The 47,895-nt window shown below is 38.4% G+C and carries 37 protein-coding genes and 1 pseudogene; 15 read left to right on the top strand and 23 right to left on the bottom strand.

Features of this window, described 5'->3' with window-relative positions; translation table 11 throughout:
* Nucleotides 1-88: 88 nt before the first annotated feature.
* Both H4J63_RS09160 and msrA read right to left on the bottom strand, forming a co-directional pair.
* Nucleotides 89-595: a hypothetical protein gene (locus H4J63_RS09160; protein WP_259365595.1), complete on the bottom strand. Its 507-nt coding sequence runs from the start codon at nt 593-595 to the stop codon at nt 89-91.
* A 134-nt stretch (nt 596-729) separates the two neighbouring features.
* The gene (gene msrA / locus H4J63_RS09155; protein ID WP_182196123.1) at nt 730-2,019 is read right to left on the bottom strand and encodes a peptide-methionine (S)-S-oxide reductase MsrA; all 1,290 of its coding nucleotides are present in this window, start codon (nt 2,017-2,019) and stop codon (nt 730-732) included.
* 256 nt (nt 2,020-2,275) lie between these two features.
* On the opposite strand from msrA, the gene pxpB reads away from it, so the two are divergent.
* The 6 genes and pseudogenes from pxpB (at nt 2,276) to H4J63_RS09125 (ending at nt 7,337) form a co-directional block, all read left to right on the top strand.
* Nucleotides 2,276-2,941, top strand: coding sequence for a 5-oxoprolinase subunit PxpB (gene pxpB / locus H4J63_RS09150; protein ID WP_024604093.1), 666 nt, complete (start codon nt 2,276-2,278; stop codon nt 2,939-2,941).
* Nucleotides 2,934-3,860 carry a biotin-dependent carboxyltransferase family protein gene (locus H4J63_RS09145; RefSeq protein WP_024604094.1) on the top strand — a complete coding sequence of 309 codons (927 nt, stop codon included), beginning with the start codon at nt 2,934-2,936 and terminating at the stop codon, nt 3,858-3,860. The genes pxpB and H4J63_RS09145 overlap by 8 nt, the downstream gene beginning before the upstream one ends.
* Nucleotides 3,861-3,891: 31 nt before the next feature.
* Nucleotides 3,892-3,990 (top strand): annotated as a pseudogene (locus H4J63_RS09140) (5-oxoproline transporter, DUF979 family subunit); the annotation flags it as partial.
* A complete protein-coding gene (pcp, locus tag H4J63_RS09135) occupies nt 3,983-4,651 on the top strand; it encodes a pyroglutamyl-peptidase I (protein ID WP_182196121.1) in 669 nt (222 codons plus the stop codon). The pseudogene H4J63_RS09140 and the gene pcp, both read left to right, overlap by 8 nt.
* Nucleotides 4,652-4,804: 153 nt before the next feature.
* The gene (gene asnB / locus H4J63_RS09130; RefSeq protein ID WP_182196119.1) at nt 4,805-6,478 is read left to right on the top strand and encodes an asparagine synthase B; all 1,674 of its coding nucleotides are present in this window, start codon (nt 4,805-4,807) and stop codon (nt 6,476-6,478) included.
* Entirely contained in the window at nt 6,462-7,337 is an 876-nt protein-coding gene (locus H4J63_RS09125; protein ID WP_182196117.1) for a PhzF family phenazine biosynthesis protein, read from the top strand. The genes asnB and H4J63_RS09125 overlap by 17 nt, the downstream gene beginning before the upstream one ends.
* Before the next feature lie 279 nt (nt 7,338-7,616).
* Here H4J63_RS09125 and egtD read toward each other — a convergent pair whose 3' ends face one another.
* Nucleotides 7,617-8,591, bottom strand: coding sequence for an L-histidine N(alpha)-methyltransferase (gene egtD, locus H4J63_RS09120; protein WP_024604097.1), 975 nt, complete (start codon nt 8,589-8,591; stop codon nt 7,617-7,619).
* Nucleotides 8,588-9,859 carry an ergothioneine biosynthesis protein EgtB gene (gene egtB / locus H4J63_RS09115; protein ID WP_024604098.1) on the bottom strand — a complete coding sequence of 424 codons (1,272 nt, stop codon included), beginning with the start codon at nt 9,857-9,859 and terminating at the stop codon, nt 8,588-8,590. The genes egtD and egtB overlap by 4 nt, the downstream gene beginning before the upstream one ends.
* Nucleotides 9,860-10,752: 893 nt before the next feature.
* Between egtB and H4J63_RS09110 the strand changes: the two genes are divergently transcribed.
* Nucleotides 10,753-12,333, top strand: a complete 1,581-nt coding sequence (locus H4J63_RS09110; RefSeq protein WP_007583074.1) for a BCCT family transporter — start codon at nt 10,753-10,755, stop codon at nt 12,331-12,333.
* 248 nt (nt 12,334-12,581) lie between these two features.
* Here the strand turns inward: H4J63_RS09110 and H4J63_RS09105 are convergent, their stop codons facing one another.
* The 3 genes from H4J63_RS09105 to H4J63_RS09095 all read right to left on the bottom strand — a co-directional run bounded on the left by H4J63_RS09105 (nt 12,582) and on the right by H4J63_RS09095 (nt 16,347).
* Nucleotides 12,582-13,292, bottom strand: a complete 711-nt coding sequence (locus tag H4J63_RS09105) for a 3'-5' exonuclease (RefSeq protein WP_024604100.1) — start codon at nt 13,290-13,292, stop codon at nt 12,582-12,584.
* Between the two features lie 3 nt (nt 13,293-13,295).
* Nucleotides 13,296-15,191: a DUF294 nucleotidyltransferase-like domain-containing protein gene (locus H4J63_RS09100; RefSeq protein WP_024604101.1), complete on the bottom strand. Its 1,896-nt coding sequence runs from the start codon at nt 15,189-15,191 to the stop codon at nt 13,296-13,298.
* Between the two features lie 148 nt (nt 15,192-15,339).
* Nucleotides 15,340-16,347, bottom strand: a complete 1,008-nt coding sequence (locus H4J63_RS09095; protein ID WP_007583069.1) for a rhodanese-related sulfurtransferase — start codon at nt 16,345-16,347, stop codon at nt 15,340-15,342.
* A gap of 208 nt (nt 16,348-16,555) precedes the next feature.
* On the opposite strand from H4J63_RS09095, the gene H4J63_RS09090 reads away from it, so the two are divergent.
* Both H4J63_RS09090 and H4J63_RS09085 read left to right on the top strand, forming a co-directional pair.
* The gene (locus H4J63_RS09090) at nt 16,556-17,884 is read left to right on the top strand and encodes a DEAD/DEAH box helicase (RefSeq protein ID WP_182196115.1); all 1,329 of its coding nucleotides are present in this window, start codon (nt 16,556-16,558) and stop codon (nt 17,882-17,884) included.
* Between the two features lie 2 nt (nt 17,885-17,886).
* The gene (locus tag H4J63_RS09085; RefSeq protein ID WP_024590152.1) at nt 17,887-18,720 is read left to right on the top strand and encodes a S1 RNA-binding domain-containing protein; all 834 of its coding nucleotides are present in this window, start codon (nt 17,887-17,889) and stop codon (nt 18,718-18,720) included.
* A 43-nt stretch (nt 18,721-18,763) separates the two neighbouring features.
* Here the strand turns inward: H4J63_RS09085 and H4J63_RS09080 are convergent, their stop codons facing one another.
* The 10 genes from H4J63_RS09080 to gyrA all read right to left on the bottom strand — a co-directional run bounded on the left by H4J63_RS09080 (nt 18,764) and on the right by gyrA (nt 30,041).
* Nucleotides 18,764-19,135 carry a hypothetical protein gene (locus H4J63_RS09080; RefSeq protein ID WP_182196112.1) on the bottom strand — a complete coding sequence of 124 codons (372 nt, stop codon included), beginning with the start codon at nt 19,133-19,135 and terminating at the stop codon, nt 18,764-18,766.
* Between the two features lie 93 nt (nt 19,136-19,228).
* A complete protein-coding gene (pyrF, locus tag H4J63_RS09075) occupies nt 19,229-19,933 on the bottom strand; it encodes an orotidine-5'-phosphate decarboxylase (RefSeq protein WP_182196110.1) in 705 nt (234 codons plus the stop codon).
* 350 nt (nt 19,934-20,283) lie between these two features.
* Nucleotides 20,284-21,420 (bottom strand): lipopolysaccharide assembly protein LapB, encoded by a 1,137-nt coding sequence (gene lapB, locus H4J63_RS09070; protein ID WP_182196107.1) that lies wholly within the window; start codon nt 21,418-21,420, stop codon nt 20,284-20,286.
* Nucleotides 21,421-21,422: 2 nt separating this feature from the next.
* The gene (locus H4J63_RS09065; RefSeq protein ID WP_007583056.1) at nt 21,423-21,704 is read right to left on the bottom strand and encodes a lipopolysaccharide assembly protein LapA domain-containing protein; all 282 of its coding nucleotides are present in this window, start codon (nt 21,702-21,704) and stop codon (nt 21,423-21,425) included.
* A 21-nt stretch (nt 21,705-21,725) separates the two neighbouring features.
* The gene (ihfB, locus tag H4J63_RS09060; RefSeq protein WP_007583054.1) at nt 21,726-22,013 is read right to left on the bottom strand and encodes an integration host factor subunit beta; all 288 of its coding nucleotides are present in this window, start codon (nt 22,011-22,013) and stop codon (nt 21,726-21,728) included.
* A gap of 67 nt (nt 22,014-22,080) precedes the next feature.
* Nucleotides 22,081-23,748, bottom strand: a complete 1,668-nt coding sequence (rpsA, locus tag H4J63_RS09055) for a 30S ribosomal protein S1 (RefSeq protein WP_002961176.1) — start codon at nt 23,746-23,748, stop codon at nt 22,081-22,083.
* A gap of 95 nt (nt 23,749-23,843) precedes the next feature.
* Entirely contained in the window at nt 23,844-24,554 is a 711-nt protein-coding gene (gene cmk / locus H4J63_RS09050) for a (d)CMP kinase (protein WP_007583052.1), read from the bottom strand.
* Nucleotides 24,555-24,660: 106 nt separating this feature from the next.
* Entirely contained in the window at nt 24,661-25,938 is a 1,278-nt protein-coding gene (gene aroA / locus H4J63_RS09045) for a 3-phosphoshikimate 1-carboxyvinyltransferase (RefSeq protein ID WP_182196104.1), read from the bottom strand.
* Complete coding sequence (gene serC, locus H4J63_RS09040) at nt 25,938-27,020, bottom strand: 3-phosphoserine/phosphohydroxythreonine transaminase (RefSeq protein ID WP_182196102.1); 1,083 nt, start codon at nt 27,018-27,020, stop codon at nt 25,938-25,940. The genes aroA and serC overlap by 1 nt, the downstream gene beginning before the upstream one ends.
* 321 nt (nt 27,021-27,341) lie before the next feature.
* Nucleotides 27,342-30,041: a DNA topoisomerase (ATP-hydrolyzing) subunit A gene (gene gyrA, locus H4J63_RS09035; RefSeq protein WP_007583046.1), complete on the bottom strand. Its 2,700-nt coding sequence runs from the start codon at nt 30,039-30,041 to the stop codon at nt 27,342-27,344.
* A gap of 176 nt (nt 30,042-30,217) precedes the next feature.
* Here gyrA and ubiG point away from each other — a divergent pair, with 176 nt between their 5' ends.
* The 5 genes from ubiG (at nt 30,218) to yfaE (ending at nt 35,767) form a co-directional block, all read left to right on the top strand.
* The gene (gene ubiG, locus H4J63_RS09030) at nt 30,218-30,928 is read left to right on the top strand and encodes a bifunctional 2-polyprenyl-6-hydroxyphenol methylase/3-demethylubiquinol 3-O-methyltransferase UbiG (RefSeq protein ID WP_182196099.1); all 711 of its coding nucleotides are present in this window, start codon (nt 30,218-30,220) and stop codon (nt 30,926-30,928) included.
* Nucleotides 30,928-31,608, top strand: coding sequence for an HAD family hydrolase (locus H4J63_RS09025; protein ID WP_182196096.1), 681 nt, complete (start codon nt 30,928-30,930; stop codon nt 31,606-31,608). The genes ubiG and H4J63_RS09025 overlap by 1 nt, the downstream gene beginning before the upstream one ends.
* A 408-nt stretch (nt 31,609-32,016) precedes the next feature.
* Nucleotides 32,017-34,299 carry a class 1a ribonucleoside-diphosphate reductase subunit alpha gene (nrdA, locus tag H4J63_RS09020; protein ID WP_182196094.1) on the top strand — a complete coding sequence of 761 codons (2,283 nt, stop codon included), beginning with the start codon at nt 32,017-32,019 and terminating at the stop codon, nt 34,297-34,299.
* A 65-nt stretch (nt 34,300-34,364) separates the two neighbouring features.
* Nucleotides 34,365-35,495, top strand: coding sequence for a class Ia ribonucleoside-diphosphate reductase subunit beta (gene nrdB, locus H4J63_RS09015; RefSeq protein ID WP_002961159.1), 1,131 nt, complete (start codon nt 34,365-34,367; stop codon nt 35,493-35,495).
* Nucleotides 35,495-35,767, top strand: a complete 273-nt coding sequence (gene yfaE / locus H4J63_RS09010; RefSeq protein WP_007583035.1) for a class I ribonucleotide reductase maintenance protein YfaE — start codon at nt 35,495-35,497, stop codon at nt 35,765-35,767. The genes nrdB and yfaE overlap by 1 nt, the downstream gene beginning before the upstream one ends.
* 79 nt (nt 35,768-35,846) lie before the next feature.
* On the opposite strand, the gene pbpC is transcribed toward yfaE, so the two are convergent.
* The 4 genes from pbpC to H4J63_RS20280 all read right to left on the bottom strand — a co-directional run bounded on the left by pbpC (nt 35,847) and on the right by H4J63_RS20280 (nt 45,293).
* Entirely contained in the window at nt 35,847-38,228 is a 2,382-nt protein-coding gene (gene pbpC / locus H4J63_RS09005; RefSeq protein ID WP_182196091.1) for a penicillin-binding protein 1C, read from the bottom strand.
* Complete coding sequence (locus tag H4J63_RS09000) at nt 38,209-44,133, bottom strand: alpha-2-macroglobulin (RefSeq protein WP_182196089.1); 5,925 nt, start codon at nt 44,131-44,133, stop codon at nt 38,209-38,211. The genes pbpC and H4J63_RS09000 overlap by 20 nt, the downstream gene beginning before the upstream one ends.
* 65 nt (nt 44,134-44,198) lie before the next feature.
* Nucleotides 44,199-44,792: a DUF1287 domain-containing protein gene (locus H4J63_RS08995; RefSeq protein WP_165743582.1), complete on the bottom strand. Its 594-nt coding sequence runs from the start codon at nt 44,790-44,792 to the stop codon at nt 44,199-44,201.
* A 27-nt stretch (nt 44,793-44,819) separates the two neighbouring features.
* Complete coding sequence (locus H4J63_RS20280) at nt 44,820-45,293, bottom strand: hypothetical protein (RefSeq protein ID WP_182196086.1); 474 nt, start codon at nt 45,291-45,293, stop codon at nt 44,820-44,822.
* 284 nt (nt 45,294-45,577) lie between these two features.
* Between H4J63_RS20280 and H4J63_RS08985 the strand changes: the two genes are divergently transcribed.
* Nucleotides 45,578-46,573, top strand: a complete 996-nt coding sequence (locus H4J63_RS08985; RefSeq protein WP_182196084.1) for an alpha/beta fold hydrolase — start codon at nt 45,578-45,580, stop codon at nt 46,571-46,573.
* 135 nt (nt 46,574-46,708) lie between these two features.
* Here the strand turns inward: H4J63_RS08985 and H4J63_RS08980 are convergent, their stop codons facing one another.
* Together H4J63_RS08980 and H4J63_RS08975 are read right to left on the bottom strand one after the other, a co-directional pair.
* Nucleotides 46,709-47,137 carry a hypothetical protein gene (locus H4J63_RS08980; protein WP_007586178.1) on the bottom strand — a complete coding sequence of 143 codons (429 nt, stop codon included), beginning with the start codon at nt 47,135-47,137 and terminating at the stop codon, nt 46,709-46,711.
* Between the two features lie 199 nt (nt 47,138-47,336).
* Nucleotides 47,337-47,516: a hypothetical protein gene (locus H4J63_RS08975; protein WP_024592379.1), complete on the bottom strand. Its 180-nt coding sequence runs from the start codon at nt 47,514-47,516 to the stop codon at nt 47,337-47,339.
* Nucleotides 47,517-47,895: the final 379 nt, after the last annotated feature.

Raw genomic sequence — 47,895 nt, 5'->3', positions numbered from 1 at the left:
TTGGTCAGGAAAATCTCGAGATTGGACAATGATCAATGAAGTAAATTTAAATCCAGAAAAAAAAGAAGCAATGCGGGCGGCATAAAATTTAACTTGATGCGACAACTAACTTGAAAAACTCCGGTTTAAAGCTTTGAGGCGTAAACCCTCTTACCGTTGCAAAACTAATGCATTCACCAATAGTGATGTTTTTATTTAAACTCGCAATGCCCGTTTTAGTCACAACGGTTGGCTGCGAATAAATAATTTTATTTACATCAATAAATGAAGCTTTGTAGCTTTGTTTCCAGCTAGGGTTATCTGGATACTTAAAGTCGACATGGCGATGTTCCACAAATTCTTTGTAAAGTCGATTAATAGGTAGTGTGTAAAACTCAAACTTAAAGTCATGCTGCTGGGCAAACAAGGTAAGTAACTTTTGACTGAAACCATAATAGTCGCGGTTATCAGCCCCACTACCATCGTAGTATGGAAGGTATTCTATATTCTCTAAGCCTACTACGTAATGAGTCGCTGATTTAGCGTTGTTTATTAAAAGCAGCAAAGCGAATGGCAAATATATTAACTGCGTTGCTATTTTTTTTAATTGATTCATTAATAACCTAAGTAATATTAATGACGATTAGCTGTACGCTTTAATTTTAACAAATTTGCAAAGATTATGATAAGCCTATTTTGTTTTATGCAAAAAAAAGCCTGATTAAAATCAGGCTTTACAAAGTAAAAGGTTTAGCTTTTATCTCTTGGTACAAAATCGAGTACTGTTGCGTTTATACAGTAGCGGTCTGTGCCTCTAGGGCCTTCTCCTGGGAATAAATGACCAAGATGAATACCTGTACTTTTAGAACGTAGCTCAATACGTGTTATTCCCCAGCTGCTATCGTCATGCTGCGTTACACTACTTTTTACTGGGTGCTTAAACGACAACCAACCAGTACCGGAGTTAAACCTATCGCTTGTATCAAATAGTGGCTCGCCACTTAATTTATCAACAAAAGTACCGTCAGGTGTGTTTTTAAACTCTTTGTACTCTTTGCAGTAAGGTCTATCTGTTCGTGCATCAAATGCAACTTTATAAGCATCACTGTTACCTAATTTAAAAGCGCCTAATGCTTTATAAAACTCTTCAGGCGTTGCATAACCTTGACGACCATATACCTCAATACCATTTTCTAAAAACAAAATGGTTGGTGTTGCCCACGTGGCTGACTTAATAGTTAAATCATCAAGTTGGTCAGCATGGCGAAACGACATTGGTATTGTCCCTTTGTAATCATTTGCGACTGCTTTTTTAAATTTTTCACAGTACGGGCAGTAATCACGAGAATCAAGTACCACTATTTGCTTACCTGCGAGCAAAGCACTATTGTCTGCTTTTTCTACGGGTGTTTTATTAAAAACTCCCCCTGTAGAATGATCGGGGCAATAGCCATTAGGGTTCTTTTCTAGATAATTTTGATGATACTCTTCTGCCGATACAAAACCTTGAAGCGGTTTAATAACCGTTTCAATTTTGCCATAGCTCGCATCAGTTAAAAGCTGCTGATATTGCGATTTAACTTGTTCAGCTACTTTAGCTTGCGCATCAGTAGTCGTTAATACAATTGAACGATATTGCGTACCGATGTCGTTACCTTGGCGATTTTTTTGCGTAGGATCGTGACTTTCAAAATAGTTTTTTAAGAGATCTTCTGCTGAAATTATATTGCTGTTATACATAACTTGCACAACTTCAGCATAATTGTTCTCGTCAAAACGACGAGACTGATCGGTGATATTTCTGTACGTTGCTTTAAACCCATGGCCGTCTGCATAACCCGACTCAGCATCAATAACGCCATTAAGCGCTTCGTAGCGTTTTTCTGCTCCCCAAAAACAACCAGACCCCAGTACAATGGTTTCTACATGCATGGTGGCTTCTACATTACTGTGTTCTACCTTTTCCATAGATAAAGCAAAGCTGCCTGCGCTAAATATAATAGCAGCGCCTGATAAATATAATAAATGCTGGTGTTTCATAAAGTACCTCATAAACAAGTGCGTGCTAATTAAGACCTCCTTATCTTAATTTTCATTTCAACCTAATTACTTATTTAGTACGAAATGTATTAAGTTTTAGTCCTCAATAAATTAAATACGATTAATTGAATATAAAAACACTCTTAAAGTAAGCTGGGAAAATAAACACTAAACATAACCACTTAGTCGCAATGGTTTAAATAAATTAATAAAACTGTGTTACGTTTAAATTATGTTGTACAAATAGGTTTATTTAATGAAGCCAGCTCCCCATATTTATGCATTAACAAACAGTAGTTTACTACTTGATGCATCGCATTTAGACGCTACAGATAGACTCTCTATTCAAAAGAAAATTTGGGCTTTAGCTAGCCACTGTAAAAGCACTGATGAATTTACCGATTTGGTGCCAGCCATGAACTCGCTCACTCTCTATTTAAAATCAGATAAACACTTAAATAAGTGGTTACAAGTGCTACCTTCGCTGTGGAATGATATTAAAACGAGTACTTTTAAAGGGCAACATCACTTAATCGAAACCATATACAAGGGTGAGGATATTAATTACGTGGCTCGTTATCATAATTTAAGCGCTGATGAGGTTATTAATATTCATAGTAAAACCAAGTACCACGTTTTATTTTTAGGCTTTCAGCCCGGTTTTGCTTACCTACATGGTTTAGAAGAGCAATTACATACGCCAAGGCGTGATGAGCCACGCATTAAAGTTTCTAAAGGCTCTGTTGCGATAGGTGCTGAACAAACCGGAATTTACCCCGCAGATACCCCTGGTGGTTGGCACATAATAGGTCATACAGATACTGCTTTGTTTGATTCGACCTCGGAGCAACCTTGTTTAATTCAACCAGGCGATACGCTTGAATTTGTTCCGCTAGTTAATAAAGGAGCAACTCATGATTAAAGTACTTAAAAGTGGTGTATTACTTACAATTCAAGATTTTGGCCGTGATGGCTACCGCCATCTAGGTGTAAACAAAGCGGGCAGCTTAGACCCCTTTGTACAAATAATTGCTAATAGATTACTTAACAATAACGACAATGATGCCGTTTTAGAAATAACTGTTGGTCTGTGCGAGCTGGAATTCACCTGCGACACAGTAATTGCGCTTCATGGTGCAGATTTGCAAGCAACCCTTGATGGACAAGCAATTTACCCTGGTTGGACATACACAGTAAAAAATAAACAAGTACTGAGCTTTGCTACTGGTAGAGCGGGCTTAAGAGCTTATTTAGCGGTTAAAGGCGGTATACAAAATACTGAAGTTATGGGCTCTAAATCTACAGATTTGAACGCATGTTTTGGTGGTATTGAAGGTAGAGCTCTCGCCACTGGCGATGAAATACCTATTACTCCTTATTATGGAGAGTTTATAAAAGTAGGCGCAATTGCTCCCGCCCAGCGCAAGCTTATAAGACTGCACCCAAGCCCTCATGCTAATTTGTTAGGCGAGCCTTTACTTAACAACTTTGTATCTACCGCATTTAAAGTTAGTAGTAACAGCAACCGAATGGGCGTAAGGCTTGAGCATAAAAATAATTTGGCACATTCGCACTCTTTGCCATCACTAGGGGTGAGTCCTGGGAGTATTCAACTGCCACCGAATGGTGAGCCTATTGTGCTACTTAACGATGGTCAAACAACCGGGGGCTACCCTCTTTTAGGGACTGTAATTGAAGCCGACTTACATCAATTTGCACAATTTAGACCTTTAGATACTGTTGAATTTAAATATGTAACGTTTGAAGAAGCAGCAAAGGCGAAGCAGAAACTTGACGGGCACCTACATCAATTGAGCCTTGCACTTAAAAATAACCTATAAAATATTCTAGAATCAACACGTCCTAGATTTAAAAAATAGGTACCATGTAATAAAGGTTCAAATTCCGACGGCCGTTTCCTTACTCGCCGTTAATATTATTTTAATGTATAGCTTGGTGTTTAATGACTAAATCAACTTCTACTATGCCGTGTGTATTAATAACTGGCTTTGCTCCTTTTGGTGGCGAAGCTATCAATCCTTCTTGGCAAGCAGAGCAAAAACTTGATGAAACTATCATCATGAAACACAAAATATGTACACTAGAACTTGCCTGTGAATTTAATACGTCTATCAGTCAGCTTATAAACGCCATTGAGTCGCACAATCCGGCGGTTGTTTTATGTATAGGCCAAGCTGGTGGGCGCAGCGAAATATCAATTGAGCGTATTGCAATAAACGTTGACGATGCACGCATTAAAGACAATGCAGGTAAGCAGCCTATCGATACACCAATAGAAAAAAATGGCCCTGATGCCTATTTCACAAACTTACCAATAAAGCGCATGTTACAAGCACTGCACAACAGCAATATACCTGCTGCCATTTCCAATACAGCAGGTACGTATGTGTGTAATCACGTTATGTATGGTCTTATGCATTACATAAATGATCACTGCGCTGTAATGAAAGGTGGCTTTGTGCATATTCCTTATTTACCAAGCCAAGCTGTGCACCACAATGGCGCACCAAGCATGAGCGAAGAAACCGTTATTAATGCCCTGAGAGTTATGATTGCACAAGCTTTGAACAATAATAGCGACGTAAAAATAGCAGCAGGAACTACGCATTAACCACTTTGGTGCAATTACATCTAGCTTGGTGCATAAATTTTTCTTAATTAATTGTAAAAGCTATGTGACTTGAGTAATTTTTTCTGATAAAACAAGGTTTCGCAGCACAGCAAATTGGCTCTGCTGCACACATAATAGGAATGAGGAGTTACTATGTGTTCAATTTTTGGGGTATTAGATATTAAATCTGATCCCACTCAATTGCGTACCCAAGCAATTGAAATGTCAAAGCTGCTTAGACACCGTGGCCCAGATTGGTCTGGTGTATATGCATCTGAAAAAGCTATTTTAGTGCATGAGCGTTTAGCTATTGTTGGTGTATCAAGCGGTGCACAGCCTTTATACAATCCTGAAAAAACAAATATTTTAGCGGTTAACGGTGAGATTTATAATCATAAAGAACTTGCAGCAGAGTTAGACGTTGATTTTACTTTTCAAACTCAATCAGACTGTGAAGTTATTTTAGCGCTGTATAAACAAAAAGGGCCTGACTTTTTAGATGACCTAAATGGCATTTTTGCATTTTGTTTATACGACGAAGAAAATGACGCCTACTTAATTGGCCGTGACCATATTGGTATTATCCCGCTTTACACCGGTCACGACGAGCACGGTAACTTTTACGTTGCTTCTGAGCTAAAAGCACTTTCTCCAATTTGTAAGCATATTGAAGAATTTCCACCAGGGCATTACCTGTACAGCAAAGATGGCAAAATGACGCCTTATTACAAACGTGATTGGGAAACATTTGATGCAGTTAAAGATAACAGCGCAGAAGCGCAAGACGTTAAAGATGCATTAGAAGCGGCCGTTAAACGTCAATTAATGTGTGACGTGCCTTACGGTGTATTACTTTCTGGTGGTTTAGACTCATCGGTTATCTCTGCTATTACCCAGCGCTTTGCTGCAAAACGTATTGAAGATAACGACGAAAGCGATGCATGGTGGCCTAAGCTGCATTCTTTTTCAGTAGGTCTTGATGGCTCACCTGATTTAGCGGCTGCACAAAAAGTAGCTGACATGATTGGTACTATTCATCACCCTATCATTTTTACCATTCAAGAAGGTATTGATGCATTACGTGAAGTGATTTACCACATAGAAACCTACGACGTAACAACAATTCGTGCCTCTACACCTATGTACCTAATGGCTCGCCAAATTAAAGCAATGGGCATTAAAATGGTGTTATCTGGCGAAGGTGCTGATGAGCTATTTGGTGGTTACTTATACTTCCATAAAGCCCCTAACGCACAAGAGTTTCATGAAGAGCTAAACCGTAAAGTATCAAAACTGCATATGTTTGACTGTTTACGTGCTAATAAATCAATGGCGGCATGGGGCGTAGAAGCACGTGTACCGTTTCTTGATAAAGAATTTGTTGATGTTGCTATGCGTATCAACCCTGAAGCTAAAATGTGTAAAGATGGAAAAATTGAAAAACACATTTTACGTGAAGGCTTTGAAGGTTACTTACCTGATGAAGTGCTATGGCGTCAAAAAGAGCAATTTTCAGACGGTGTAGGCTACAGCTGGATTGATACCTTAAAAGAGTTTGTAAATGAGCAAGTGAGCGATCAAGAGCTTGCAAATGCAAAATTTAAATACCCTATTAATACACCAGATTCAAAAGAAGCTTACTACTACCGTACTATTTTTGAATCGCATTTCCCTGGTGATGCATCAGCTAAATGTGTACCGCATGGTAAATCGGTAGCGTGTTCGACTTCTGAAGCACTTGCATGGGACGCATCGTTCCAAAACAATGCTGATCCATCAGGTCGTGCTGCAGGCGTTCATAACGACGCATATGCAAGCAAAGGTTAATACTCTTTGTTTAGCGAAGCGTAAGCCTAAATGGCTTACGCTTCGCTTTATAAAGCTCACTTCCACCGAATCTGTTTTTTATAGCCCTGCACATAACTTAAAAGGCTCAAGTGCTTTAATTGTTATTTATAAAAATGGGTTAACATCAAAAACAATGCAATATATTGCATCACAATCAACTTACCCTGCTACCGTATTTTTAAATCAAAATGAGATAACTAAACGCCATTGTAAAATTCGCTGGTTTAATCAAACGAGTGAAATTAAACGCTGTGGACATGGTACTTTAGCAGCCGCTAATTTTTTAATAGACCATTTGGGTTATTGCCCTGAAGTATTTACTTCAATGAGTAATGAGCGCTTTACTATAAGAGTAAAAAAACAAGGCGCTCAGCTGTTACTAAAAAGCATAGAGCCTAAAAAAAGCGAGTTAGCTGAAGGTGAGTTAAAAAGTGTGTTTTCAGTAGCAATAAAAGCAGCCTACACTACCGCTGATAAAAACGGTTATACGGTTGTATTATTTAATAAAGAATTTAGTAAAGAATTCGATAAATCAGTTAAAAAAGACGATTTAAAAAGCGTACACGTTGATTTTAAAGCTTTGTGTGCACTCCACAAAAATGCAGTAATTACCCTTAGTATAAAAAATAAAGACAAGAAAAATGCCATAGCGCGTTTTAGATATTTTGCCCCCCAGTTTGGCGTAAATGAGGACAGTGCAACGGGCTCTGCGGTATCTGTTATTGCCCCACTTCTATTTAGACTGCATGGTTTAAATAAAGCTAAGCTTATACAGCAATCAAATAATGGCGCATTGCTAAACTATGAGTTTAACAATGCCCAAGTTGTCATTTACTAGGGCGTGTTGATCTTTGCGAATTGAAATTTGTTCAATCTAGGGGCGATTAAATCGCGGCGCGAGGTTTGTAACCTAGTGGGCTAAGTAAAAATCGAGCAACAAAGAGTTTATCGCCCCTAGGCAGAACCCGAAGGGCAGCACATGTTTGGCATTTATGCTGCGTTATTGCCTATTTATGTGGAATAACCACACTTCATAGGCTCTGCCTTGCCTAAAAACCAAACATATTGCTGCAAATTCAACTATCAAAGATCAACACGCCCTAAACTTAAGTAACGTTTAAAGCGGTCTTAATAAACACAGGGCAAAATAGTTACTATCGTCTTGCCATGTTTGCTCTAACTTTAAATTAGCTTGCGCTGCAAGCTGCTTAAACGACTCGAGCGTGTACTTGTGAGAGTTTTCTGTATGGATACTTTCGCCTTCTATAAAGTCTATTTGCTGATCATTTATAATCACGCTTTGAGTACGATTACTTACTAAATGCATTTCGATACGGCTATGTTGCTCGTTAAAGCGTGACTCGTGGCTAAAATTGTCTAAGTTAAATGTGCCATTTAACTCGTTATTAATACGTTGTAGTAAGTTTTTATTAAACGCGGCGGTAACTCCCGCTTTATCGTTATATGCATCAAGTAACACTTGGCGCTCTTTTACTAAATCAACCCCAATTAATACATAACCATTTACACCGCATAAGCGATGGAAATTATTCATAATTTCTATGGCTTTAACTGGGGCAAAATTACCAAGAGTAGAGCCCGGAAAGTACACCAAATTAGTTTGACTGTCTAAAGCGGTGTCTTTGGTTAGCTGTTTGACCATTTGGCTATGTGTAAAGTCTCCTAATAATGGCGAAATTGCCAAATCTGGAAATAACGGTGACAAATGTGCAAGTGAATAACTGAGCATCTCCTCAGATATTTCAAACGGTACAAAGGTTTTAACGTTTGCCATATGCGCTAATAAATAGGCTACCTTTTTACCCGAGCCACAGCCAGGCTCTATAATAGAGAGGTTTTCAGGTAGCATTTGAGCAATCGACTTTGAGTGTTGCTCTAATATAGAAAGCTCAGTACGTGTAACATAATACTCTTGTAAGGTTGTTATTTGCTCAAATAATGCAGCACCTTTATCATCATAAAAATATTTACACGGAAGCGTTTTTTGTTGTTGAGTTAATCCGCTTATCACGTCGTTTAGAAATTCAGTGTCGGTTATGTTGCTTTGCTTAATCGCTGTTACTTGGCTCATACTATATCCTTAGCTAGTCTTATCCCGCTGCACATCCACGCTTGATGCGGGTAATAAAAATTACGGTATGTTTGTCGTAAATGGTTTTGAGGGGTAAACACACACCCACCACGTAACACCATTTGGTTATTCATAAACTTACCATTGTATTCCCCTGCTATTCCTTCAATAGGCTTAAAACCGGGGTATGGTAAATATGCACTGTTCGTCCATTGCCAACACGAATCAGTTAACTGATTTATTTCAGTATCACTATTTGCTTGCTGAGGTGTTAGGTAGTGATTATTAATCTCTGTTGAAGGTGTATTTTTAGCTGCATATTCCCATTCGAACTCTGTAGGCAAGCGAGCCTTTACAAAATTAGCATATGCACTGGCCTCAAAATAACTAACATGACAGATCGGGGCATTTAAATTAAGAGGTTCTAATCCATAGTGTGTAAACTCAAACCACTCGTTATCTATACAATGCCAATACAATGGTTGCGTTAGAGCGTTGTTTTGTATATTTGCCCAACCGTCACTTAACCAATACTGTGGATTGCTGTATCCACCGGCATTTATAAACTCTAAATATTCCCCATTAGTGACCAACTTATTGGCGAAGCTAAATGGATGAATTAATACTTGGTGTTTAGGGCGCTCGTTATCGTATGCAAATTCATCGTCGGCATTTGTGCCTATATTAATAATACCTTGCTCAAAGTTTATAAAATTAAGGGGCTTAATATCAGTTGATTTGTTTTGGCTATTTAAAAACGATATTTTATATTGCGGAAATAATGGATTTACTGAAAAGTTATATTTGATGTCCATCAGCATTAGTTCTTGATGCTGTTGCTCGTGGTGTAACCCAAGTTCAATAATATCTTTAATTTGTGGGCTAACTTCAGTTTTAAGTAATTCAACCACACAGCTATCTACATGCTCTCTATAAGCTAAAACTTCATCTAAACTAGGCCTGGATAAACTACCTCGGTGTGCGCGCTTAAATTGCTCTCCAATACCATTGTAGTAAGAATTGAAAAGCATTCGGTAGTGAGAGTTAAACACAGTGTACTGCTTGCAATAAACACTAAGTAAAAACGTTTCAAAAAACCACGTCGTGTGCGCTAAATGCCATTTACTTGGGCTGGCATCTGCCATAGCTTGTAATTGGCAATCTTCTACAGTGAGTGGTTCAATAATAGCCAGGCTTTCGCCTCTAACGCTGTAAAAGCGTTTAACAAGTTCGTTTTGATTGGTATTGTTTAAAGCGCATTCACGCATAATAGTATTAATCCTTTGCCTATCTATTTATAAAATATAGCTTAGGGCATGCTGAGCTTTTTGGATTGAAATTTGTTCAATCTAGGGGCGATTAAATCGCGGCACGAGGTTTGTAACCTAGTGGGCTAAGTAAAAACCGAGTAACAAAGAGTTAATCGTCCCTAGAAAGAACCCAAAGGGCAGTGTATGTTTGGTATTTATGCTGCGTTATTGCCTATTTATGGGGAATGACCACACTACATAGGCTCTGCCTTGCCTAAAAACCAAACATACTACTGTAAATTCAATCGCCAAAATTCAACATGCCCTAATGTTGTGTTAAATCATATTCATATTACAACTTGATTAAAGATGCTTATCAGCTTATAAATTTATACTAGCCCTGGAGGGAAATTTGCTCTTTGCTGCTCAGTTTTTAATTATTCTCACGTGTATGTAAGCATGTAGAATAACGCAGATTTGAAACAGCACCGTTAGGTTACAAACTTAGGATCGATTAAATCGCTCCTAAATAGAACAAATTTTAATCCTAAAAGGTCAACAAGCCCTAGTATTTAAGCATTAATTAAGTTGCTTAAAAGTGATCTTTTTTTACTTAACCAAGTAAATTAATACTTTTAATAGCAAACTAAATTTTAACGTTCACTGAATTTATAATTTTAGGGCTTTTTAAATAAAAGAATCATGAATTTGGCTATATAAACAGCGTTTTAAATGCAAATTCATTTACATTTAATATTTAACTCATACACTACTAGCTGTATGATCACTCTTCAAATTAGTTAGTCTTCAAATAATTATGGTATTACATTTACTTAATATTTAAAGGCTAATGTAATTCGATATGACGCCGAATTTATTTTGGCTTGTTAGGACAACTAAAGAGGTATTGCATGAAGGAAAATCATGACAAATATAGTATTGACAGTACAGACTACACTGTAGGTCAAGACAACGTACAAAAATGGGGGCTTGATATACATAACTCTGTTTTCGGCATAAGTGCCGGACTGATTGTCATTTTTTTAATCGCCATTCTTGTTACCGATCCACAAACGGCTAAATCTGCTCTTGATGGTATAAAAACAGATATTATCAATAACTTTGACGCCTTATTTATGTGGGCTGCTAATTTTTTCGTTGTTTTTTGTTTAGCGCTTATTGTTTCACCTTACGGTAACATTCGTTTAGGTGGTGATGATGCTAAACCGACTCACTCACGTATCTCATGGTTAGCTATGTTATTTGCTGCGGGAATGGGTATTGGCTTAATGTTTTGGGGCGTTGCTGAACCACTTGCTTATTATACAGGCTGGTTTGAAACACCACTGAATGTAACACCTAATACACCCGAGGCGGCAAAAGTAGCAATGGGTGCGACTATGTTTCACTGGGGTCTTCACCCGTGGGCTATTTATGCCGTTGTAGGGCTTTCGCTTGCATTTTTTACTTATAATAAAGGCTTACCACTGTCTATTCGTTCTATCTTTTATCCTATTTTAGGTGATAGAGCATGGGGCTGGCCAGGTCACCTCATCGATATTTTAGCCGTGCTTGCAACCCTGTTTGGTCTTGCTACTTCTTTAGGACTTGGGGCACAGCAAGCTTCTGCAGGAATAGACCATGTATTTGGTACCTCAGGCGGAGTTGGTTCACAAATTTTAGTCATTATAGGTGTTTCACTTTTAGCTATTGTTTCAGTAATTCGTGGGATTGATGGCGGCGTTAAAGTGCTTAGTAATGCCAATATGCTAATCGCCTTAGTTTTGCTTATCTTTGTTTTTTTAGTAGGCTTTGCTGTTTCTGTAGGTAATATCCCGACTACTGTTATGGGGTATATAGAAAATATCATCCCACTAAGTAATCCTCATGGTCGTGAAGATGAAACTTGGATGCACGGGTGGACTGTATCTTATTGGGCATGGTGGATTTCTTGGTCACCGTTCGTAGGTATGTTTATCGCGCGTGTATCACGTGGTCGTACAATTCGTGAATTCTTAATTGCGGTATTGCTTGTTCCTACTGCTGTTACTATTTTATGGATGTCTATATACGGCGGAATTGCAATTGATCAAGTAATCAACGGTGTAGGTGAACTAGGTGCTAATGGCCTAACTGAAGTACCTTTAGCTATGTTCCAAATGTTTGATGCATTACCTATGGCGAACATTTTATCATTTGTAGCAATTATTTTAGTATTGGTTTTCTTTATTACTTCATCGGACTCTGGTTCTTTGGTAATTGATTCAATCACTGCCGGTGGCAAAATTGATGCTCCAGTACCACAGCGTATTTTTTGGGCTGTGACTCAAGGTGCGGTAGCCGCTGCATTACTTTGGATAGGCGGGACTGAAGCGATTCAAGCACTTCAAGCTGGCTCTGTATCAGCAGGATTACCTTTCACTATTGTATTGTTATTTATGTGTTTAAGCTTAGTTTTAGGTTTACGAACTGAGCCTCGCTCAATTAAATAATACTTTGAGTAAGTAACGTAATACTTTTACTTAGTAACAAAAGCGCCGCAATTTTTGCGGCGTTTTTTTGTTTAACTATTTAAAATCATACCAATTCGCTTAATAAAGTGATCTATTTTGTGGCAGGAAAATCGTATCGATAGTAAGGCAAAAATTTCGTTATTTAGTTATTCTAAATGAGAGATTTTTAACGCAGCTAGCGTCAGGTTTAACCCCCAAAACGATTAAAGTATCATTGCGTATTGGTATTATACCCACAACTCTGAAATTGGAGTATCTACACGGTAATGATGACTCAGTTGCGCTTGTAGAAGCTCGGCTGTAGCAAGCGCATCCGTTAGAGCATTATGGTTATTATATGGAGGTAATGAGTATCGCTTGCGGCAATCTGTTAATCTGAGCGATCCAAGTTTTGTGTTAAACAATCGGCCTAATACTCCCTGCCTTGCTTTTAGTGCTCTTTTTTCTAGCTCCATTGTATCAACAAGTGCAAACTCAATACCTTCTTTAAGCCTCAGTAATAACGCATTATTTAAAAAATGGCGCTCTATTGCAGCGTAATGCACCACGACAACTTTGCCACTTAGCGCTTCAAGTAAAGGTTCAATAATTCGATTAAAGTCAGGTGCGTCATCCACCTCAGAGTGCGTTATTCCATGAATTAAAATAGATTCTTCATGCAGGTTACGTCTTGGTTGAACAACCCAATGCCGACTGTGTTTGCAATAAATACGCTTTAAATTAAATGGCACTAAGCCAACACTCACAATATCGTCGTTTTGGCTATTTAAACCTGTTGTTTCAAAGTCCATTGCTACAAAAGGCACATCTTCTACTGCGGCTTTATCTTGGTTATAAGCACCTGCATAAAAGTGTTTTAGAAGTTTATTTTCGGTGTTGTTGGCAAGCTCGTTGTATCTAGCTTGCCAATCAACTGCTTTGTAATTACGCTGATTCATAGGCTACTTTACACCAGAGTTTGCAGTGTAGCTAAATTTTAAATAGCTTTGTGCTTTTTCTAAAATAGCGAATGCCTCTTTCAAGTTTCGCTGTTCAAAAGGAGAAAGTAAATGTGGGTCTAAGTCGTTATCAGGCTCTTCGCCCTTCTCTATTTGCCACGCTTGATGGCGAATTCGCATCATAGCAATATACTCAAGTGCATCACGTAAATCTTGCGCTTTACCCTGCGGTAATAGCTTAGCTTCAATAATATCTTCTAATCGCTCAAATGAGTTTTGTTTACGCGAACCAATAGCTAATGCGTGTACGCGTATAACATCAGAAAGTGGTGCAGTCCCTCTTCGCTTTAAGTTCATTGAACGCTTATGTTGGCCGTTATGCTCCATAACAAAGCCTTTAAAAAAGCCAAGCGGTGGTGTTCTATTTCGAGCATTTGCTGCCATATTTGCTAGAAATATAAGATTCACTTTACTTTGTTTCGCTATAAATATTTTAAGCTCGTCGGCCCACTTGGTTTTACCCCACACACCGTCTAAATCAAAAAATATAGAGCTATTAAGCAGTGCTTGTGGTTTTGGCTGGGCTATCCAATCTGCAAATTGATCGAACCACTCTGAGCGAGTTTTACGCCATTTTTTAAACGACGCCATTATTTCGCCATCACAATAAGTGTAACCACACTGCGCTAAGCCATCACACACAAAATCGGCAATATTTTGAAAGTACGCGTTATGTTTTTCATCGTCGTAACTGTCATCTAAAATTAGTGCGTTATCTTGATCAGTTACAATAAGTTGCTCGTCGCGAGCCATTGAGCCCAGTGCAATAAAACAATAAGGAACGGGAGGTGGACCAAACTTTTCTTCAGCTAATACCAGTAATCTTTGTTTAAAAGTACGTCCGATAACGGCCATGGCAGTACCAATCATGTGTGAATTTGCATCTTCGTTAACCATACGGACAAATACATTGGGTAATTGGCGTGCATAATGCGCTAAATCCTCAATTGTTTGTTGAGCAAGTATGCCGCGTACAAGTAATAAGCTGCTTTGCGATTCGTAACGTAAAATATCAGAGAGCGAGATAACTCCTATAGGACGTCTTTTTTGTACTACGGGTAAATGATGGAGATTATCTCTGAGCATGGCCAGTACCGCTTCAAAAATATAGTCATTAGCATCTAAAAGCACTAAGTTAGTAGACATAATCTCTTTTGCTTGTGTGTTAAAATCAAGCCCTTTAGCCACTACTTTTGAGCGTAAATCCCTATCGGTTATTATGCCAACGACTTGTCCATCATCTTCCTCAGGATCGTCGTTTATTGGTTTATTTACATCGGTTACCAAAACTGACGATACAGCCTCTTCGGTCATTAATTTAGCGATATCTTGTATTGTAGATGTTGCATCTACGGTGACTACATCTCTGTGAATTAATGATTTTACTTTAGCGGTTGTAAGGTCATTGCCATCAGCTTGTTCAACAATAGCTTGATGTAAACGCACGTTACCATCTGTTTCAAAGTAATCAGCAAACGCATCAAACTCATCACAGTAACGATTAAATAGCTCAACATTTATACAATAAACTAACGTATCTTCAAGAGCAGTTGCAGGAAAACGCACCTTACGGTTCATCAATAAACCCATTTGACCAAATATTCCTGCAATGGCCAAACGATTGTATAGCTCACCATTTCGGCGATACATTTCTACAGAACCACTTCTAATCACATACAAATCAGATATGTCTTGTCCAAAACTTAAAATGTCTGTTTTTGCTCTAAAATAAGCAACTTCTACTTGTTGAGCTAGCTCATTAAGCGCTTTTTGAGGTAAGTCATCAAAAGGAGGATGTTGTGCTAAAAATTGTGCGATTTCAACTTGTTCGGCTTGCATAAATCCCTTCCTGTATGCGCATTAAAATGACTAAATATGTTTTGCAGATTAACACTATCATCGGAGTGTGAAAACAATTACTGCACAATTTTGGGCACAAAAAAAGAGCCTAAATAGACTCTTTAAATGTAATACTTATTGTAAAAATTTATTTACCGCGCTGAGCGTCTTTTTGGGCTTTTTTGGCTTCTTTACGTTGCTGTAAAACAGCTTGTGCCTCATTACCAATATGGCCTTCGCCACGGGCTTGCGCTAATTCTATTTGCTTTTGGCGCTCCGCAAAACGTGTCCGTTGCTCGTCTGTCACTTCTTCAATACAATGATGACAAGATACACCTTCCATGTATTCAGGCTTTAACTTTTCGTCTTCTGTAATTGGCATACGGCACGCGTGGCATTGATCATAAGAGCCCTTTTGTAAGTCGTGATCAACCGCAACGCGATTATCAAATACAAAACATTCTCCTTCCCACATGGTTTCTTCTTTTGGCACTTCTTCTAGATATTTTAAAATGCCGCCTTCAAGATGATAAACTTCGTCAAAACCTTGCTCTTTCATGTAGGCCGTCGATTTTTCGCAGCGGATACCACCTGTACAAAACATCGCTACTTTTTTATGTTTTTCAGGGTCTAAGTTTTCTTTAGCCCACTGTGGAAATTCGCGAAAAGTTTTAGTATTTGGATCGACTGCATTTTGAAATGTACCAATTTCAATTTCGTAATCATTACGTGTATCAATTAAAATTACTTCTGGGTCAGATATAAGTGCGTTCCACTCATTTGGCTTTACATAGCTACCCACAACTTTAAGCGGATCTACGCCTTCAACGCCCATCGTTACAATTTCTTTTTTTAGTTTTACTTTAGTGCGGTAAAACGGGCATTCATCATCGTAAGATTCTTTTGTTACGATGTTTTTTAAATTTGGTTGCTCATCAAGCCATGCTAATAAGTTGTCTATCCCTTCACGTTTTGCAGAAACAGTGCCGTTTATACCTTCGGCAGCGAGTAGTAAAGTACCGCGTACTTCATTTGCTTCCATCACTTCAAGCAACGGCTTACGGATAGCTTCAAATTCAGGTAAACCAACAAATTTATACAGCGCACATACTACAAAGTGATCGCCCGTTACATTATCTTTATGAACAACAGTCATTATATTTCCTATTTTGCCTTATTAGCCAGTATTGGCGTTTACCGAATCGTAAATCCGGCGCATATGGGGCGCGTATTTTACGCTTTTTTAGTTTAATTGCAAAAAATAGCGCTATAGATTGGTTTTTACTGTTAGCGACCTATCTGTGTAAGCTATAATGCGCTGATAAATTTATAGACTTAATTTGCTCATTTTGGAGAAACACACATTGCAGTTTACTGATCTTGGGATTGATACACGCCTTGAAACACAACTAGCACATCAAGGGATCACCCAGCCCACCGATATTCAAGCGCATGCAGTGCCTACCGCACTTGCAGGGCATGACATTTTCGCTCAGTCTAAAACTGGGTCGGGCAAAACCTTGGCGTTTTTATTACCTGCTGTACAAAGGGTTATGAAACAAAAAGCACTCAGTAAACGCGATCCTCGTGTACTTATTGTTGCTCCTACTCGTGAGCTTGCTACGCAAGTATTTACTCAGCTGCGTTTATTAATTGCAGGCACAGCCATTAAGGCCGTAAAAATACTTGGTGGCGAAAACTTTAATGACCAAATAAAAGCACTTAGAAACGACCCACAATTCGTAGTTGCTACACCAGGGCGTTTAGCTGATCACATTACAAAACGTTCATTACAATTGAGTGGACTAGAACTGCTTATTTTTGATGAAGCCGATCGTATTTTAGATTTAGGCTTTACCGAGCAGTTAAAAATGATTAACGAGCAAGCTAATCACCGTTTACGTCAAACGTTATTGTTTTCTGCAACACTTGACCATGCTCAAGTAGATGCTCTATCACGTAACCTATTAAAAAAACCAAAGCAAATTACGCTAAGTGCAGCGAACGAGCAACATAGCGATATTAAACAAACTTTATATCTAGCCGATCACCTTGATCATAAAGAAGCGCTATTAGAGCACTTTTTGAATCAAGATGATGTTGGTCAATGCATTATCTTCACAGCAACACGTTCTGACACGAGTCGCTTGAGTGAAGCGCTTAATGCTAAAGGCTTCAAGTCTGTAGCGCTTGCTGGTGATTTAACACAAAATAAACGTTTAGATATAATGGATTCGTTTAGTCGCGGAAACTTTAAAATATTAATCACCACCGATGTTGCATCTCGTGGTTTAGATTTACTAAGTGTAACGCATGTTATTAACTTTGATTTACCAAAACACGCTGAAGAGTATGTACACCGCATAGGTCGTACAGGACGAGCTGGCTTTAAAGGTAACGCAATTTCATTAGTTGGCCCAAAAGATTGGGCAAGTTACTTAGCTATTAAAGCATTTTTAAATGATGAGTTAAAATTTGCGAGCGTAGAGGGCTTAAAAGCTAAGTTTAAAGGTTTAAAAGATAAAAAGCCTGAGGCAACGTGGGATAAATCTAAAGAAAAATCCGCCGCTGTTAAAAAGCCTGTATTTAAACGCAAAGCCAAACCTAAAAAGCCAACAGCACCAATTAAAGCACCAATGAACATTGATGGCGATACACCAATGCGCCGTAAAAAAAAGACTGAGCAGGAATAATTATGAGTTACCTAGGAACCACACAAACATTATTTGTAAAAGAAGTGAGTAACGAAGGTGCTTACTTAGATGGTCATGATTTAGGTGAAGTGTTTTTACCAAAACAAGAAATTAAACATGAGCTTGAAGCGGGCGATAGCATTAGTGTATTTATCTTTTTAGACAACGCTAACTTAGCAACTGCCACAACTAAAAAGCCACACGCACAAGTAGGTGAATATGCCCTGCTTCGCGTTAAAGAAATTAATAGTATTGGTGCATTTTTAGATTGGGGTCTTGAGAAAGATGTACTAACCCCGTTTAACGAACAAAAACCACGCATGCAAGAAGGTCACTCATATTTAGTTCGTCTGTACCTTGATAATGCAAGCCAACGTATTTGTGCATCAAACAACTTTAATCGCTTCCTATCTAAAGATGAGCCACAATATACTCACTTACAAGAAGTGGATTTAATTGTTGCTGGCAAAACAGATATTGGCTACAAGGTATTAATTGAAGAATCGCATTTCGGTGTTGTTTTTTACAATATGGTATTTAAAAGCTTATTTGTGGGTCAAAAGCTTAAAGGCTTCATTCAAAAAGTACGTGAAGATGGAAAAATTGATGTTGTATTAGAAAAGCCAGGTATGGGAAAAGTAAGTGACCTTGGTGAAACTATTATGCAAAAACTAAAAAATGAAGGTGGTGTTATCCCATTAGGTGATAAGTCTGAACCTGAAGCAATAAAAAAGATGTTTTCTACTAGTAAAGCTAACTATAAAAAAGCAATTGGTGGATTATTCAAACAAGAATTGATAGATATTGAAGCGAAATCCATTCGCTTAAGATCTTAATTATAAATAATAGGCTGTAATTACTAATATTATCTGTTTGTAATTAACCTAAAATATACTTATAAGGCAATGTACATTGCGTATATTGCCTTGAATAATCAAGCTCTTCACCTTTTGACTCTAGGTTAAGCGGTGCCAAACGAAAAACCTTCTTTTCGCATTCTATTTTTTTATCATCAAGCTTAGATATGCAATCAGTTACTGTTATATGCTGAGATGTAAGTGTATCCTCATTTTTGTAACATAGGTGGTGTGCATAATCTTGCATTGTTTGTTTAAAATCGAACATATTGACAGGGTAATTCGTGATTATATCTGTTACTGATGTAACATCATCATATACTTTATTAGAAAAAAGATTTTTATTTACTGAAAAACCCGCAACAATAATTATAAAACCTAATAATAACTTCAAAACAAACCCCTACTACATTTCAATCCTAATAATGTAACATAAAATACACATGAGGTAAGGGCTTTTAGCACTATATTGCTGCTTTTTGTTAAATTATTCTATAGACCTATTAACATCACTAAGCACTTTTACGGGATCATCCGCCTGAGTAATAGGTCGGCCTATAACTAAATAATCACTTCCTGCATCTATTGCTTGCTTAGGAGTCATAATACGCTTTTGATCGCCAGCATCACTGCCTTCAGGACGTATACCTGGTGTTACAAGTTTAAAGTTCTCACCTAACTCTGCTTTTAAAGCTTTTGCTTCTTGTGCAGAACACACAACGCCATCAAGCCCTGCTTCCTTTGCAAGCTTAGCTAAATATATAACTTGCTCTTGAGCAGATTTATCAACGCCTAAACGCTTTAGTTCTGTTTCATCCATGCTTGTTAATACAGTAACCGCGATAAGTAATGGCGCTTTATCGCCAAATTGTTCTAGAGCCGATTTAGCTTTGCTCATCATTTCAAAACCACCAGAAGCATGAACGTTTACCATCCACACACCTATTTTCGCAGCTGCAGTAACAGCTTTAGCTACTGTATTAGGGATGTCATGAAATTTTAAATCTAGAAAAACATCAAAACCTAAATCAATTAACTCTTTAACAAATGCAGGTCCAAAATAAGTAAACATCTCTTTGCCTACTTTAAGACGGCATGTATCAGGAGAAAGTTGTTTAACAAAGTTTAAAGCAACCTCTTGATCATCGTAATCTAATGCTATAAGAATTTTTTTTGAGTGTTCGAAAGACATGACTATCCTAATGTATGGCTATAATACCAATCCGCAATTATACTTAATCAATTTGAGGACCAAATCTGACGCTAACTGCGTTAAAAATTTCTTATATAGAACAATAATATTAAAAATTTTTTGCCTTGTTATCGACACAATTTTCTTACCTCAAAACAGACCACTTAATTAAGCGAATTGATATAAAGTAATTGTATAAGTAGATTTAATGCAATAGTGCTAGCTGGTAATTTGAGAGAAGGTGTAGAGAAATTTATATAGACACAACATCAAAAAATTCCAACCCAGTAAACTCTCAGTTTAATTTGCTAAAATTATCATAGTTAAATCCGATATTATTTAAGGGGTTATTAAAATCCGTCTAAGCCTCGACTTGGAACAATGGTTTCCCAATGCTTACAAGAAGGGCAATTCCAATATATGGTGTAGCTTGTAAAACCGCAATGCTGACATTGGAAATCAGGTTTTGTAGCAATATAAGAGGTTACAAGCTTATCAATTTCATTAAGTACTTCTTTAGTATTTTTATTTTGGTCACCCATTAATTGCAGTAAAAAACTGAAACCACGAATAGTAGGTTGACGTTTTAAGCTATCAGTTAGAAATTCAAAGGCTTGTTTAGTGTGTCCTTGCTCAAGCAATGCTTGGCAATGTTTTATTTTAATTAATACACCGCCCTTTTCTAACAAGTCACTGACTAATTCATGAAATTGATGCGTTAAATTTAATTGTTTATAGCTGTGAGCTAGCTCATCAATAAACAACGGCGCAAACAAAGTGAATTGTGATACAAGCTCACGCCAGTAATAAATAGCTTTAACGTAATCTTCTTTCGCGTAAGCAACTAATCCTAACTCGTAAAGCGGACGTACGGCTTTATAATTTAAGCTAATCGCTTTTCTCATTAGTTGGGGTGTGTTATCACTTAAAGCTGATTCACAATAAAAATTAGCAATCGCTTTAAATTGTTGTTCTTTTGAAAATAGTTCGCTGTGGGCTTCAAACATGTTGATGCCTTTTTCCCATTCACGGGTTTGCGAATATAAAGTAATAATAGGGTCTAGTGCTGCTACATGGCCAGCCTTAACTAACCAAACTAAGTGCTCTTCTGCACTATCTAGTAGACCAGCCATTATATAATCTTCGGCAAGTTCTAAACGGCTAGTTGCAGCTTGTTGTTCATTTAAGCCTGGGTGTTTTAATAGAAGTTCATGAATTTTAATTGCGCGGTCTAATTCACCTCTACGGCGAAACATGGTGGCAAGTATAGAATAGTGTTCAACAGAGTCAGCTGAAACTTCAAGCAAATTAATCAAGTGCTCTAAGCCTTGGTCTTCTTCTCTGTCGAGTAGAAACTTTAAGCCTTTGCTGTATTCAGAAGTGATCTGACGATTTAGTTGATGAGCTTGGTTTTTAGCACTGTTTTTACCCATAATCCAGCCGTAACCGGCGGCAACAGGTAATAGTAAAAACAAAAGCTCAATCATAGTTAGGTGTCTTTATTCGCGGCAAGCTTTTTTTTATCTTTTTCAGGCGCTAATTGCTTTTTTAAGCGGTAGTTTTGCCACTTTAATTGTGAAAACAATTTAAAGCTAATAAAACAACCCACTAAAACACCTAATAAAAAGCAGATACTTATTATTACAGCTAAAGGTAGTGTATTACTGGCTATAATATAATTTATTTGTACTAACTGTGGGTTTTGTGACCCTAATACAAATGCACTGATAAGGCATAGCGCAACCAGAATAATTTTTAATACCTTGAACAAGTAACTACTCCACTAAGTTAACTAGGCAATGCTTTCATTTACGCGGTCGCGTAATTCTTTGCCTGGTTTAAAATGAGGTACATGCTTTCCTTCAAGCTCTACTGTATCGCCAGTCTTAGGATTACGACCTGTGCGAGGAGCGCGGAAATGCAAAGAGAAACTACCAAAACCTCTGATCTCAATACGATCTGAAGTAGATAATGAGCCGGCCATTTGTTCAAGAATTTCTTTTACAGCATTCTCAACATCTTTCACTGGGACGTGTGCGTGTTGTTCCGCAAGTGTTTCTATCAGTTCTGACTTAGTCATAGCGTTTCCTTAAAAAGAGATATAGGAAGGGCAAAAAATGCCCTTCCAACTAAAAACTAATTATATATTAGTCTTTTTGTGCATTTGCGAAAGCAGCTGCCATTGCGTTTTCAAACACTGGCTCTTCTTTCTTAAGCTTCTCTAGTACTTCTTTCTCTTCTGCTTCGAAAAGAGCTTTTACAGATAAGCTTAAAGTGCGGTTCTTACGATCAACACCAACGTATTTAACTTCAATCTCGTCGCCTACAGAAACAACAGTAGTTGCATCTTCAACGCGTTCTTGAGCGATATCAGCTACACGGATGTAACCTTCAACGCCTTCGATAAGTTCAACAGTTGCGCCTTTCGCATCAACTTCAGTCACTTTACCTTTAACAATAGCACCTTTTTTGTTTGCATCAAGGTAGTTATTGAATGGGTCAGCTTCGATTTGCTTAACACCTAGAGAGATACGTTCACGCTCTGGGTCAACTTGCAATACGATAGCAGTGATTTCGTCGCCTTTCTTGAATTCACGTACAGCTTCTTCGCCAGGTGTATTCCAAGAAATGTCTGAAAGGTGTACAAGACCGTCAATACCACCGTCAAGACCGATAAAGATACCGAAGTCAGTGATTGATTTGATCTTACCAGTAACTTGATCGCCTTTGTTTTGTAGACGAGCAAATTCCTGCCAAGGATTAGCAATACATTGCTTAAGACCAAGAGAAATACGACGACGTTCTTCGTCAATTTCTAAAACCATAACTTCAACAGTGTCGCCTAAGCTAACAACTTTTGAAGGATGGATGTTTTTGTTAGTCCAATCCATTTCAGAAACGTGTACTAAACCTTCAACGCCTTCTTCGATTTCCACGAAACAGCCGTAATCTGTAAGGTTAGTAACACGACCAGAAAGTTTAGAACCTTCTGGGTAACGACCAGCGATAGCTGCCCATGGATCTTCACCAAGCTGTTTAAGGCCTAGAGATACACGAGTTTTATCTTTGTCGAATTTTAGAACTTTAACTGCGATTTCGTCGCCAACATTAACGATTTCTGAAGGGTGCTTAACACGCTTCCAAGCCATATCAGTAATGTGTAGTAGACCATCAACACCACCAAGGTCAACGAATGCACCGTAGTCAGTAAGGTTCTTAACGATACCTTTAACTTCTTGGCCTTCAACAAGGTTAGCAAGAAGCTCTTCACGTTCTTGTGAGTTTTCAGATTCGATAACTGCACGACGTGAAACAACAACGTTGTTACGTTTTTGGTCAAGCTTGATTACTTTAAATTCAAGCTCTTTGCCTTCAAGGTGAGTTGTGTCACGTACTGGACGAACATCAACAAGTGAACCAGGTAGGAAAGCACGGATTGAATCAACTTCAACTGTGAAACCGCCTTTAACTTTACCGTTGATAACACCAGTAACAGTCTCTTGCTCTTCACATGCTTTCTCAAGACGGATCCATGCTTCGTGACGCTTAGCTTTCTCACGAGAAAGAATAGTTTCACCGAAACCGTCTTCAATTGCATCTAGTGCAACATCTACTTCGTCGCCTACAGCAACTTCAAGTTCACCAGCAGCATTTTTGAACTGCTCTGCAGGGATAGCACTTTCTGATTTAAGACCAGCATCTACAAGTACAATGTTATTCTCGATAGAGATTACTGTACCTTTAACGATAGAGCCTTGCTCTGCTTCAAAACCCTTTAAGCTTTCTTCAAATAACTGCGCAAAATTTTCTGACATACGAATATACGTCTCATATATTAATACCAATAAGCAACCATGCTGCATGGGGTTGTTAAAATAGCACTGGCATCCTGCTGGCGCATAAAATGTGTTTAGCTTCGTTTAGGAAGCTTACCTTCAGAGATTGCAATATCCAATAAAGTTATTACCTTATCAAACACTTGCTGTGCATTGAGCTCGCTAGTATCAAGCTCAATAGCATCATCTGCAGGTACAAGCGGAGCAACGGCACGATTCATATCGCGCTCGTCACGAGCTTGAATGTCCTGTAATAGACCACTTAGTGTAACATCAAGACCGCGCGTATTCAACTCAACAAAGCGTCTACGAGCACGCTCTTCTGCACTTGCTGTTAAATATATTTTTAACGGCGCATCTTGAAAAACCACAGTGCCCATATCACGGCCATCGGCAATTAAGCCGTTTTCAGTGCGAAATGCACGCTGGCGACGTAATAACGCTTCACGAACGCGAGGTAATGCTGCAACTTTTGATGCTGCAGCGCCTACTTCTTCATTACGAATAGTAGTAGTTACATCTTCGCCTTCTAAAATAACTTTTCCTGCATTAGTTTGGCTATCTACCAAAAACTGCACATCTAAATTTGCAGCAAGAGGGACAAGCCCTTCTTCATTGTCTAATGCAATTTGGTGATGAAGTGCAGCTAAAGATAAAACGCGATAAATCGCACCGCTATCTAATACATCCCACCCTAACTTGTCGGCTAACAAGCGACAAACAGTTCCTTTACCTGAACCACTTGGGCCATCAACGGTGATCACGGGCATTAATAACGCCTGCATTTAAAACCTCCTGCAATGCACACCTAAATAAACCGCGACATTATACGTCAGTTATTAAAATATATCTGCTATTAGTGTGTAACTTTTGTAATTACTTCTAATTAGCTTATTCACTGACTGACGCTAAAACATTGAAAAATGTAGGAAATGTTTTATAGGTACACTTTGGATCATTAATCGTTATTGGCTTTCCACCAACGGCAACCATTGCAAAACACATGGCTATACGGTGATCGTCGTAAGTGTCTATTGCTACATCGTTGAAGTGTTTAGGCGGTGTAATTTCTATAAAGTCATGCCCTTCTACCACTTCTGCACCTACTTTTCTAAGCTCAGTTGCCATCGCATATAAACGGTCTGTTTCTTTTACTCGCCAGTTATAAATGTTACGAATGGCAGTTGGGCCTTTAGCGAAAAGAGCAACAGTTGCAAGGGTCATAGCAGCATCAGGAATTGCATTAGCGTCAATATCTACGCCTTTTAATTCGCCTTTGCGAACAACTAAACGCTCATCATACCAATCGATTTTCGCGCCTACTTGCTCCATTACTTTAGCAAAGCCTATATCACCTTGAACTGATTTAGCACCCACGCCTTTAATTTCAATCTCGCCGCCAGCAATTGCAGCCGCAGCAACAAAGTAAGAAGCAGAAGATGCATCGCCTTCAACCATAATTCGTTCGAGTGATTGATACTGTTGACCACCTTTAACTTTAAAAGTTGCATAATCACTGTGCTCAACATCAATACCAAAGCGCGCCATAACACCTAACGTAATATCAATATAAGGCTTAGATACTAAAGTACCCTTAATAGTTATATTTGTATCGCCGTTAAATAAAGGTGCTGCCATTAACAAGGCAGTTAAAAACTGACTTGAAATACTACCGTCAATTTCAACCTCACCACCTTTTATTTGACCACCTACAATTTTAAGTGGTGGATAGTCTTTGTGTTTTGTATAAGTAACATCACCACCAAGCGCTTGTAGAGCATCAACTAAGTGCCCTATCGGACGCTCTTCCATACGTGGCTCGCCTATTAGCTCATACTCACCAGCAACGGCAGCAAGTACAGCCGTTAAAGGTCTGTAAGCAGTACCTGCATTACCTAAAAATAATGGTTCACTTGGTGTATTAAACACACCACCAACTCCCTCTACGGTCGCTACAGTGTGTTCATCATTCAAAGTTACATTTACACCCAATAACTTTAAAGCACCCAGCATATGGCGTATATCGTCACTATCAAGTAAGTTCTCTACAACGGTGGTACCGTTTGCCAGTGCTGCTAATAATAAAATTCTGTTCGATAGACTCTTTGAACCTGGTAGGGTTACCGTGCCATTTACTTTAGAAATAGGTTCTAAACGGAGCTGCTCCATTAGCTGTGCTCCTTTGCAAATGCAGCCATAAAATCTACAAGTGCTTGAACACCTTCAAGAGGCATAGCGTTATAAATACTTGCGCGCATACCGCCCACAATTCTGTGACCTTCAAGTGCAAGTAAACCGGCCTCGCTTGATTGAGCAACAAATTTGCTATTTAAGCTTTCATCGTTTAACCAAAATGGAACATTCATGCGTGAGCGGCAATGTTTAGCGACTATATTTGAATAAAAATCTGAGTTATCGATAAAATCATACAGTAAATTTGCTTTAGCAATATTTTGTGCTTCCATGGCTTTTACCCCACCATTGCTTTCAAGCCATTCAAATACTTCAGCCGCTAAATACCAAGCAAAGGTAGGTGGGGTATTAAACATACTGCCCTGCTTTGCTTCAAGTGCGTAATCTAAAATACCGGGCTTTGGCAAACCTTCGCGCTCAAGTAATGCTTTACGAACAATAACAATTGATATGCCCGATGGACCGATATTTTTTTGCGCACCAGCGTAAATCAAATCAAATTTATTAACGTCAATCTCACGCGATAAAATAGTTGAAGACATATCAGCAATAATCGGAGCTGTTGGGTGGCTTGGTACATCAAAAATCTCTAAGCCATCGACAGTTTCATTAGGGCAATAGTGGATGTACGCAGCGTCTTCTGGTAATTCCCAGTCAGCAACGTCTTTAATTGAAAACTCACCATCAGCATCATTACGGACATCCGTAAAAGACGTTTGAGTAAACTTATTCGCTTCATCTCTGGCGCTTTTCGACCATACGCCATTCTCGCAATAAAACGCTGTTTTGCCTTCTTGGTGTAAGTTTAATGGCACAGCACTAAACTGGCCACGACCACCACCATGCATAAACAGCACTTCAAATTCATCACTAATATTCATTAGGCGACGAAGGCTAGCTTCACATTTAGCTGTAAGCGCTAAAAACTCTTTACTGCGATGGCTAATCTCCATCACAGACACACCTAGGTCTTGCCAATCTAGAAACTCTTTTTGCGCTTTTTTCATAACCGCTTGCGGAAGCATAGCTGGCCCCGCACAAAAATTATATTTACTCATTACCTTTGCCTCATTCCAGTAATTTAACTACTAAGCATGAACATTTAATACCAATCCGCTAAACCTTTAAAATTTAATGAATAATACCAATCCGCAATAATACTTAATCATTTTGCGGGGCTAAACGTGTCGCTACTTGCGTTAAAAAATTCTCATTTAGAACAACTAAATAGCGAATTTTTTGCCTAGCTATCAACACGTTTTTCCACCCTCAAAATAGATCTCTTAATTAAGCGAATTGGTATGAGTATAATTTCACACCCTATTAATTTTTTTCAACAACATTAAAAAAAGCGGCCAAGGCCGCTTTTTCAATATCAATTATTCTGAAGGAGGATTATCATCCGCTACTTCATCAATAACCGTATCTACTGTTTCAACGTCTTCAATATCAATTAAGTCACTTTCTGTAACTTCAATCTCTTCTATACGTTGTAAACCAACTACTTGCTCTCCGTCAATAGTTCTGATCAAAATAACACCTTGTGTGTTACGTCCAACCGTTGAAACTTCATTAACGCGAGTTCGTACTAAGGTACCACGATTCGAAATAATCATTATTTCATCGTTGTCATCAACTTGCACAGCACCAACAACAGCGCCGTTACGTTCACTCACCTTAATTGATACAACACCTTGTGTTGCACGACTCTTAGATGGGTAATCTTCAAGTTGTGTACGCTTACCGTAACCATTTTCAGTTACCGTTAGAATGGCACCGTCAGTTTTTGGTACAATTAACGATACTACGCGTTGCTCGTCTGGCATTTTAATACCACGAACACCTGTAGCAGTACGACCCATTGGGCGAACACCTTTGAAGCGAATCTCAGGGTTACCTTCTTCGTCTAATACTGGGTTACCGTTTTCATCAACAACTGTTGTTTCTTCAGCTTCTTTGAACCGTACAACTTTACCTGCATCAGTGAACAACATAATTTCGTTGCTACCATCGGTAATATCAACACCAATCAAGCTATCGCCATCATTTAAGTTAACAGCAATGATACCGCTTGCACGTTGACGACTGTAAGCCGTTAATGGTGTTTTCTTAACTGTACCGAATGCAGTTGCCATAAAGATATATTTATCTTCTGCGTACTCGCGTACTGGCAATATAGCAGTAATACGTTCATCAGCTTCAAGTGGTAACAAGTTAACAATTGGCTTACCGCGCGCTGCACGACTTGCTAGTGGTAACTGATACACTTTAAGCCAATATAAACGACCGGCCGTAGAGAAACATAAAATAGTATCGTGTGTATTTGCAACTAACAGACGTTCAATGAAATCTTCATCTTTCATCTTCGTTGCTGACTTACCTTTACCACCACGACGCTGTGCTTCGTAATCAGACAATGCCTGATACTTCACATACCCTTCGTGAGAAAGCGTTACAACAACGTTTTCTTCGGTAATTAAGTCTTCAAGACTGATATCGTGAGCCGCTGCATTAATCTCAGTACGACGTTCGTCGCCATACTGCGCTTTAATTTCAACTAGTTCGTCACGAATAACTTCCATTAAACGCTCAGGTGTTGCCAAAATATAAAGTAGTTCAGCAATTAACTCTAATAACGCTTGATATTCAGTTAATATTTTTTCGTGTTCAAGACCAGTAAGCTTGTGTAAACGCAAATCTAGAATTGCTTGAGCTTGTTGCTCAGAAATATAGTATTGACCGTCGCGAATACCTAAATCATCAGCAAGCCAATCTGGACGGGCTACATTATCTTCGCCTGCTTTTTCAAGCATACCTTGTACATGACCTAATTCCCACGGACGTGCAGTTAAAGCAATTTTAGCTTCAGCAGGTGTAGGTGATTTACGAATAAGCTCGATAATTGGGTCAATGTTTGCAAGCGCAATTGCTAAACCTTCAAGCGTGTGAGCACGGTCACGCGCTTTGCGTAAATCAAACACGGTACGACGAGTTACTACTTCACGGCGGTGAATAATAAACTCTTCAAGCATTTCTTTTAGATTAAAACACTTAGGTTGGTTGTTAATTAATGCAACCATATTCATACCAAACACAGTTTGTAACTGAGTTTGTGAATACAAGTTATTTAAAATAACTTCGCCTACGTCACCACGTTTAATTTCAATAACGATACGCATACCGTCTTTATCTGATTCATCACGTAGTGCACTAATACCTTCAATTTTCTTATCTTTAACAAGCTCAGCAATTTTTTCAATTAAACGGGCTTTATTAACTTGATAAGGAATTTCGTGAACGATGATTGTTTCACGGCCTGTTTTTTCATCGGTTTCGACGTCGGCGCGTGCACGCATGTACACTTTACCACGGCCAGTTAAATAGGCTTGTTCAATGCCTTTTTTACCGTTGATAATTGCAGCCGTTGGGAAATCAGGACCAGGGATATAATCCATTAACTCTAAAATAGTTAAATCAGGATTTTGAATAAGTGCCAAACAACCGTTCACAACTTCAGTTAAGTTATGTGGTGGTATATTTGTAGCCATACCTACTGCAATACCCGACGAACCATTCACTAATAAATTAGGGACTTTCGTAGGTAACACGTCAGGGATGAACTCAGTGCCGTCGTAGTTAGGAACGAAATCAACCGTTTCTTTTTCAAGATCGGCTAATAACTCATGCGACATTTTTGCCATACGTACTTCTGTATAACGCATTGCCGCTGCTGAATCACCATCAACCGAACCGAAGTTACCTTGGCCATCTACAAGCATGTAACGTAGTGAGAATGGCTGAGCCATACGAACTATCGTGTCATAAACTGCACTGTCGCCGTGTGGATGGTATTTACCGATTACGTCACCGACCACACGGGCCGATTTTTTGTAAGGCTTGTTCCAGTCATTACTAAGCTCGTTCATTGCAAACAAAACGCGGCGATGAACAGGTTTTAAGCCGTCACGTACGTCTGGTAATGCACGTCCTACTATTACGCTCATTGCGTAATCTAAATAGGAGTTTTTTAACTCGTCTTCAATATTGACTGGCAGAATTTCATTGGCGAGATCAGTCATTTGATATCACATTCCTTCAGTATCAGCTCTCAACAACCCGGTATTGGGTATTAAGAGTATTGTTATTATTTCTAACAGCCATGCTATCACAATTAATTTTAATTTACAGGCGCAAAACTTTGCGATTTATCAATTTAGCCCTATATAATGGCCTCAGATTGACGAGGAAGTATTTTATGACCGAACATCAAAATGTAGATCACGCAGAAATAGCAAAATTTGAAGCCATCGCTGAGCGTTGGTGGGACCTAGACGGAGAATTCAAACCTCTTCACGAAATTAACCCGTTACGTTTAGACTTTATAGCAAATAAAACGCAAGGCCTATTCGATAAAGAAACACTCGACGTTGGCTGTGGTGGCGGTATTTTAAGCCAAAGCATGGCGCGCATGGGCGCAAAAGTAACTGGCATCGACATGGGGCAAGAGCCTTTAACTGTTGCTAAGTTGCACAGTTTAGAAACTGGCGTAAATGTAGATTATATAAAAGTGCCTGCAGAAGAGTTTGCAACACAGTACCCTGAGCGCTTTGATGTAATAACGTGTATGGAAATGCTTGAACACGTTCCCGACCCAGCATCTATCATTCATGCTGTAGCCGCACTTGCCAAACCAGGCGCGGATGTGTTTTTTTCAACCCTTAACAAAACACCTAAAGCATATTTATACGCGATTGTTGGCGCTGAAAAACTTTTAAAAATGGTACCTGAAGGTACACACGACCATAAAAAGTTTATAAAACCTGCACAGCTTATTTCATGGGCAGAGCAAGCCGGTTTAAAAGTCCGTGCAAGTACAGGGCTTTCTTATAACCCACTATCAAAGCAATATACGCTCAATAGTGACGTTAGCGTAAATTACATACTTTATTTTGAGAAGTTAGCTTAATGGCTAATTCTCAAGCCCCCTTATCCATTATTGAGTACGATGCATTTTTATTTGATTTAGACGGCACCCTACTCGACACCGCTGATGATTTAGGTGCCGCTTTAAACGCAGTCCTTATTAGCAATGAAATAGAACCAGTTAGTAGTGATGTATACCGTCCTGCGGCATCTAACGGCGCAGGCGCATTATTAGAGGCTGGTTTTAAAGAGTTATGGGACAAACAACACCAAAGCGAGCTTATAAAGCAATTAGTTAACGAGTACGCTGCAAACATAGCAAAACACACGCATTGCTTCAGCGGAGTTGAATCGTTACTTATCGCCCTTGATCAGAAAAAGATCAAGTGGGGGATCATGACTAACAAGCCTGGCTTTTTAACCGATCCTTTAGTGGCAGCTATTCCCGCATTGAAAAATGCCAGTGTAGTAATAAGTGGCGACACCTTAACTGAAGCTAAGCCATCACCTTTACCACTGCTGCATTGTGCAAAGCTCATGCAAGTAGAACCAAAGCGCTGTTTGTACATTGGTGATGCACAGCGCGACATACAAGCAGGCAAAGCCGCAGGTATGCATACCGCAACGGCTCTTTGGGGTTACATCCCAAGTAAAGATGAAGCGATAGCTTGGGAAGCCAATTTTAACTGGCTAAGTCCAATTGACGGTTTTAACCATATATAGTGTCATGTTAATTATTAAACACTATATATTGTGATTGTGTTAGTTTTCACACAAAGCTTGCTGATAAAAAAAGCAGTCAAAATTTATTTTTAAAATGCGTAAATTTAGCAGATCATTAGTTGATTTTTGCATATTTCAACTTAAATGATTGTTCGAAGGTGAGTGTCTACTAACACAAATGCGTTATCCCAAAGTTATCCACAAATAGGGGCAATTATGTCCCTTGCAAAACAACTCAGACCACACTATCTTGTGATCTCTAAATTGAACAACACCAGATATTGTGGCCAAATGTTATTCAATTAAATTCGCCAATATGGTGAAACCTATAATAAATGAGTATGTACCTTGCTTCGGCGAGGTATAAAGCATTGGTCAAAATACATAATTCCCAAGGAATACAGGCAAATGAACCAACAGTTATCTGTAAGCAAACGTGACGGGCGCAAAGAGCCACTTGATCTGGATAAGATCCATCGCGTTATTGAATGGGCCGCCGAAGGTTTAAACAACGTTTCGGTTTCGCAAGTTGAATTAAAATCGCATATTCAGTTTTACGACGGTATTCGTACCAAAGACATCCACGAAACCATCATTAAAGCAGCAGCGGATCAGATTTCAAAAGAATCGCCTGATTATCAATACTTAGCTGCACGTTTAGCTGTATTCCATTTACGTAAAAAAGCGTATGGTCAATTTGAACCACCACGTTTATTTGACCACGTAACAAAAATGGTTGGCGATAAACGCTACGATGCTCACTTATTAGTAGATTACACAGAGCAAGAATTAGATGAGCTTGATGCATACCTTGATCATTCTCGCGATCTTAACTTTAGCTACGCGGCTGTAAAACAGCTTGAAGGTAAGTATCTCGTTCAAAACCGTGTATCGGGTGAAATCTACGAAAGTGCACAGTTTTTATATATTTTAGTAGCAGCGAGCTTATTCTCTGACTACCCAAGTGAAACACGCGTTTCTTACATTAAGCGCTTTTACGACGCAGTATCGTTATTTAAAATATCTCTACCAACGCCAATTATGTCAGGTGTACGTACGCCTACTCGCCAGTTTAGCTCGTGTGTATTAATTGAATGTGGCGATAGCCTTGATTCAATTAACGCTACATCATCTGCTATTGTTAAATACGTTTCACAACGCGCAGGTATTGGTATTAATGCTGGTCGTATTCGTGCGCTAGGTAGCCATATTCGTAACGGCGAAGCGTACCACACAGGTTGTATTCCTTTTTATAAGCACTTTCAAACAGCTGTTAAAAGTTGTTCGCAAGGTGGTGTACGTGGCGGCGCTGCAACATTGTTCTACCCGCTTTGGCATTTAGAAGTAGAGAACCTACTTGTACTTAAAAATAACCGTGGTGTAGACGACAACCGCGTTCGTCACCTTGATTACGGCGTACAGTTTAATAAACTAATGTACTCTCGTTTAATTAAAGATGACTACATTACATTATTTAGCCCATCAGATGTGCCTGGCCTTTACGATGCATTTTTTGAAGACCAAGCTGAGTTTGACGCACTTTACGTAAAATACGAACAAGACGAGTCTATTCGTAAAAAACGTATTAAAGCCATTGAGCTTTTCTCTATGTTTGCGCAAGAACGTGCAAGTACAGGTCGTATTTATTTACAAAATGTGGATCACTGTAATACACACAGCCCATTTATTTCTAAAGTTGCGCCAATTCGCCAATCTAACTTATGTTTAGAAATTGCATTGCCAACTAAGCCACTTAACAACGTAAATGACGAAGAAGGCGAAATTGCGCTTTGTACACTTTCTGCGTTTAACTTAGGTGCAATAGAGTCACTTGATGAGCTTGAAGAGCTAGCTGAACTTGCAGTACGCGCACTTGATAACTTACTAGATTTCCAAGACTACCCTGTACCGGCGGCTAAAAATGCAACTATGGGTCGTCGTACACTAGGAATAGGCGTAATTAACTACGCTTACTACCTAGCTAAAAACGGTAAGCGTTATTCAGATGGTAGCGCAAATGCATTAACACATAAAACCTTTGAAGCTATTCAATACTACTTAATGAAAGCATCAAACGAGCTTGCTAAAGAGCGTGGCGCATGTCCTAAGTTTAACGAAACAACGTATTCACAAGGCATTATGCCAACAGATACGTACAAACGTGATTTAGATAAAATTTGTGATGAGCCACTTCATCTTGACTGGGATACACTACGTGCAAATATTAAAGAGCACGGTATGCGTAACTCAACACTAAGTGCATTAATGCCATCAGAAACATCGTCGCAAATCTCTAATGCAACTAACGGTATTGAGCCACCACGTGGACATATTAGCGTTAAAGCAAGTAAAGACGGTATTTTAAAACAAGTTGTTCCTGAGTATGAGCGTTTAAAAGATCAGTACGAGTTACTATGGGACATTCCATCAAACGATGGTTACTTGCAGCTTGTTGGTATAATGCAAAAATTTGTTGACCAAACAATTTCTGCAAATACAAATTATGATCCAAACAAGTTCGAAGGCGGTAAAGTACCTATGCAAGTCTTATTAAAAGACTTACTAAGCGCGTACAAACTAGGTGTTAAAACCTTGTATTACCACAATACTCGTGATGGCGCCTCAGATTCACAAGAAGATACTCCAGAAGTGGAAGATGATGATTGTGAAGGCGGCGCGTGTAAAATTTAACTGCTGATTTTTATTTTAAGCGGGCATTTAGCCCGCTTTTTCTGATAGTTTTTTGAGTGATAAACATGTCTTATACTACTTTTAGCCGAAACCATAATAACCAAATGCAAGAGCCAATGTTTTTTGGCCAAACTGTAAACGTATCTCGTTACGACCAACAAAAATACCCAATTTTTGAAAAGTTAATTGAAAAGCAACTGTCTTTCTTTTGGCGTCCTGAGGAAGTAGATGTAAGTAAAGACCGTTTAGACTTTCAAGCATTACCAGATCACGAAAAGCATATATTTTTAAGCAACTTAAAATACCAAACACTACTTGATAGTGTACAAGGTCGTTCGCCAAACGTGGCTCTACTTCCAATTGTATCACTACCAGAGCTTGAAACATGGATAGAAACTTGGGCGTTCAGTGAAACAATTCATAGCCGCTCATACACGCATATTATCCGTAACGTAACACAAGCCCCTGAACTTATTTTTGATGACATAGTTAGCAACGATAAAATTAGCGAACGTGCTGATGCCGTAACTAAATACTACGATGACTTAATTAACTCTGTTTCGCTTTACAACTTATACGGTGAAGGCAAACACGAGATTAACGGTAAAACAGTTATCATTAATTTATTTGAGCTTAAAAAGAAACTTTACCTTGCAATGATGTCGGTAAATATTCTTGAAGCGATTCGCTTTTACGTAAGCTTTGCATGTTCGTTTGCTTTTGCTGAGCGCGAGCTAATGGAAGGTAACGCTAAAATCATCAAGCTAATTGCACGCGATGAAGCACTTCACCTTTCGGGTACTCAGCATATTTTAAACATTATGCAAGACGGTAAAGACGACCCAGAAATGGCGATTGTTGCTGCCCAGTGCCGCGATGAAGCTATTAAAATGTTTGTTGACGCAGCAGAGCAAGAAAAAGAGTGGGCCGAATACTTATTTAAAGATGGTTCAATGATTGGCTTAAATAAGCATATTTTATGTCAGTACGTTGAATACATTACCAATGCACGTATGACTGCCATTGGCTTGCCAGCACAGTTTGAAAATAACAGTAACCCTATCCCATGGATAAACTCGTGGTTAGTGTCTGATAACGTGCAAGTAGCGCCTCAAGAAGCAGAAATTAGCTCATACCTTGTTGGTCAAATAGACTCTCAAGTTGATGCATCAGAATTTGGTGATTTTGATTTATAATGAGTGACAAGTCTACTGCAAGCATAACGCTTGCAGAAAACAGCCAGTGTATAGAATTTACCGCTGGCTGCCCTTCTCTTCTACAGTGCTTAGAATCCATGAAAATAGACGTTGCATTCCAATGCCGCGAAGGTTACTGCGGCGCCTGTAGAGCAACGTTAGTGTCAGGTAGTGTTGAATATAACGAAGAGCCCCTTGCATTTGTGCGCGAAGGCGAAATACTCCTGTGCTGCTGTAAACCCAATGGCAATGTAAGTATTAATTTAAAGTAGTCTAAACGCTAAATACAGTTTATAAACGCCAATCTAATTGTTTAATACCCGATAACTAGCTCTTTAGCTTATTTACGTATCACTGAACGAGCTTTACACGCATTGAAACTGATGCGCTACGCCCTAAATTATCAACCACTCTTACGTCAAATTCGCCTACTTGCGGGTGCCAGAAAAAAGGCGTATCTCGCTCTACTTTACCAACAAAGCTGTTATCTACAAACCAATATAAAATACGTGAATCTGTATCTGTGATTGCGCTAAAAGGCAGGCCTTCTTTTTTCAATTTACTGGCTCTTATCGTGTAGCTAATTAAATTACTCGGGGATGTAATACTCGGTGCTGAGCCTCGTGTACTCGTGTCATTAATTAAGCATGAATCTAAATAAGGTGGAGGCTGGCGTTTAACAATGCCTGCTTGTTTAAATAATCTGACTAAGTCAGATGGCCAAAATTCATAAACTGCCTTTGTAGTTGTAGATTCAACATACTGACAAGCACGTAATCCCGATACTTTATCAATATAAATTTCACGATGTACATCGGACACTTTAATTGGCGACTTACCTGGAATAAAAAGTCCTTTTTCTGTTTTAGGGCAATGCACATTAGGTAAATCACCTGTTGTTGAACAAATATCTACTTCTGTAATATTTAAACCACCTGGTTTTATATTGCCTTTGATTAAGCCGTAACTATCTAATGAACGTATTATTTCAAAAAATAAAGGCGCGGCTGCTTGTCGCCCAATAAAAGATGGGTGCCCTTCTCCTGAGAAATTACCCACCCATGTAGCTAAAACATACGGACCAACAATACCTACTGACCATGCATCGCGAAAAGCAAATGAAGTACCTGTTTTCCAATATACAGGGTATGATTGTCTTCTTTCTTTTTGAAATGAGATTTCATCAACTGCACTATTTTCACTTAGCATTTGTAAAGTCAGGTAGGCTGCCTCTGGGCTGATGAGTTGCTTGATATGATTGTTTTGATTATTTGGGTTGTTTTGGTTAATAACAGTGGCGTCTTTTTTTAATATAACTTCATCCTTATACACCCCTAAATTAGCTAACATGGCGTATAACTTAACGAGCTCTAGCATCGTTACTTCACTGCCGCCCAGCGCAAGCGCTAAACCATAAAACTCTTTGGGCTGAAGCTTTTTAATATCGGCTGCAACGAGTAAATCGTATAGCCCAACTTTTTGTAAGCGATACATCAAATTAACAGCAGGCACATTACGGCTCAGCACTAGCGATTCAGTAGCCGATATAGGCCCTAAAAACTGCTGATCGTAATTCTCTGGTGTATATCCTCCAAAGCGTTTGGGGGCATCTTTTACAAGCGTTAATGGATGAATTAACCCTTCGTCTATAGCAAGCGCATAAATAAATGGTTTAAGGGTTGAACCTGGTGAACGTTTAGCTCTTACACCATTTACTTGACCGCTAATGTCATTATTAAAAAAATCCACAGAGCCTAATTCAGCAACTACTTCCATAGTTTTATAATTTAGTAAAATAGCAGACGTATTACTAAGCCCGTCTCTATGCCTGCGATTAATGTAATTTCTTGCATGGCGCTGAAGTAAGTTTTGTAAATTAAGGTCTATCGACGTTTTATATTCTCCAGGCTTTAGGTGCGGGTACTCGCTTTGTAAATTATCAATAAAATGTGGAGCTTCAAAAGGCAAGTCTGAAGAGGCATATACCTTTATCGGTAATTGCATAGCTGCTAGCCAATGTTTATCGTCTGGGTGGGTTTCAAGCCAACGAGTAAACAGTTTTTTTCTTGTTTCTAGCAATACCAGTTTAGCCGATTTTTTAATGGGATTTCGTTTGGTTGGGTTTTGCGGGATTAAGCTAAGTAATAATGACTCAGGTAAATTAAGATCAATAGCTGGTTTCTTAAAATAAATTAAACTGGCTGCACCAACACCTTCAATATTTGATCCATAAGGCGCTAAGTTAAAATACGCCTCGAGTATTTGGTTTTTACTGTAGTGTCTCTCAATTTGTAGCGCTCGAAGTATTTGTTCTACTTTTCCAAAAATAACATGCGTGTTCATCCCAAAGTGCAACCGGGCTACTTGCATTGTTATTGTTGACGCACCGACTCGGTGACTTCTTTTAATATAGCTAGTATAAAACGCATTTATTAAAGCAATAAAATCGATACCAATATGCTCATAAAAGTCTTGGTCTTCATACAATAAAGTAGCTTGTTGAACGCTCAAAGGGATTTTATCTATTGGCGTCCATAATCTATATCTATCGTCTGCGGCTAAATTTAAACGAAGTAATTTATCACTGCTATCGTAAAAAGCCGTTGAGTAAGCATTGGGCTGGGTAATATCAGGCTTTGGAGTAAACAAATTCAACAGCACTGCAAGCAGTGCTGTTGTAAAAAAAGCCGTTTTTATTATAAAACTAAACTTTTTATTTAGCGGCGGTAACATCAAAACGACCCGATTTTGAGTGCGCTTTAATACTTAAATCATACATAGATTCAGCATAAGCCGATGGCACTACAAAGCTGCCAGATGTAGTAGCCTTAATCTTGTAAGTAAGCTCAGTCATGCTATCGCCAAAGCTGCCATATAATATAACGCGATCCTCTCGTATATCTTTATAATCAGAGGTCCAGCGATTATAACTATTGCGAACGCTGTCTCTGAGTACTTCAAACCCACCAGGTAGTAAATCAATAACAGCAACATCCGAAATATTTTTACCCGTTGTACTACGCACTCGTAATACAACGTTTAGTTCTTGACCTTGAACAGCGGTGGTTATCACATTACCTTTATCGTCTTGGTATTCTCTGACAACTTCTAAACCATTACTTAATGACTTTTGTGGCACGTTTGTATCAAAACCAGCTTGGCTCATCATGTAAAATGAGCGAGGTGGCGCTAATACATCAAGCGTTTTAACGTCATTTAAAAACGAGGCTTTAGGATAAGGTGTATAGGTTACGTCTAATGCCTTTTTTTCTGCCATTGTCGTTGTTGCCATTATTTTTACATCTTCAGGCTGGGCTTGTGATAACGCAACTTTTGAGTATGCCGTCATAGCAAGTACAGACCAAGCAGACGACAACGTGTTGTAGTCTCCTTTAAAAATAGGGTCAACGACATTAAACAAATCATCTTTAGTTAACTGCTTTAAGCGAGCAGGAAAATGTTTTGATAACAAATAAATATACTGTCCGTCGTGAGCTAAACGCGAGTCGTAAGCGCCCCAATTATCGTGCTGGGTATCTTGCCCAATTTTATAGCTATTGATCAGTGCTTGCGCTTTGTCGCTTGCACGTAATAGCTGATAAGTTGCGCCCATAAACGCGGACGTTATATCTTGTTGCCATACTTTGCTATTACTCGCATTTACACTTTTTTCTAAATCAGATAAGTAATTAGTTGTTACCTCACCTTGTCGTGTTAGCAAATAAATGGCATAAGCGCGGTTTCTGTCATTCGCCTCTAAAGATCCGCTCGCTATACTGCGCACACCTTCAAAACCACTGCTCCACATATCATAAGGTATTGCTACGCCCGCTTCTTTTGCATCTAATAAAAAATGCATAACATAAAGAGAAGAATAAATAGATGCACTAGAATTACCCGGCCATAACATAAATCTGCCATCAGGTAACTGACGTTGACGAAGGGTATCTATTAAGTTGTTTATACGCTCATGTTTATAAGATACATCGCCCATATAACTTGGGTGTTCTAAATAACTTAGCACCGGAAACACACTACTCACTACTTGCTCGGTACACATATGAGGAAAGTTATCTAAATAACTAATAAGACCATCAACAAGCGCTAACGGGCTTTGTGAAGCGGTAATATTATTTTGTGATAAGTTAGGATATAGCTGTCTCGAAACCGCTATTTCTTTTTTACCTGATTCACTAAAGCCACTTTCAAAGCTACTAACAAATGCAACCGCAGGGCGCACACTTAACGTTGCCGTGCGTTGGCTAACATTGTCACTCGATAACGCAGTAAATGTAATTGATGCAGCGCCAAGCTTATCAAGCACTTTCACTCTAAACGTTAATGTGTCTTCTGATTTTTCATCAATATTTAGCGTTAATTTTTTATCGCTTATTATTTCAATGTTGCTTGAAGTAAGCGCTTCTACCGTAATTGGCAGTTGTTTACCTGAATCCTCAACACCATTAGCAATACCAAGTACAATATTAAACTCATCGCCTGGTGCTGCTGTCGTTAATACATTAGGAGTTAATACGAAGGGCCCTTTCACAAGTGTTGTACTTTCTTTAACACCAACACCCTCGTCATTTACGGCAATAGCAATTACACGTACCTGACCTGCAAAAGTATCTGGGATAGTAAACGTATGTTTTTTCGTTTTAGCATCAGCCGATAAAATACCAGACCAAAATGCGACTGGTTTTTGTACCTTACGAGAAAACGGGTTAAGTTGCTTGCTCTTGCGGTTCATTGCCATTGAGTCAGCATAACCACCACCCGCAGCTGCAAGCTCTTGCACTAGTTTAAATTCAGGTAAAATAAGATCAACAATTTGCATAGTACTAACTTCTAAAGCACGTTTTTGTAAGAAGTGATTTAACGGCTTTGGCGTCCGATAATTTGCCACTTGTAAAATACCTTCATCTACAGCAAATAACAGAACACGTGAAGGTGATTTGGCACTATATGAAATGACTAAATCGTCACCTGGTTTTACTTTATCAGGTATGTTTACGTCAAAATCTATTGCGCGTTTACTACGATCAATCGCAAATGGTTTAACTGCGTAGCTTAATGGGCTTGTAAATATTTCTTTCGATTCAAGGCTTCGAACAAATGAAACATTAACATACGCATTGCCTTCTATCCCTTTAGGTATGGTTATGGTTTGTATGCTACTTGTTGTTTTACTCTCAAACCATTTAAAAGCGTGTACTTTATTAGTTTCAATTGTAATTAAACCCGAGCCAACATAAGGCGCTACAATACTTATTTCAATTGTTTCGCCCGGTTTGTAATCCGGTTTATTTAATTGAACTTGCAGTTCAGCATTCTTTTCAAGCTTACCCGCTAAGTTACCCGTGCCGGTTATCGTAAATGATACCCTACTAACGGTATTCCCTTTGCCATCAACGAGTTCTATTAAGTAATCACCTGGTTCAGCAGTGGGTAATTCGTAGTTTGCGCCATCTTGTTTAATGTAAAACGGATTGCTTGATACCTGTTTGTTTTTTCTAACCGATTGGTACTTATAAGTGCCGTTATTTTGTTGCACCAACGTAGATACATATTGTTGTTCTATTAAATTTAGCGATAAATCTTCACGAGCAACTTGCTCAGTTTCTGAATTAATATTAATAAATTTTACAACACGTTTTGACTCTTTTGATATGTAGCTTAAATCGCCATCGGCTTTATAACCAACTAACTGCTCAACGGGTGAAACAAGCACCGAGCTGCTTGCACGAACACTTTTACCACCGCCTTCTTCATACCCTTGTACTGCAAAATTTAACTGATAAGTACCTGCCTCATAGCGAGTTAAGTCAATATCAAATTCTGCCTTGCCTTGTTCATCAGTTTTGATTTCGGTTAATGATTCATAACTGTGTCTAATATTTTTTCCTTCACTGTGGGGATCAGAAAACACATAATCTTTGTATTCATTAAAGTAAAAACCAGCTGGAGATAAATGTAAATCAGCAGTAACACGTCTATTTTGAGCAGGTGTACCAAATAAGTTTTGAAGGCTCACCAATGCTTTAAATTTTGAGCTGTTTACCCACCCCTTTGCAGATGATTGAGAAAATTGACTACTAATTTTCAATCTATCGGGTACAAACTCTTCAACTTTAAACTCAGTGCTGCCTAATTGGTCGCGGCTATTATTATTTTTAATAAGTTGGACCGATACATAATACGTTCCGGTATTGGCGCTATTTTGTGTTTTAAAGTCAAAATCAAGCAATCCATACTTATCTAAGCTCACTCGTTTATTATAAACAGTTGTCCCTTTAGGATCGGTAATTATAAGTTCAAGCGGTATATCGCCCAGTTTTGCAAAGTTTTGTTGCTTCACAATCGTGGCAAGTTTAACACTATCGCCTGGTCGATAAATTCCACGGTCAGAAAAAACAAACGCATCTATTTTATTACTACCACTGAGCCCAGAACTTACACCGCCGGTATCAAACCGAGAGTAGTTAACCATTCGAGCATAGCGATTATAAGGAATAAAAGACATGTCACTTTTAGTTTCGACTACAAAAGCAACGGGAGTTTGATCATCAGTAAACCACGTTGTATTGTCGAAAAATGCGTGCCCCTCAGAATCTGTTTTAGCATTTAAAATAACTAATCCGTTTTTACCCAATAACGACACCTTCGCTTTTGCTACCGGTTTTCCTGTTTCAATAGATTGGACAAATATATCGCGAGATCCATCTGCATTATTTTTTACCAAAATACCTAAATCAGTAATAAGGATAAGTCGTTTTTCTTGGGGGCCATATACGTAATTATCTTCTGTATTTAACGCTTGAGCATTTATAAAAAATAAGCCTAAACCAACTGACTCATTATACTTACTACTCAAATCAATAGATGAATAGACCGCTTTTTTAGGGTGCTCCAATTTTAAATTAACTTGTCTGGTAAAAATTGAACTTATGTTTTCTTCTGTAAAGTAATAATTATTAAATTCTGGATTAGAAATATCACCACTGGTTTGACTTATAAGGTGGTTAATTTGATTGGCTTCTACCCTACCTACTTTAACTTGAAGTGCGTTTACACCGCGGGTCAAAAATGACAATTTATGATCGCCATTTTTTGATAATATAGACCCTTTAGACATAATATTTACTTGTGTCGGATAAGCCGGCGTATCTAAAATAGTGTCGTATTTATTCACCATCCTAAACTCACCCGTCGACTTTAATCCCTTATCAATCGCGATATAAACTTGCTGGTTTTGAGGGGCGTCAAACGTAAAACTGTGTAACTTAGCGGTATCTTGCGCGGTAGGAATCGCATTTAACTTAACTTTTTGAGATTGCTTAAGCACTGCATCAGTAACCTCTCGTGGACTACCGAAGTACTTATAATTACCTTTTGAATCTTTAGTCGGTAATACATAAGCAACTGTTTTACTAACCACATCTTGCGATGAAATATCATCTGTGAAGTCTAAAACAAGTGTTTGTTCGGGCTCCCCTTGCGTATTTTTTACCATCAACACATTGGCAGTATTTACTCTAAAAAAGCTATTTACACTTGGGATCAACACGGCGTCTTTAATCTCTACTGTTGTTTGAGAAGGACCCATAACCGGCTTTACACCGCTATTAAGAACAAAATACAGATAGCTTTCGGTATCTTGAATACGTATTTGCTCTGAAGTAATGTAAATCTCTCGTTGATGCTTGTCGTAAGTAACATCAAATTTGTATTGTGCTAGTTCGTTTTTGCCATCTTGCTCAAGCGATTGAGTCAGCTTTAAATTATTTTTTATGGTGCTTATATCTGTTGGGTGAGTCGCTTTTAATGTTGCAATCACCTTGTGACTTTTTTTAACGTTAGGGTCTTGATAAAAAGCGAGCGAGCTTAGTGTTAGTTCAAAGTTGGGAGTTTTAAATACATGCTCATTATCGCTTAGATGTATATCACTTTTAAAAATAGATGAATCAAAACGTACCTTATATTTTTGCCCTGCTGACCAATCTTGTTTTGGGATAAATTTAAGCTGGCTTTCACTATTCCAAGACCACTGTCCAATTAGCTCAGGCGTGACTTTTATACCTGTGGGAATCACTTTGCCAACAAGCGCAAGCTTTGCGACAGAGTAAGATACTGCATCAGTGTTCTCTACATCATCTAAAACGGGAGTAAAATCAATATAAAGCGGTTCAGGGCTTAAAACATCAGATAAAGTGGTAACAGCAGGTGTAGAGTGAGTTGCTTTGTAACTAATTGGCTGTGGTAAGGAAAGAAAAAAACAATAGCCTGCTATAATTAATATCAGCATTAGCACGGCGCTAAAAAATGCTGTTTTGCGCTCTTTAGCAAACCTAAGCACATTATTTATAGCAGTAATTAACCATTTCGGTTTATGCCAAATAATGACACCAAATACATTTAAAATAACAAAAAATGTGGTCAGTAAAACCCACACACTGCCAACTGTTTTTTCGGTTACATTTACGTTGCCAAGTAAGCTTGCAACCAAACTAAACAAACCCGTTCCTATGGCTGAAAAAGCAATACTCATAAATAAGCTAGCTATTTTGGGAGCGAGTTTACTTTGTTTAAGATTAACCTCTTTTGGGCTAGCCTCTTTTGAATCGGTTTTTGTATTCACGTTCAAAATCCTTTTTCTTTATACTGCAATATCAATAAATGAGAGAACTCATACTTATAATCTGGTTATTTATATTCTTGTGGGACGAAACGGTAATGCCCCGTAATTTTAAAATCGAAAAGCATGTCGCTTTTTTCAGGTCCTCGACCAATATTATGAACAATTAATGGATTCCCTGTGTCTTTTGCTAACTCATTCACAACCATACCAATGTGCGGCAAATTACCTGGCAGCATCCACGTTACAATGTCACCCGTTTTATAGTCGTTCACGTTACTTGATTTAGCGAGCACTTGGCCATGATTTTTAAAGTAAGCCTGTAAGTTTGGCACACGGCGGTGGTCTATATTTTTATCCGGTTTGGTTAAACCCCAAATACGCTTAGAGGGATATAGCTCAAAGCTTTTTAACATGTCCTCATGCACAAGCTTTTGCAAATCAATACCTAAAAGTCGATATGATCGAATAACTACATCGGTACACACCCCTACATTAGCGGGCACATCGCCACCCGGATAAGTAATAGAGCGATAAGACCCATCATAGGTAACGTTATGTGTTGTTCTTTCAAGTAACGCAGCCACAATATCGTCATCAAACGATGCCGCATAGGCATTTACACTAAGTAAGCTCAGTAAAAAAACAGTAAAGCGTGTCATATGCAATCCTTTGAAAATGTTAATTAACTACAACGCTTGAATCACGAGTTCAGGCACGTTTATTTTCTTGCCATTATTTGTAAAGTGCTTATCAAGACTATACGCCATGACTTCAAGTGGCGCAGCATCATAACCAACCTGCTGAATTTCGGTTATGTAACGCAACATAAAAGCCTCGGCGCCAAGTTCACTCCATTGGGCTACGTGAACAAGTTCATGAAAATGCACAGCTAAATTATCAGCTACGTAAGGAAGCATGTAATAAGTGTTTTTGTATGTAGTACCTGCGGCATCCATGTCAATAAAATCGTCTAATCCCATTTCACGCAAAAAAGGAAAGTTAGGTTTGGGTATTTCATCGACAATAACGTAAAAGGCATTTTTTAAAAATTCGACAGGATAAAACCCTGCAAACTCACTGGCAAATTTCTCACAGCTAATTCTTTGGGTTTTATATTTAATATTTGTTGCATCAATCCATTGTTCTATTTGTTCGAGCACGTCCTTCCTCCAAAATACTCACTTAACGTTGTATAAATGTTGTAAGCCAACAACTCAATTGTAACAAAAGTAAATTAACGAATCTCTTTTTAAAGTACAAAAAGCTGCTAAAAAACCACTTACCCTCTAATCAACTATATATTTGATAATGTGCTTTAAAAACACAGGTATTGTTACTGTGTCCTTATTAGTAGTAACTTGTAATTATTAACTGAATGCAATTGTGTAAATAACGGGTCTGGTAAATTAATAAAGCGTCATTACCAAAAATAACGAGTTTACTTATGTACCCAGATATACAAAAAAATCTTAAAGTAAAACCTGCTCACATCGTCTCATTTATTGTGTTTTTATTAGTTTCAATGTCTACGCTTACCGCTCAGGTATATGCCGCTGATGCTGTATGGCCTTCAAAAACCGCTTACAAATATGCAAATGTAAACGGTAAAAAGATATTTTACCGAGAAGCTGGCATCCAGCATAAGCAAACCATTGTGCTTTTACATGGCTATCCGTCGTCTTCACACAGCTACCGAGAATTGATCCCGCTTTTATCAGGTCGTTATCATGTAATTGCACCCGATTATTTAGGCTCAGGATACAGCGAACGCCCAAACCCAGAAACTCAAAAATATACTTTTGAATTACTAGCTCAATACGTTGAAGGGTTACTAACAACGCTTAAAGTAAAGCGCCACAGCCTATATATACAAGACTTTGGAGCACCTGTAGGCTTTAGAATGTTGTTAAATAATCCTAATAAACTTGATGCACTTATTGTACAAAATGGTAATGCGTATTTAGAGGGGCTAACCCTACCGAGGCAAGCATTTTTTAAAGCCGCGAATGAAGATAGTTCGAAAGCTCAGCAAGATAAAATTTATTCGTACACGTCTGAACAAGCCATTATTAATAAGCAGTATTTACGAGACGTACAAAGTAACCCAGAAGTGATGAGCCCAGATAGCTGGACGCATGATCTTCACTTTTTACAAACCAAAGCCGATAGAGTAATTCAAGTGCAATTGCTACAAGATTACTACAACAACCTTCTCGACTATCCAAAGTGGCAAGCTTATTTACGCAAGTACCAACCACCAACGTTAATTGTATGGGGTAAAAACGACCCTGCGTTTATAGCCGAAGGCGCTAAAGCATACTTAAAATATGTACCGAACGCTGAACTGCATTTACTCGATTCAGGGCACTTTAGCGTTGAAGAAAAACCAGTAGAAATTGCAAAGTACATTGTCGACTTTATGAATAAGCTAGCTCAATAGTAAGCCTTTTCTTTTGGTTTAGTATTTATAGCGAACATAAAAAACGCTGAGGGTATAAACCATCAGCGCTTTATTAAGCTCAAGCTAAATCCACAAAAATCACATTTAATATGGATAAGTTATACTTTTATGTATTTAACCTTCTTCTTCAATAAGCGACTCTAGTAGGTCGTGTATTTCAGCTTTAAGCTCTTTGTCTTCAATTTTATTGGCGCTGACTTTAGCATTTTGAAGGTTTTTAATAGCTTCATCTTTTTGGCCAAGCTCAAGCTGTAATGTAGCCATTGAAAAAGAAACCGACGACATGTGATCTTTGTTATTAATCGCAATCGACTTTTCTAATGCTTTTTCGTAAGTAGTAATTGCCTCTTCTAACTCTTCGGTAAAATCAGCTAAAGTTTCCCATTGTACAGGGTGATCTTTTGAGGTGTTTTCGTTTTCAATACAAATAGCTTTTAATTGAGCAAATAACGACTCAAACTTTTCACGGTTATTTTTGTTAGCCGCCGCCATTAAATCTTCTGCTAGATCATGTACCGCTTTATATACTTTTGTATTCATCATCACTGGTTATCCTTTAATGCAGCTAAACTCATTTACTCACTCAATTTAGCTAAAATGTATCATTACAGTCATTATAAAACGTATTTAAACAACTGATTTATTTAATTTGGTGTATAGCGTAATAATACATTAATAATGAACATCGCGTAGGCGTTAAACACTCTGTGATTAAACTTTATCGCAATTACTCTTGGTAAACTTACACGCTGAATAAACTTGCAACCCAATCCAACGTAAAAATGGTCGTAAACACTTTAAGTGCAATGACAACTAAAAATAATAGGATGATTGCCGCTTTAGCTTTGCTACTTTTAAGATTGTTCCAATACAATAACTTTGCATTAAATTCTGTTTTTAACTTAGTGACAGCCTCTTTCATAATAACGCCCTGCTTAGGTATCCGCGCTCAGCAACATTTAACAATCACACAGTTTCTCAAGCGGGGTTTGTAACATTTTTCGCTACCTTTAGAGTAAACCATTAAATAAAGCCTGTACTATATAAAATGTAACAAGGGGTTTTAACTTAAGTTATTGTATCTAACTATTGTTTACACACCCAAAAATTAAAGGATGGGTAAATTCAGTAGAGCGTTAATAATAAATTTGGTGCTACACTAGGGCGTGTTGACCTTTGTGGATTGAAATTTGTTCAATCTAGGGGCGATTTAATCGCGGCGCGAGGTTTGTAACCTAGTGGGCTAAGTAAAAACCGAGCAACAAAGAGTTAATCGCCCCTAGAAAGAACCCAAAGGGCAG

This window comes from Pseudoalteromonas sp. 5Ae-yellow (genome assembly GCF_014077565.1).
GTDB lineage: Bacteria > Pseudomonadota > Gammaproteobacteria > Enterobacterales > Alteromonadaceae > Pseudoalteromonas.
This window is presented reverse-complemented; position numbering and strand designations above follow the sequence as displayed.

Bases quoted from the DNA above. Each gene is read 5' to 3' on its own strand.
- H4J63_RS09160 (WP_259365595.1), bottom strand. From the start codon at position 595: ATGAATCAATTAAAAAAAATAGCAACGCAGTTAATATATTTGCCATTC.
- msrA (WP_182196123.1), bottom strand. From the start codon at position 2,019: ATGAAACACCAGCATTTATTATATTTATCAGGCGCTGCTATTATATTT.
- pxpB (WP_024604093.1), top strand. From the start codon at position 2,276: ATGAAGCCAGCTCCCCATATTTATGCATTAACAAACAGTAGTTTACTA.
- H4J63_RS09145 (WP_024604094.1), top strand. From the start codon at position 2,934: ATGATTAAAGTACTTAAAAGTGGTGTATTACTTACAATTCAAGATTTT.
- pcp (WP_182196121.1), top strand. From the start codon at position 3,983: ATGACTAAATCAACTTCTACTATGCCGTGTGTATTAATAACTGGCTTT.
- asnB (WP_182196119.1), top strand. From the start codon at position 4,805: ATGTGTTCAATTTTTGGGGTATTAGATATTAAATCTGATCCCACTCAA.
- H4J63_RS09125 (WP_182196117.1), top strand. From the start codon at position 6,462: ATGCAAGCAAAGGTTAATACTCTTTGTTTAGCGAAGCGTAAGCCTAAA.
- egtD (WP_024604097.1), bottom strand. From the start codon at position 8,591: ATGAGCCAAGTAACAGCGATTAAGCAAAGCAACATAACCGACACTGAA.
- egtB (WP_024604098.1), bottom strand. From the start codon at position 9,859: ATGCGTGAATGCGCTTTAAACAATACCAATCAAAACGAACTTGTTAAA.
- H4J63_RS09110 (WP_007583074.1), top strand. From the start codon at position 10,753: ATGAAGGAAAATCATGACAAATATAGTATTGACAGTACAGACTACACT.
- H4J63_RS09105 (WP_024604100.1), bottom strand. From the start codon at position 13,292: ATGAATCAGCGTAATTACAAAGCAGTTGATTGGCAAGCTAGATACAAC.
- H4J63_RS09100 (WP_024604101.1), bottom strand. From the start codon at position 15,191: ATGCAAGCCGAACAAGTTGAAATCGCACAATTTTTAGCACAACATCCT.
- H4J63_RS09095 (WP_007583069.1), bottom strand. From the start codon at position 16,347: ATGACTGTTGTTCATAAAGATAATGTAACGGGCGATCACTTTGTAGTA.
- H4J63_RS09085 (WP_024590152.1), top strand. From the start codon at position 17,887: ATGAGTTACCTAGGAACCACACAAACATTATTTGTAAAAGAAGTGAGT.
- pyrF (WP_182196110.1), bottom strand. From the start codon at position 19,933: ATGTCTTTCGAACACTCAAAAAAAATTCTTATAGCATTAGATTACGAT.
- lapB (WP_182196107.1), bottom strand. From the start codon at position 21,420: ATGATTGAGCTTTTGTTTTTACTATTACCTGTTGCCGCCGGTTACGGC.
- ihfB (WP_007583054.1), bottom strand. From the start codon at position 22,013: ATGACTAAGTCAGAACTGATAGAAACACTTGCGGAACAACACGCACAC.
- rpsA (WP_002961176.1), bottom strand. From the start codon at position 23,748: ATGTCAGAAAATTTTGCGCAGTTATTTGAAGAAAGCTTAAAGGGTTTT.
- cmk (WP_007583052.1), bottom strand. From the start codon at position 24,554: ATGCAGGCGTTATTAATGCCCGTGATCACCGTTGATGGCCCAAGTGGT.
- aroA (WP_182196104.1), bottom strand. From the start codon at position 25,938: ATGGAGCAGCTCCGTTTAGAACCTATTTCTAAAGTAAATGGCACGGTA.
- serC (WP_182196102.1), bottom strand. From the start codon at position 27,020: ATGAGTAAATATAATTTTTGTGCGGGGCCAGCTATGCTTCCGCAAGCG.
- gyrA (WP_007583046.1), bottom strand. From the start codon at position 30,041: ATGACTGATCTCGCCAATGAAATTCTGCCAGTCAATATTGAAGACGAG.
- ubiG (WP_182196099.1), top strand. From the start codon at position 30,218: ATGACCGAACATCAAAATGTAGATCACGCAGAAATAGCAAAATTTGAA.
- H4J63_RS09025 (WP_182196096.1), top strand. From the start codon at position 30,928: ATGGCTAATTCTCAAGCCCCCTTATCCATTATTGAGTACGATGCATTT.
- nrdA (WP_182196094.1), top strand. From the start codon at position 32,017: ATGAACCAACAGTTATCTGTAAGCAAACGTGACGGGCGCAAAGAGCCA.
- nrdB (WP_002961159.1), top strand. From the start codon at position 34,365: ATGTCTTATACTACTTTTAGCCGAAACCATAATAACCAAATGCAAGAG.
- yfaE (WP_007583035.1), top strand. From the start codon at position 35,495: ATGAGTGACAAGTCTACTGCAAGCATAACGCTTGCAGAAAACAGCCAG.
- pbpC (WP_182196091.1), bottom strand. From the start codon at position 38,228: ATGTTACCGCCGCTAAATAAAAAGTTTAGTTTTATAATAAAAACGGCT.
- H4J63_RS08995 (WP_165743582.1), bottom strand. From the start codon at position 44,792: ATGACACGCTTTACTGTTTTTTTACTGAGCTTACTTAGTGTAAATGCC.
- H4J63_RS08985 (WP_182196084.1), top strand. From the start codon at position 45,578: ATGTACCCAGATATACAAAAAAATCTTAAAGTAAAACCTGCTCACATC.
- H4J63_RS08980 (WP_007586178.1), bottom strand. From the start codon at position 47,137: ATGATGAATACAAAAGTATATAAAGCGGTACATGATCTAGCAGAAGAT.
- H4J63_RS08975 (WP_024592379.1), bottom strand. From the start codon at position 47,516: ATGAAAGAGGCTGTCACTAAGTTAAAAACAGAATTTAATGCAAAGTTA.